Source organism: Zoogloea sp., assembly GCF_041908905.1.
Classification (GTDB): domain Bacteria; phylum Pseudomonadota; class Gammaproteobacteria; order Burkholderiales; family Rhodocyclaceae; genus Zoogloea.
Map to the genome: position 1 here is coordinate 54981 of NZ_JAYREK010000003.1, position 56668 is coordinate 111648.

Annotated in this window: 49 protein-coding genes, 1 tRNA gene and 1 riboswitch (2 of these 51 only partly in view); of the genes, 29 read left to right on the top strand and 21 right to left on the bottom strand. The window is 69.9% G+C overall.

Going from position 1 to position 56668, the window contains the following annotated elements:
- From ACE3OU_RS03495 to ACE3OU_RS03515, 5 genes are all read left to right on the top strand, one after another.
- Positions 1-1414, top strand: partial view of a GspE/PulE family protein gene (locus ACE3OU_RS03495; protein WP_374240151.1) — the 3' portion only. The gene continues 383 nt to the left of window position 1, outside the view; the window shows 1414 of its 1797 coding nt (coding positions 384-1797); the start codon falls outside the window, past its left edge; the stop codon is at positions 1412-1414.
- Between the two features lie 120 nt (positions 1415-1534).
- Positions 1535-2470 (top strand): AEC family transporter, encoded by a 936-nt coding sequence (locus tag ACE3OU_RS03500; RefSeq protein WP_374240152.1) that lies wholly within the window; start codon positions 1535-1537, stop codon positions 2468-2470.
- A 6-nt stretch (positions 2471-2476) separates the two neighbouring features.
- Positions 2477-3388 carry a DMT family transporter gene (locus ACE3OU_RS03505; RefSeq protein WP_374240153.1) on the top strand — a complete coding sequence of 304 codons (912 nt, stop codon included), beginning with the start codon at positions 2477-2479 and terminating at the stop codon, positions 3386-3388.
- Between the two features lie 84 nt (positions 3389-3472).
- On the top strand, positions 3473-3811 hold the full coding sequence (locus tag ACE3OU_RS03510) for a zinc ribbon domain-containing protein YjdM (protein WP_374240154.1): 339 nt from the start codon (positions 3473-3475) through the stop codon (positions 3809-3811).
- Between the two features lie 43 nt (positions 3812-3854).
- Positions 3855-5258, top strand: coding sequence for an NYN domain-containing protein (locus tag ACE3OU_RS03515; RefSeq protein WP_374240155.1), 1404 nt, complete (start codon positions 3855-3857; stop codon positions 5256-5258).
- Positions 5259-5271: 13 nt separating this feature from the next.
- On the opposite strand, the gene ACE3OU_RS03520 is transcribed toward ACE3OU_RS03515, so the two are convergent.
- The 9 genes from ACE3OU_RS03520 to fdnG all read right to left on the bottom strand — a co-directional run bounded on the left by ACE3OU_RS03520 (position 5272) and on the right by fdnG (position 15309).
- Entirely contained in the window at positions 5272-5673 is a 402-nt protein-coding gene (locus ACE3OU_RS03520; RefSeq protein ID WP_374240156.1) for a DsrE family protein, read from the bottom strand.
- A complete protein-coding gene (locus tag ACE3OU_RS03525) occupies positions 5663-6139 on the bottom strand; it encodes a glycine cleavage system protein H (protein WP_374240157.1) in 477 nt (158 codons plus the stop codon). Before ACE3OU_RS03525 ends, ACE3OU_RS03520 begins: the two co-directional genes overlap by 11 nt.
- 45 nt (positions 6140-6184) lie before the next feature.
- A tRNA-Sec gene (locus ACE3OU_RS03530) sits at positions 6185-6281 on the bottom strand.
- Positions 6282-6284: 3 nt separating this feature from the next.
- Positions 6285-8231, bottom strand: coding sequence for a selenocysteine-specific translation elongation factor (gene selB, locus ACE3OU_RS03535; protein WP_374240158.1), 1947 nt, complete (start codon positions 8229-8231; stop codon positions 6285-6287).
- The gene (selA, locus tag ACE3OU_RS03540) at positions 8225-9670 is read right to left on the bottom strand and encodes an L-seryl-tRNA(Sec) selenium transferase (protein ID WP_374240159.1); all 1446 of its coding nucleotides are present in this window, start codon (positions 9668-9670) and stop codon (positions 8225-8227) included. Before selA ends, selB begins: the two co-directional genes overlap by 7 nt.
- A gap of 40 nt (positions 9671-9710) precedes the next feature.
- Positions 9711-10640: a formate dehydrogenase accessory protein FdhE gene (fdhE, locus tag ACE3OU_RS03545; protein ID WP_374240160.1), complete on the bottom strand. Its 930-nt coding sequence runs from the start codon at positions 10638-10640 to the stop codon at positions 9711-9713.
- Positions 10641-10707: 67 nt separating this feature from the next.
- Positions 10708-11334: a formate dehydrogenase subunit gamma gene (locus ACE3OU_RS03550; protein WP_374240161.1), complete on the bottom strand. Its 627-nt coding sequence runs from the start codon at positions 11332-11334 to the stop codon at positions 10708-10710.
- Complete coding sequence (gene fdxH / locus ACE3OU_RS03555; RefSeq protein WP_374240162.1) at positions 11331-12227, bottom strand: formate dehydrogenase subunit beta; 897 nt, start codon at positions 12225-12227, stop codon at positions 11331-11333. Before fdxH ends, ACE3OU_RS03550 begins: the two co-directional genes overlap by 4 nt.
- A 10-nt stretch (positions 12228-12237) precedes the next feature.
- The gene (fdnG, locus tag ACE3OU_RS03560) at positions 12238-15309 is read right to left on the bottom strand and encodes a formate dehydrogenase-N subunit alpha (RefSeq protein ID WP_374240163.1); all 3072 of its coding nucleotides are present in this window, start codon (positions 15307-15309) and stop codon (positions 12238-12240) included.
- 426 nt (positions 15310-15735) lie between these two features.
- Between fdnG and ACE3OU_RS03565 the strand changes: the two genes are divergently transcribed.
- From ACE3OU_RS03565 to ACE3OU_RS03605, 9 genes are all read left to right on the top strand, one after another.
- The gene (locus ACE3OU_RS03565; RefSeq protein WP_374240164.1) at positions 15736-16629 is read left to right on the top strand and encodes a putative selenate ABC transporter substrate-binding protein; all 894 of its coding nucleotides are present in this window, start codon (positions 15736-15738) and stop codon (positions 16627-16629) included.
- 87 nt (positions 16630-16716) lie between these two features.
- On the top strand, positions 16717-17541 hold the full coding sequence (locus tag ACE3OU_RS03570) for a phosphonate ABC transporter ATP-binding protein (RefSeq protein ID WP_374240165.1): 825 nt from the start codon (positions 16717-16719) through the stop codon (positions 17539-17541).
- Positions 17538-18359 carry a PhnE/PtxC family ABC transporter permease gene (locus ACE3OU_RS03575; RefSeq protein WP_374240166.1) on the top strand — a complete coding sequence of 274 codons (822 nt, stop codon included), beginning with the start codon at positions 17538-17540 and terminating at the stop codon, positions 18357-18359. Before ACE3OU_RS03570 ends, ACE3OU_RS03575 begins: the two co-directional genes overlap by 4 nt.
- On the top strand, positions 18356-19135 hold the full coding sequence (phnE, locus tag ACE3OU_RS03580; protein WP_374240167.1) for a phosphonate ABC transporter, permease protein PhnE: 780 nt from the start codon (positions 18356-18358) through the stop codon (positions 19133-19135). The genes ACE3OU_RS03575 and phnE overlap by 4 nt, the downstream gene beginning before the upstream one ends.
- Before the next feature lie 104 nt (positions 19136-19239).
- Positions 19240-19327, top strand: a riboswitch (cyclic di-GMP riboswitch).
- Between the two features lie 130 nt (positions 19328-19457).
- On the top strand, positions 19458-19886 hold the full coding sequence (locus ACE3OU_RS03585) for a hypothetical protein (RefSeq protein WP_374240168.1): 429 nt from the start codon (positions 19458-19460) through the stop codon (positions 19884-19886).
- A 72-nt stretch (positions 19887-19958) separates the two neighbouring features.
- Positions 19959-21593: a tetratricopeptide repeat protein gene (locus ACE3OU_RS03590; protein WP_374240169.1), complete on the top strand. Its 1635-nt coding sequence runs from the start codon at positions 19959-19961 to the stop codon at positions 21591-21593.
- Positions 21590-22201, top strand: a complete 612-nt coding sequence (locus ACE3OU_RS03595) for a sensor histidine kinase (protein ID WP_374240170.1) — start codon at positions 21590-21592, stop codon at positions 22199-22201. The genes ACE3OU_RS03590 and ACE3OU_RS03595 overlap by 4 nt, the downstream gene beginning before the upstream one ends.
- A gap of 184 nt (positions 22202-22385) precedes the next feature.
- Complete coding sequence (locus ACE3OU_RS03600; protein ID WP_374240171.1) at positions 22386-24053, top strand: ABC1 kinase family protein; 1668 nt, start codon at positions 22386-22388, stop codon at positions 24051-24053.
- A gap of 68 nt (positions 24054-24121) precedes the next feature.
- Positions 24122-25378 carry a PP2C family protein-serine/threonine phosphatase gene (locus tag ACE3OU_RS03605; protein ID WP_374240172.1) on the top strand — a complete coding sequence of 419 codons (1257 nt, stop codon included), beginning with the start codon at positions 24122-24124 and terminating at the stop codon, positions 25376-25378.
- A gap of 127 nt (positions 25379-25505) precedes the next feature.
- Here the strand turns inward: ACE3OU_RS03605 and ilvA are convergent, their stop codons facing one another.
- Complete coding sequence (gene ilvA / locus ACE3OU_RS03610; protein WP_374240173.1) at positions 25506-27059, bottom strand: threonine ammonia-lyase, biosynthetic; 1554 nt, start codon at positions 27057-27059, stop codon at positions 25506-25508.
- 61 nt (positions 27060-27120) lie between these two features.
- Between ilvA and ACE3OU_RS03615 the strand changes: the two genes are divergently transcribed.
- From ACE3OU_RS03615 to ACE3OU_RS03640, 6 genes are all read left to right on the top strand, one after another.
- A complete protein-coding gene (locus tag ACE3OU_RS03615; protein WP_374240174.1) occupies positions 27121-27477 on the top strand; it encodes a RidA family protein in 357 nt (118 codons plus the stop codon).
- 289 nt (positions 27478-27766) lie between these two features.
- A complete protein-coding gene (locus ACE3OU_RS03620; protein ID WP_374240175.1) occupies positions 27767-28849 on the top strand; it encodes an SGNH/GDSL hydrolase family protein in 1083 nt (360 codons plus the stop codon).
- Positions 28850-29070: 221 nt separating this feature from the next.
- Positions 29071-32949: a DUF3683 domain-containing protein gene (locus tag ACE3OU_RS03625; protein ID WP_374240176.1), complete on the top strand. Its 3879-nt coding sequence runs from the start codon at positions 29071-29073 to the stop codon at positions 32947-32949.
- 184 nt (positions 32950-33133) lie between these two features.
- Complete coding sequence (locus ACE3OU_RS03630; protein WP_374240177.1) at positions 33134-35011, top strand: SAM-dependent methyltransferase; 1878 nt, start codon at positions 33134-33136, stop codon at positions 35009-35011.
- A gap of 19 nt (positions 35012-35030) precedes the next feature.
- Complete coding sequence (cobA, locus tag ACE3OU_RS03635; RefSeq protein ID WP_374240178.1) at positions 35031-35822, top strand: uroporphyrinogen-III C-methyltransferase; 792 nt, start codon at positions 35031-35033, stop codon at positions 35820-35822.
- Positions 35819-37114, top strand: a complete 1296-nt coding sequence (locus ACE3OU_RS03640) for a cobyrinate a,c-diamide synthase (RefSeq protein ID WP_374240179.1) — start codon at positions 35819-35821, stop codon at positions 37112-37114. The genes cobA and ACE3OU_RS03640 overlap by 4 nt, the downstream gene beginning before the upstream one ends.
- A gap of 47 nt (positions 37115-37161) precedes the next feature.
- On the opposite strand, the gene ACE3OU_RS03645 is transcribed toward ACE3OU_RS03640, so the two are convergent.
- From ACE3OU_RS03645 to ACE3OU_RS03665, 5 genes are all read right to left on the bottom strand, one after another.
- Positions 37162-37719 carry a hypoxanthine-guanine phosphoribosyltransferase gene (locus ACE3OU_RS03645; protein ID WP_374240180.1) on the bottom strand — a complete coding sequence of 186 codons (558 nt, stop codon included), beginning with the start codon at positions 37717-37719 and terminating at the stop codon, positions 37162-37164.
- Between the two features lie 26 nt (positions 37720-37745).
- Positions 37746-38030: a YqjK-like family protein gene (locus ACE3OU_RS03650; protein WP_374240181.1), complete on the bottom strand. Its 285-nt coding sequence runs from the start codon at positions 38028-38030 to the stop codon at positions 37746-37748.
- A complete protein-coding gene (locus ACE3OU_RS03655; RefSeq protein WP_374240182.1) occupies positions 38027-38410 on the bottom strand; it encodes a phage holin family protein in 384 nt (127 codons plus the stop codon). The genes ACE3OU_RS03650 and ACE3OU_RS03655 overlap by 4 nt, the downstream gene beginning before the upstream one ends.
- Positions 38411-38417: 7 nt before the next feature.
- Positions 38418-38726 carry a YqjD family protein gene (locus ACE3OU_RS03660; protein WP_374240183.1) on the bottom strand — a complete coding sequence of 103 codons (309 nt, stop codon included), beginning with the start codon at positions 38724-38726 and terminating at the stop codon, positions 38418-38420.
- A gap of 236 nt (positions 38727-38962) precedes the next feature.
- The gene (locus ACE3OU_RS03665) at positions 38963-39751 is read right to left on the bottom strand and encodes an exodeoxyribonuclease III (RefSeq protein WP_374240184.1); all 789 of its coding nucleotides are present in this window, start codon (positions 39749-39751) and stop codon (positions 38963-38965) included.
- A gap of 33 nt (positions 39752-39784) precedes the next feature.
- On the opposite strand from ACE3OU_RS03665, the gene pyrE reads away from it, so the two are divergent.
- The 4 genes from pyrE (at position 39785) to ACE3OU_RS03685 (ending at position 42946) form a co-directional block, all read left to right on the top strand.
- Positions 39785-40432 carry an orotate phosphoribosyltransferase gene (pyrE, locus tag ACE3OU_RS03670; RefSeq protein WP_374240185.1) on the top strand — a complete coding sequence of 216 codons (648 nt, stop codon included), beginning with the start codon at positions 39785-39787 and terminating at the stop codon, positions 40430-40432.
- Positions 40433-40469: 37 nt separating this feature from the next.
- Positions 40470-41069: a hypothetical protein gene (locus tag ACE3OU_RS03675; RefSeq protein WP_374240186.1), complete on the top strand. Its 600-nt coding sequence runs from the start codon at positions 40470-40472 to the stop codon at positions 41067-41069.
- A 434-nt stretch (positions 41070-41503) separates the two neighbouring features.
- Entirely contained in the window at positions 41504-42145 is a 642-nt protein-coding gene (locus tag ACE3OU_RS03680) for an MBL fold metallo-hydrolase (RefSeq protein WP_374240187.1), read from the top strand.
- 72 nt (positions 42146-42217) lie between these two features.
- The gene (locus tag ACE3OU_RS03685; protein WP_374240188.1) at positions 42218-42946 is read left to right on the top strand and encodes a response regulator transcription factor; all 729 of its coding nucleotides are present in this window, start codon (positions 42218-42220) and stop codon (positions 42944-42946) included.
- Positions 42947-42988: 42 nt separating this feature from the next.
- Here the strand turns inward: ACE3OU_RS03685 and mscL are convergent, their stop codons facing one another.
- Positions 42989-43408 carry a large conductance mechanosensitive channel protein MscL gene (gene mscL / locus ACE3OU_RS03690; RefSeq protein ID WP_374240189.1) on the bottom strand — a complete coding sequence of 140 codons (420 nt, stop codon included), beginning with the start codon at positions 43406-43408 and terminating at the stop codon, positions 42989-42991.
- Between the two features lie 234 nt (positions 43409-43642).
- Here mscL and ACE3OU_RS03695 point away from each other — a divergent pair, with 234 nt between their 5' ends.
- From ACE3OU_RS03695 to ACE3OU_RS03715, 5 genes are all read left to right on the top strand, one after another.
- Positions 43643-45199 (top strand): FecR domain-containing protein, encoded by a 1557-nt coding sequence (locus ACE3OU_RS03695; protein ID WP_374240190.1) that lies wholly within the window; start codon positions 43643-43645, stop codon positions 45197-45199.
- 5 nt (positions 45200-45204) lie between these two features.
- On the top strand, positions 45205-47514 hold the full coding sequence (locus tag ACE3OU_RS03700) for a CHASE2 domain-containing protein (RefSeq protein ID WP_374240191.1): 2310 nt from the start codon (positions 45205-45207) through the stop codon (positions 47512-47514).
- Between the two features lie 33 nt (positions 47515-47547).
- Positions 47548-49701 carry an AsmA family protein gene (locus ACE3OU_RS03705; RefSeq protein ID WP_374240192.1) on the top strand — a complete coding sequence of 718 codons (2154 nt, stop codon included), beginning with the start codon at positions 47548-47550 and terminating at the stop codon, positions 49699-49701.
- 72 nt (positions 49702-49773) lie between these two features.
- Positions 49774-50739: an NAD(P)H-dependent flavin oxidoreductase gene (locus ACE3OU_RS03710; protein WP_374240193.1), complete on the top strand. Its 966-nt coding sequence runs from the start codon at positions 49774-49776 to the stop codon at positions 50737-50739.
- Positions 50740-50830: 91 nt separating this feature from the next.
- On the top strand, positions 50831-52066 hold the full coding sequence (locus ACE3OU_RS03715) for an MFS transporter (RefSeq protein ID WP_374240194.1): 1236 nt from the start codon (positions 50831-50833) through the stop codon (positions 52064-52066).
- Positions 52067-52195: 129 nt separating this feature from the next.
- Here the strand turns inward: ACE3OU_RS03715 and ACE3OU_RS03720 are convergent, their stop codons facing one another.
- The 5 genes from ACE3OU_RS03720 to ACE3OU_RS03740 all read right to left on the bottom strand — a co-directional run.
- Complete coding sequence (locus ACE3OU_RS03720; protein ID WP_374240195.1) at positions 52196-53194, bottom strand: cytochrome-c peroxidase; 999 nt, start codon at positions 53192-53194, stop codon at positions 52196-52198.
- Between the two features lie 241 nt (positions 53195-53435).
- Complete coding sequence (locus ACE3OU_RS03725; protein WP_374240196.1) at positions 53436-53777, bottom strand: amine oxidase; 342 nt, start codon at positions 53775-53777, stop codon at positions 53436-53438.
- A 145-nt stretch (positions 53778-53922) separates the two neighbouring features.
- Positions 53923-54369 (bottom strand): bacteriohemerythrin, encoded by a 447-nt coding sequence (locus ACE3OU_RS03730; protein WP_374240197.1) that lies wholly within the window; start codon positions 54367-54369, stop codon positions 53923-53925.
- 20 nt (positions 54370-54389) lie between these two features.
- Positions 54390-56159, bottom strand: coding sequence for a putative bifunctional diguanylate cyclase/phosphodiesterase (locus ACE3OU_RS03735; RefSeq protein ID WP_374240198.1), 1770 nt, complete (start codon positions 56157-56159; stop codon positions 54390-54392).
- A gap of 97 nt (positions 56160-56256) precedes the next feature.
- Positions 56257-56668, bottom strand: the 3' portion of a protein-coding gene (locus ACE3OU_RS03740; protein ID WP_374240199.1) for a primosomal protein N'. Its footprint extends 1763 nt past the window's final position; the window shows 412 of its 2175 coding nt (coding positions 1764-2175); its start codon lies beyond the right edge, outside the window — the gene reads right to left on this strand; it ends in the stop codon at positions 56257-56259.

Genomic DNA, 56668 nt, shown 5'->3' on the forward strand with positions numbered 1-56668 from the left:
GCCTTTCCTGCGGGAGTGGGAGAAGGAGGTCGCCGGCATCCTGAAGAAGGAGATCCGCCGCGTGGTGGCGAGCCCGGCCGACGTGGCGCGCTACCTGGTCGAGTTCTACAACCTGGCCCGTTCGGTCAAGAAGGCGGCCCAGACGAGCGGCGCCCACGGCATCGGCGCGACGTCCTTCGAGCAGCTGGTGGACCTCGGCCAGGGCAATCGCCAGTTCGACGCCAACGACCGGCATATCGTCAACATCGTCGACTGGCTGTGGCAGTACGCCTTCGAGCAGCGCGCCAGCGACATCCACATCGAGCCGCGGCGCGACATGGGGCTGGTGCGTTTCCGCATCGACGGGGTGCTGCACCAGGTGTACCAGATGCCGATGAGCGTGCTCACGGCGATGACCAGCCGCATCAAGATCCTCGGCCGGATGGATGTGGTCGAGAAGCGCCGCCCCCAGGACGGCCGCATCAAGACCCGCGTGGCCAGCGGCAAGGAGGTCGAGCTGCGCCTGTCCACGCTGCCCACGGCCTTCGGCGAGAAGCTGGTGATGCGCATCTTCGACCCCGAGGTGCTGGTGCGCAACATGGCCGAGCTGGGCTTCTCGGAGCAGGACGAGGCGCGCTGGCATGCGATCGCCGGCCGGCCCAACGGCATCATCCTGGTCACCGGGCCGACCGGCTCGGGCAAGACGACCACCCTGTATTCGACCCTCAAGCAGCTCGCCACCCCCGAGGTGAACGTGTGCACCATCGAGGACCCGATCGAGATGGTCGAGCCGGCCTTCAACCAGATGCAGGTGCACCCGGCGATCGACCTGGGTTTCGCCGAGGGCGTGCGGGCGCTGATGCGGCAGGACCCGGACATCATCATGGTCGGCGAGATCCGCGACCTGCAGACCGCCGAGATGGCGATCCAGGCGGCCCTCACCGGGCACCTGGTGCTGTCCACGCTGCACACCAACGACGCCCCGGCGGCGATCACCCGGATGCTCGACCTGGGGGTGCCGGCCTACCTGCTGAATGCCACCGTCCTCGGCATCATGGCCCAGCGCCTGGTGCGCATCCTGTGCCCGCACTGCAAGGAGGCCCACCCGCCGACGCCCGAAGAGGAGGAGATCTGGGACCACCTGGTCAACCCGTGGAAGGCGCCGCGGCCCAGGGTGTTCCACCGGCCGGTGGGGTGCATCGAGTGCCGGATGACCGGCTACATGGGGCGGATCGGGTTGTACGAGATCCTGCTGATGTCGCCGGAGCTCAGAAAAACCCTGAGCGGCGGGATCGACCTGGCCCGGATCCGCGAGCAGGCGATCCGCGAGGGCATGAAGCCGCTGCGCCTGTCGGGGGCGCTGAAGGTGGCCGCCGGCATCACGACCCTGGCCGAGGTCCTGAAGGTCGCTCCGCCCGCCGAGGCGGACGACTAGCGGCGTGGCCCGCCTTCACCCCAGGCGCTCCCGGGAATGAGGGCTAATGCGGACAGCGCGCGGGCTGCGCTTCGGCTATCCTGCACGCTCCCGCCGATGGAAGGCCCCTGATTTCCTTAGATGTCCGCATTTCTCCACCAGCTTTCCCTGGCGGCGCCGCTGTTTGCGCTGGTTTTCGTCGGCTACGGGCTGATGCGTTTTTCCGGCTGGCCGGCGGCCATGTCGGACAACCTGTCGCGCTTCGTCTTCTCGGTGGCGATGCCGGCGATGCTGTTCCGCATGATGAGCGACCTGTCCCGCCTGCCGCCGGTGGACGCACGGCTGCTGATGGCCTTCTTCGGCAGCTGCCTGATCGTCTTCATCCTCGGCCGGCTGGTGGCCTGGAAGCTGTTCGGGCTGGACGGGGCGGGGCAGTCGCTGTTCGGGCTGGGCGGGGTGTTCTCCAACAACGTGCTGCTGGGCATCCCGCTCGCCAAGGTGACGCTGGGCGAGGCGGCGCTGCCGTCGGTGGCGCTGGTGCTGGTGTTCAACTCGCTCACCCTGTGGACGCTGGTTACCGTGTCGGTGGAGTGGGCGCGCCACGGCAGCTTCACCGCCCACGGCTTCGTCAAGACGGTCAAGGCGGTGCTGAAGACGCCGATCGTCGCGAGCATCCTGTCGGGCACCCTGTTCGGCCTGTCGGGCCTGCCGGTGCCGGCGCTGATCGACCAGCCGCTGGCGATGGTCGGCACCGCCGCGGCGCCGCTGGCGATGATCGTGCTCGGCATGGGCCTGGCGGAATACGGCATCCGCGAAGGCTGGCAGATCAGCACCGCGATCACCGCGGTCAAGCTGCTGGTGCAACCGCTGGTGGTGTGGCTGCTGGCCCGGCTGCTCGGCCTGCCGCCCCTCGAGACCCGGGTGGTGGTGCTGCTCGCCTCGCTGGCGGTGGGCGCCAACGTGTATCTGATGGCGCGCCAGTTCAAGGTGCTGGAGGGCCCGGTGGCGGGCAGCCTGCTCCTGTCCACGATGCTGTCGGCCCTCACCACGCCGCTGATCGTCAGCCTGATGGGCTGAGCCGGGATGCGCCACACTCTGCCTGGTCTGCAACGCTGGCTGCCCGCGCTGGCCCTTCTCGTGCTGTCGTGCACCTGGGGTTACACCTGGGTGCTGGTCAAGCAGGCGCTCGAATACGCCTCGCCCTTCTCGCTGGCGGCCCAGCGGGCGGTGGGTGGCGCGCTGGCGCTGGTGCTGGCGGTGCGCCTCACCGGTCGCTCGATGGCCCTCGTCGCGCCGGGGACGACCCTGCTGCTGGGGCTGATCCAGGTGTCCGGCTTCACCATCCTGCAGACCTCCGCGCTGGTCGAGGGCGGGCCGGGCAAGACCTCGGTGCTGATCTTCACGATGCCGATCTGGACCCTGCTGATGTCGTGGCCGCTGCTCGGCGAGCGGGTCCAGGGCCGGCAATGGCTGGCGGCGGTGAGCACCCTCGGCGGGCTGCTGCTGATCATCGAGCCGTGGAACATGCAGACCAGCCTGGCCAGCAAGCTGCTGGGCCTGTCGGCAGCCCTGTGCTGGGCGGTCGGGACCATCCTCACCAAGCGGCTGCGCCAGGCCCATCGGGTCGACCTGCTGGTGCTCACCATGTGGCAGATGATCTTCGGGGCGGTGCCGCTCCTGCTGATGATGGAGCTGGCCCCGGGCCGCCCCACCGCGTGGACGCCCCATTACCTGCTGATGCTCACCTTTTTGTCGGTCGCCAGCATCGCCCTGTGCTGGTGGCTGTGGGGCTGGATCCTCAGCCGTGTGCCGGCCTGGGAGGCCAGCCTGTCGGTGCTCGGCACGCCGGTGGTGGCGATCCTGTCGTCGCGGCTCACCCTGGGCGAGGCCTTCAAGGCCAGCGAGGTGGCCGGCATCCTGCTGATCGGCGGCGGGCTGGCGCTGTTGTCGCTGTTCGGCTGGCTGGCGAGCCGCCGCGAGACCCCCGCCAGCTGAATTTTCTGCCGGCAAAATTATGCCCCCACGCCGCTTGTGGGTTATCGTCGCGCCCGTAACCGAATCATCGTCAGAGGAATCCCCATGAGCAGCCTGCCCAAGTGTCCCCAGTGTTCGTCCGAATACACCTACGAGGACGGCGACAACTACGTCTGCCCCGAGTGCGCCCACGAGTGGCCCAAGGTGGCGGTGGCCGCGGCCGAGGAGGTCAAGGTGATCCGCGACGCGGTGGGCAACGTGCTGCAGGATGGCGACACCGTCACCGTGGTCAAGGACCTCAAGGTGAAGGGCTCGTCGTCGGTGGTGAAGGTCGGCACCAAGGTCAAGAACATCCGCCTCGTCGACGGCGACCACGACATCGACTGCAAGATCGATGGTTTCGGCCAGATGGGCCTTAAGTCCGAATTCGTCAAGAAGGTCTGATCGGGCGTAAGCTCGACATCCCGACCCGTCACCGGAGAAGCCCGTGCCCTCTAGTCCCGACAGCATCAGCATGGCCCTGTTCTGCGACTTCGAGAACGTCGCCCTCGGCGTGCGCGACGCGAAGTACGAAAAGTTCGACATCAAGCTGGTGCTCGAGCGCCTGCTGCTGAAGGGCAGCATCGTGGTCAAGAAGGCCTATTGCGACTGGGATCGCTACAAGGGCTTCAAGGCGGCGATGCACGAGGCCAACTTCGAGCTGATCGAGATCCCCCACGTGCGCCAGTCCGGCAAGAACTCCGCCGACATCCGGCTGGTGGTCGATGCGCTCGACCTTTGCTACACCAAGAGCCACGTGGATACCTTCGTGATCATCAGCGGCGACTCCGATTTTTCGCCGTTGGTCTCCAAGCTGCGCGAGAACGCCAAGCAGGTGATCGGCGTGGGGGTGAAGCAATCCACCTCCGACCTGCTCATCGCCAACTGCGACGAGTTCATCTTCTATGACGACCTGGTGCGCGAGACCCGCCAGTCGGCCGCCCGCCCCGGCCCGCGCGAGGCCCAGGCGCCGGCACCCCGCCGCAACGCCGAAGAAGAAAAACGCCGCCGCGAGGAGCTCGACAGCCGCCGCACCAGGGCCATCACGATGGCCGTCGAGACCTGCGACGCGCTGCTCGCCGAGCGGGGTGACACCGGCAAGATCTGGGCCTCGATGCTGAAGGACGCCATCAAACGCCGCCAGCCCGGCTTCAACGAGTCGTACTACGGCTTCAAGGCCTTCGGCAACCTGCTCGACGAGGCCCAGGCCCGCGGGCTGCTGGAGGTGGGGCGCGACGAAAAATCCGGCACCTTCGTGAGCCGCGTCGGCGGCCCGGCGAAGGCCGAGCCGGCGAGCGTCGAAGCCGTCGCTGCGCTCTCCGCCGAAGAAGCCGCCGCCGAGGCGCCGGCGGAAACCCGCCGCCCGTCGCGGCGCAACGGGCGCGGTGGGCGCAAGGCGCAGCAGCCGGAAGCCGTGGTCGAAGCCCCGGCCGAGACGCCGGCCGGCACGCTGCCCGAGATGGCCGTCGAACCCCCGGCCGAGCCGGCCGCCGAGTTGGCCATCGAAGCCGCGCCGGCCGAAGCCGCCGCAGCGCCGGCATCCGAGGCCGAAGCGCCGCGCCAGGACAAGCGCCGCAAGGGGCGTCGCGCCGCCAGAGCCGAGGAGGCGCCGCAGCCCGAGGCCGCTCCGGCCGCCGTCGAGCCCGCCCCCGCACCGGTCGAGGCGGCTCCCGCCGACGAAACCCCTGCGCCCAAGAAGGCCCGCGGCAGCCGCAAGAAGGCCGACAGCAAGAAAGCCGACAAAAAGCCCGAGCCGGCCGAGCCCGCGGCGAGCGAAGCACCTGCCGAGGCCGCGCCCCGCAAGACGCGTAGCCGTCGCACCAAGAAAACCGAGGACGGCGGCGAGGCCTGAGAAGGCGCCGGCCTCAGAAGCTCAGGCTGCGCCAGGCGGGGTCGAGGGTTCGCCCGATGAAGGCCGCCGCGCCCGCCTGGCCGGCGAGGCCGGAGATCAGCTCGGCCGCATCGACGCCGTGGCTCGCCAGGGCGGTCGGGCAGGCGAACATCTTGGCGCCGAAGGCGAGGGCCTCGCGGCGGAAGTCGGCTACCGATTTGCCGCTGCCCGCGGCCGCCAGCAGGGCTTCGGCAACGCCCCGGCGCAGCAATTCCACCGAGCGGGCGGTGAAGTACATCTCCACCTCCACGTCCATCGCCGCCGCCGCCGCGGCGAAGTAGAAGGGCGTCGCGCAGAGTTCCGGCCGGCCCGGATCGGCCGCCCACACCAGGATCGCCAGTTTGTCGGCGGGGCGGGCGGGCGCCTCAGAAATCACGGTTGTCCTCGTGGAACAGTGGCGCCGAGAAGTCGGCCAGGTCGCGGAAGGCGTAGCGCTCCATGAGCTGCTCGATCTCCGGCCGGGCCTCGGGCCACGGCCGCAGCAGGCCCGGGGGGATCGCGCCGGTCGGCTCCAGCGCCACCAGCCAGTTGGCAAAGGGGGCGCGGTTCATCGCGCGGGCCGAGGGGTCGAGGGCCGGGTTGGCCTCCGCCAGCCGCGCCGCGAAGGGGGTCTTGACCGGAAACACCGTCTTGCCGGCCTCCAGCAGGCCGAAGCTGCGGCCCGCCTCGCAGCGGGCGCCCACCGGCTTGGGCGTGAACAGCAGGATCTCCCCCGACAGCGCGATGCCGAACCGGGTCACCCCGACCCGGTAAATGCCGTCGCCCGCGGGGGCGAACCACAGGTGGCTGTCCGGGTGGTACAGCAGGGTGTCGGGAAATTCGCAGCCGCGCAGCAGGGCCATCGTGGAGTCGCCGGAGTGTAGGGGCCGGGTCGGTGCCGGAAAGCGTGGCGGAAGAGAATGGGAGTCGAACCCACCAGGGACCGCTTGACGGCCCCTCCTGGTTTTGAAGACCAGTCGCCCCACCGGGGGACGCATCCCTTCCTCGTCAATTTACCGCCAGATCGCCGCGGATACGGTGCTGTTCGTCGTGGCCGCGGCCGACCTTGCGAGTGTAGCCGACCCGGTCGAAGTATTCGAGGATCTGGATCGCCCGTTTGCGGCCGAGGCCGCAGCGGTCGCGGAAGGCGGCGGCGCGGATGCAGCCGTCGGCAGCCATCAGCTCGGCGGCGATCGCGCCCAGCTGGCGCACCGCGGCGGGGGCGTAGAACAGGTCGCGCACCACCTGGCAGGCTTCGCCGCAGGCGGCCAGGCGCTTGAGCAGCTCGCGGGTGGCGGTTTCGGGCTCGCCGAGGCGCTGCGCGATGTCGCGCACCCAGGGCGGGTCGAAGGGCGTGTCGAGCAGCCAGGGTAGCAGGGTGTCGGCGCGGCGGCGGTCGTGGGGGTCGAGCTCGAGGCGGTGGCCGGGCAGGTGCCAGGCGCTGCCGCGGCGGGCCACGCGGCCCTCGGCCAGCCAGTGTTCCAGCCACTCGGCGAAGGCCGGCGCCGGCAGCAGCGGGGCGATCATGCGGCGCAGGCGGTCGCGTTCGAGGCCGAGTTCGAGGCCGAGTTCGTCCGGGTGCTCGGTGTGGTGCCGGGCGAGGCGCTCTTCGACGCGGTGGCCGAGGGCGTCGAGGGCGGCGCTGCCGATCAGCCAGCCGGCCTTGTCGTTGAAACGGGCCGCAGCCTCGGGCAGCAGCGCGCGGAGGGCGTCGGGGCGGCGGTTTTCGGCGGCGGCGAGCTGTTGCAGGTCGAGGCCGAGGGGCGAGCGGGCGAGCAGGGCCTGCAGGCGTTCCGCCGGGTCGGCCATGGCCTGGGCGGCGAGCAGGGCGAGGCGGTCCGGGTGGCGGCGTTGCCGCGCCGGGCCGAAGGGGTCGAGGATGCGCCCGCCGCCGAGGGTGTTGCGGCCATGGGCGTCGCGCAGCACGACGAGGTCGCCGCGGCAGGCGTGCAGCGGCGCGTCGGCGACGAGCTGGGCGAGGCAGTGGCCGCCGGGGGCGAGGCCGGTTTTTTCGAGGGTGGCGTCGAGCAGCGCGACGCGGCCGCCGAGCTGGCGGGTGCCGTGGTGGAGCTGCACGACGGCACCGTGGGCGAGGGCGCGCGGGGCGTCGGCGGCGAGGGTGAGGGTGACGTCGAGGCGCTGGGCGGGCAGCGGCGCGGTCTGTCCGGTGAGCCAGTCACCGCGGCGGATCTCGTCCACCGCCAGCCCGGCGAGGTTGAGGGCGCAGCGCTGGCCGGCCTGGCCGTGGCTGGCGCCGCGGTTCTGCACGTGCAGGCTGCGCACCCGGGCGGTGGGGCCGTGGGGGGCGAGCCGGACGAGGTCGCCCACCGCCACCCGCCCCGCATGGACGGTGCCGGTGACGATGGTGCCGGCGCCGGCCAGGGTGAATACCCGGTCGATGGCGAGGCGGAAGTCGCCCTCGGCGGCGCGGGCCGGCAGCGCGCGGGCGGTGGCGACGAGGTGGGCGCGCAGGGCGGCTATGCCCGCGCCGGTGATCGCCGAGACCGCAAACACCGGCGCCCCGGCGAGACTGCCGCCGGCCAGCAGGGCGTCGATCTGCCCGCTCACCTCGGCGATGCGCCCGGGGCTGGCGCGGTCGGCCTTGGTGAGGGCGACGGCGCCACGGCGGATGCCGAGCAGCTGGAGGATCTGCAGGTGTTCGCGGGTCTGCGGCATCGGGCCGTCGTCGGCGGCGACGATGAGCAGCGCGAAGTCGATGCCGCTCGCGCCGGCGAGCATGGTGGGGACGAATTTCTCGTGGCCGGGCACGTCCACGAAGCCGATCACCTGGGCCGGTGCGCCGTCGCCAGCGGCTACCGGCAGGTAGGCGTAGCCGAGCTCGATGGTGATGCCGCGGCGTTTTTCTTCGGGCAGGCGGTCGGTGTCGGTGCCGGTGAGGGCGCGCACCAGGGTGGTCTTGCCGTGGTCGATGTGGCCGGCGGTGCCGATCAGCATGGGGAGCTCATCCGGGCGAATTGGTCGAGGAAGCGCGCCTCGTCGGCGGGGGCGAGGCAGCGCAGGTCGAGGTGCAGGGCCTTGTCGGCGATGCGGCCGATGACCGGCACCGGCAGGCCGCGCAGGGCGGTTTCGAGCTTGCCGAGCACGCCGCCGCTGCGGCCGACCGGGCGGAACACCAGCCCGGCGGAGGGCAGCCGGTCGACGGGCAGGCTGCCGGAGCCGATCTGGGACAGCAGCGGTTCCACCGTCACCGTGAGGGGCCAGCCGGCGAGGGCTGCGGCGACGGCGGGGCGCAGGCGCTCGGCCTGGGTGAGCATGGCGTCGCGGGGGCGGGTGAGGAGCCGAAGGGCGGCGAGGCGCTCGGGCAGGCGGTCGGGGTCGCGGTAGAGGCGCAGCACGGCCTCGAGGGCGGCGAGGGTGATCTTGCCGACCCGCAGCGCGCGCTTGAGGGGGTTCTTCTTGAGCCGCGTGACGAGGTCGCGGCGGCCGACCAGGATGCCGGCCTGGGGCCCGCCGAGCAGCTTGTCGCCGGAGAAGCTGACCAGGTCGGCGCCGGCGGCGATGGCTTCGGCCGGCGTGGGTTCGTGGGGCAGGCCCCAGCGGGCGAGGTCGGTGAGGGTGCCGCTGCCCAGGTCTTCGACGAAGGGCAGGCCGTGGGCGTGGGCGATGCGGGCCAGCTCGGCCCGTGCGACGCTGGCGGTGAAGCCTTCGATGGCGTAGTTGCTGGCGTGCACCTTCATCAGCAGCGCGGTGCGGGGGCCGATGGCGGTTTCGAAATCGCGGGCGTGGCTGCGGTTGGTGCACCCCACCTCGACGAGCCGGGCGCCGGCGCGCTGCATGATGTCGGGCACCCGGAAGGCGCCGCCGATCTCGACCAGCTCGCCGCGGGAGACGATGACCTCCTTGCGCTGGGCGAGGGTGTTGAGGAGCAAAAAGACCGCCGCGGCGTTGTTGTTGACCACCGTGGCGGCCTCGGCGCCGGTGAGCTCCTGGAGGAGTTCATCCACCACGTCGTCCCGGTCGCCGCGGCCGCCGGTTTCGATGTCGTATTCGAGGGCACAGGGGGCGCGGGCGGCCTCGACCATCGCGGCGATGGCTTCTTCGGGCAGGGTGGCGCGGCCGAGGTTGGTGTGCAGCACGGTGCCGCTGAGGTTGAAGACGGGCTTGAGCCTTGGCGCGGCGCGGGCGGCGAGGCGGGCCGTGGCGTCGGTGAGGAGGACCGCGGAATCGGGCGCCGGCTGGCCGCTGGCGATTGCCTGGCGGGCGGCGGCGAGGGTGTCGCGCAGCACGCGGGTGGTTTCGGTGCGCCCGTACTGCTCGAGCAGCGCCGGGGCGGCGCCGAGCAGCCGGTCGAGGCCGGGCAGGGCGCGGTAGGCGGTGTTGTCGGGTGCCGGCGAGCTGCTGTCGGACGTGGTGCCATGGACCATGGACGCCATCGTGGGGGGATCTCCTGGTGGTGTGGGGGCTGTGGCCCGGCTAGGGGGTGAACAGGAAGAGGTTGCGGCCGGCGCGGTGGAAGCCGGCTTCGTCGACGAGCATGTCGAGGGCGAGGGTGGCGAGGTCGTCGGCGAAGGCGTCGACGGCCGGGTCGGTCTCCATCGAGACGATCTTGAGGCTGGCGTGGCAGTCGGGGCAGGTTTCGGCCTTGACGGCGGGGTGGGCCGGGCCGCTGGCGCCTGCGAGGGCCTGGTAGGCGAGGCCGCGGGTGTTCTGGCAGGGCACGCACTTGATGCGGGTGACGTGCCATTCGCAGGCGCACAGGCTGCAGGCGGCGTAGCGCACGCCGTGGCCGGCGTCGCCGATGCGCACGATGCTGGCCACCGGCGGCGCGCCGCAGGCCGGGCACTGGCCGCCTTCGAAGCCGGCCGGGATGTCGCCGGCGGCGAGGCCGAGGGCGCGGGCGGCCCACAACACCTGCAGGCTGGCGCCGATCAGCGGGGCGAGGGCCAGCTCGACGGCGTTGGTGAGGTTCTCATCGCCGCGCAGGATCTCGCGGGCGAGGCTGGCGAGGCGTTCCTCCGGGAAATCGGGGAGGGCCGCGATGGCGTTCTGGAGGCCGGCGGGGGCGTGGGGCACGACGGCGGCGGCGAGGTCGTGGAGCACCGTCAGCCAGCCGGCGGGCAGTTCGGCGCCGTGGGCGTCCAGGGGCGGCATGCCGTGCTGGCGACAGCGGCGGAGGTGGGCGTCGTCCGGTCGGGGGGCTGGGCCGCGCTGGTCGAGCAGGCTCTGCTGGGCGTCGGCGAGGCGGGCTGCGAAGGCGAGGAAGTCGGCCATCGCGTGGCCTTGGGCGAGCTGGCGCAGGCGCGCGGCGCGGTCGGCGAAGACGCGGGGCGAGGGCAGGCGGTTGGGCGTGGCGTCGCCGCCGGCCTGGGTGGCGATTTCTTCGGGGCTGAGGAGTTTCGACATGCGGCGGCTTTCGGTGGGGACGAGGTGTGGCGGGGGGCGGACCAGCCCGCCCCCCGGACCGTGCGGCTTACTTGCCGGTCATCTGCTTGTACCAGGCCCGGTGGTGCTGCCGGGCCCAGGCACGGGTGACGGTGCCGTAGAGCATCGCCCGGATGGTGCCGCGCACCCAGATGGCGGCGTACACATGCACGATGATCGCGGCGATCATCAGCGCGGCGAAGGCCGCGTGCACCAGGGCGCCCAGGCGCACGACGCCGATCGGGAAGCTGGCGGAAAAATACGCCCGCCAGATCACGATGCCCGACACGAACAGCGCGAGCATGGCGACGCCGAGGAACCAGAACAGCAGCTTCTGCCCCCCGTTGTACTTGCCCATGATCGGCATGTTGTGGTCGTCGCCGTTGACCATCTCCTTCGCCCGCTTCACCCACTCCCAGTCGGTCTGGGTCATGTGGTTGAGGCCCTGGAAGCGGAAGAACATGATCACGAAGAACAGCATCATCACGACCCCGATGAAGGGGTGCAGGATGCGCGTCCAGGTGCCGCCGCCGAAGAGCATCGTGAGCGGGAACAGCGCCGGGTGGAACAGGGACAGCCCCGACAGCGCGAGCAGGATGAAGCAGATGCCCGTGATCCAGTGGTTGGCCCGCTCGGAGGCGGTGTAGCGTTGCAGATCATGCGGATCGCGGATCATTTTTCGCCCTCCAGTTCACGTTCGACTTCGGCTTCGACCTCCTTCGACACCTCGTTGGGGCCCTTCATCACGTAGTGGAACAGCCCGCCCAGCGCCGCGGCGGCCATGCCGGCCATCGCGAGGGGCTTGGCGATGCCCTTCCACAGCCCGACGGTCGGCGAGATCGCCGGGTCGGCCGGCAGGCCGCTGTACAGCGTCGGCTGGTCGGCGTGGTTGAGCACGTACATGACATGGGTGCCGCCCACGCCAGCCGGGTCGTAGAGGCCGGCGTTCCTGAAGCCGCGCTCCTTGAGCTCGGTGACGCGCTCCTCGGCCAGCGCCTGCATGTCGACCTTGGAGCCGAAGCTGATGCTGCCGGTCGGGCAGACCTTGACGCACGCCGGCTCGAGCCCGACCGCGACGCGATCGGAGCACAGCGTGCATTTGTAGGCCTTGCTGTCCTGCTTGGAGATGCGCGGGACGTTGAAGGGACAGCCGCTCACGCAGTAGCCGCAGCCGATGCAGTTTTCCTGGTGGAAATCCACGATCCCGTTGGCGTACTTGATGATCGCCCCCGGCGAGGGGCAGGCCTTGAGGCAGCCCGGGTCCTCGCAGTGCATGCAGCCGTCCTTGCGGATCAGCCACTCCAGGCCGCGCTCCTCGCTCTCGACCTCCGCGTAGCGCATCACCGTCCAGCTCTGCTCGGTGAGGTCGCGCGGGTTGTCGTAGGTGCCGGCACAGGTGCCGACCTCGTCGCGCAGGTCGTTCCACTGCATGCACGCCACCTGGCAGGCCTTGCAGCCGATGCACTTGGAGACGTCGATGAGCTTGGCGACCTCGAGGGTCTTGCGCGCCTGGGGCGGTTCGGTGGTGGTGGCCGAGCGCTTGGCGATGTCCAGTGATTGCAGTGCCATGGCGGTCTCCTCAGGCTTTCTCGACGTTGACGAGGAAGGACTTGAACTCCGGCGTCTGGGTGTTCGCGTCACCGACGAAGGGCGTCAGGGTGTTGGTGATGAAGCCGTTCTTGGCCACCCCCTTGAAGCCCCAGTGGAGCGGAATGCCCACGTGATGCACCGTTTTCCCGTCCACCTGCAGCGGCTTGATGCGCTTAGTGACCACCGCCACCGCCTTGATGTAGCCGCGGTTGGAGCTCACCTTGACCTTGTCGCCGGCCTTGATGCCCTTCTCGGCGGCCAGCGCCTCGCCGATCTCGACGAACTGCTCCGGCTGGATGATGGCGCTCGACTCGACGTGCTTGGTCCAGTAGTGGAAGTGCTCGGTGAGCCGGTAGGTGGTGGCCGCGTAGGGGAAGTCCCTGGCGGTGCCGAAGGCTTCCATGTCGCCCTTGAAGACCCGCGCGGCCGGGTTGGAGACGGCCTTGGGGTTGTTGGGGTGCATGGGGTTGGTGCCGATCGGCGTCTCGAAGGGCTCGTAGTGCTCGGGGAAGGGGCCTTCGTTCATCATGCCGCGGGCGAAGAAGCGCGCCACGCCCTCGGGGTTCATGATGAAGGGGCCCATGCCGTCGTCGGGGGCGGAGTCCGCCTTGAAGTCGGGCACGTCGGAGCCGGCCCACTTGCCGGCGGCGGCGTCCCACCATACCTGCTTGCGCTTGGCGTCCCAGGGCTTGCCGGCGGGGTCGGCCGAGGCGCGGTTGTAGAGGATGCGCCGGTTGGCCGGCCAGGCGAAGGCCCAGCCCAGGGTCTGGCCGTTGTGCCAGGGGTCGCTGGTGTCGCGGCGGGCCATCATGTTGCCCTTCTCGGTCCACGCCCCCGAGAAGATCCAGCAGCCGCAGGCGGTGCTGCCGTCGTCCTTGAGCTGGGCGAAGCCGTCGAGCAGCTCGCCAGCCTTCTTGACGACCCTGGTCGGATCCTTCGGGTCGAACTGGTCGGCCAGGGCCTTGCCGTTGTATTCCTTGGCGAGTTCCTCGGGCGACGGTTCGTCGGGAATCTTGTAGCCCCAGGTGAGGTTGAGGATGGGGTCGGGGAAGGCGCCGCCGTCCTTCTTGTACATCTCGCGCAGGCGCAGGAACAGGCCGGCCATGATCTCCGGGTCGGTCTTGGCCTCGCCCGGCGGCTCGGCGCCCTTCCAGTGCCACTGCAGCCAGCGGCCGGAGTTGACGATGGCGCCGTCCTCCTCGGCGAAGCAGGTGGTCGGCAGGCGGAACACCGTGGTCTGGATCTTGGCCGGGTCCACGTCGTTGAACTCGCCGTGGTTCTGCCAGAACTCGGAGGTCTCGGTGGCCAGCGGGTCCATGATGACGAGGAACTTCAGCTTGGCCAGCGCCGCGCTCACCTTGGCCTTGTTGGGGAAGGAGTTGAGCGGGTTGAAGCCCTGGGCGAAGTAGCCGTTCATCTTGCCCTGGTGCATCAGCTCGAAGACCTGCAGCACGTCGTAGGTCTTGTCCAGCTTGGGCAGCCAGTCGAAGGCCCAGTTGTTGTCGCGGGTGGCGGCGTTGCCGAACCACGCCTTCATCAGGCTGACGTGGAACTTGCCGTAGTTCTGCCAGTACGACAGCTGCCCCGGCCGCATGGGCTTGGGCGCGCGCCTGGCGATGTAGGCGTCGTAGTCGGTCTCCTTGTCGCCGGGCAGGGTCATGTAGCCGGGCAGCAGGTTGGACAGCAGCCCGAGGTCGGTGAGGCCCTGGATGTTGGAGTGGCCGCGCAGGGCATTCACGCCGCCGCCGGCCCGCCCGATGTTGCCGAGCAGCAGCTGCACCATCGCCGCGGTGCGGATGATCTGCGAGCCGGTGCTGTGCTGGGTCCAGCCGAGGGCGTAGAGGATGGTCATCACCCGGTCGGGGGTGTGCGTCGAGGCGAGGAGTTCGGCCACCTGCAGGAACTTGTCCTTCGGCGTGCCGCAGATCTTCTCGACCATCTCGGGCGTGTAGCGGGCGTAATGGGCCTTCAGCAGGTTCCAGACGCAGCGCGGGTTCTCGAGGGTCGGGTCGGTCTTGACGTAGCCGTCCTCACCCGTCTGGTAGTCCCAGCCGGCCTTGTCGTAGCGGCGCTTGTCGGCGTCGTAGCCCGAGAAGAAGCCGTCGGCGAAGGCGAACTCGTCCTTCACCAGGAAGCTCATGTCGGTGTACGACCTGATGTACTCCAGGTGCACCTTGTTGCCGGCGATCAGGTAGTTGATCACCCCGCCCAGGAAGGCGATGTCGGTGCCGGTGCGGATGGGCGCGTACAGGTCGGCCAGCGCGGCCGAGCGCGTGAAGCGCGGGTCCACGACGACCAGCCGGGCCTTGTTCCTGGCCTTGGCCTCGGTCACCCATTTGAAGCCGCAGGGATGGGCTTCGGCAGCGTTGCCGCCCATGATCAGGATCACGTCCGCATTCTTGATGTCGGACCAGTGGTTGGTCATGGCGCCACGGCCATACGTCGGGGCAAGACTTGCCACCGTCGGGCCGTGTCAGACACGCGCTTGGTTGTCGAAGGCGAGCATTCCCAGGCTGCGTACCACCTTGTGGGTGATGTAGCCGGCTTCGTTGCTGGAGGCGGAGGCGGCGAGGAAGCCGGTGGTGAGCCAGCGGTTCACCGTCACGCCGTCGGCGTTCTGGGCGATGAAGTTGGCGTCGCGGTCTTCCTTGACCAGCCTGGCGATGCGGGTGAAGGCCTCGTCCCAGCTGATGCGCTTCCATTCCTTGCTGCCGGGTTCGCGCACTTCCGGGTACTTGAGCCGGTTCTTGCTGTGCACGAAGTCGAGCAGGCCGGCGCCCTTCGGGCACAGGCTGCCGCGGTTCACCGGGTGGTCCGGGTCGCCCTCGATGTGGAAGATCTCGGCGTGGGCGTTTTTGGAATTGTCGCCCAGGCTGTACATGATGATGCCGCACCCGACCGAACAGTACGGGCAGGTGTTGCGCGTTTCGGTGCTGCGGGCGAGCTTGAAAGTGCGGACCTCGGCCAGCGCGGCGGTGGGCGAGAAGCCCATCGCGACGAGACTCGATCCGGTCAAGCCCCCGGCGGCCACCTTGAAAAACTGGCGCCGTGAGAGTTGCATGTTTCCTATTCCTCCACTGTGTGTGACGAGAGAACGGGCGGATGAACCTGCAGGCCGCTCGGCCAGCCTGGTGGGGTCTGCCGTGGGCAGCGCACCGAAGGCGTTTCGATTGTGCGCACACCGGGCGGCGAATGTCCATTTGCACTGCAACGTAAGCCTGGCGCGGTTTTCGGCGGGGGTGACGGCCCGCGAGCGCCCTTCATGCCGGCCGGCAATGCCGTGGGGATGCCAGGCCCTGCCGCGCCGTCGGCAGGCCCTGGCGGCGCGGGTGTACAGCGGCTTTCCCTCTCGTTATAGTCCGCCCCGCGGTCTGCGTACCGCCTTGATTTTGTTGGGGCCTCCGGCTGGCGGCCCTGTTCAAGCCGGGGCCGTTCTCCCCCGTCCCGGCGGCTGGTGCCTTGCAAGGCGCCGTTTGAGGAGTGAGTCATGACTTCCGTGCCCGTTTCACGGCGTGCGCTGCTGCGCGCCTGTGCCCGCCTTTCCGCCGTTTCCGCCTTCGCCGCCCTTGCCGGCCTGCCCCTCGCCGCCCAGGCCGAGGAGGTGCTGCGGGTGTCGGCGATCCCCGACGAAGCACCCACCGAGCTGCAGCGCAAGTTCGCCCCGCTGGGCGCCTATCTCGAGCACGAAACCGGGATGAAGGTGAGCTTCGTGCCGGTCACCGACTACGCGGCGGTGGTCGAGGCGCTGGCGACCCGCAAGATCGACATGGCCTGGCTGGGCGGCTTCACCTTCGTGCAGGCCAGCCTCCGCACCAAGGGCACCGCGGTGCCGCTGGTGCAGCGGGCCGAGGACGCCAGGTTCACCTCGAAGTTCATCACCGCCAGCGAGGGCATCAAGGGCTTCGCCGACCTGAAGGGCAAGACCTTCGCCTTCGGCGCGCCGTCGTCCACCTCGGGCCACCTGATGCCGCGCTACTTCCTCGGCCAGGAGGGCATCAACCCCGACCGGGATTTCAAGAACACCGCCTTCTCCGGCGCCCACGACGCCACCGTGGCCTTCGTGCAGGCCGGCAAGGTGGACGCCGGCGTGCTCAACGCCTCGGTGTGGGACAAGCTGGTCGAGCAGAAGAAGGTGGACACCACCAAGGTGCGCGTCTTCGCCACCACCCCGCCGTACTTCGACTACAACTGGACGGTGCGCGGCGACCTCGATCCGAAGCTCCAGGCCAGGCTGCGCGATGCCTTCCTGAAGCTCGACGCGGCCAACCCGGCCCACAAGGAGATCATGGCCCTGCAGCGTGCCAGCAAGTTCATCCCGACTAAGGCCGAGAACTACAAGGGCATCGAGTCGGCGGCCCAGGCGGCCGGCCTGCTGAAGTAACCCGACGACATCCCCCCATCGTCGGGTTGTGCCCTGGGGGCCAACCCGACCTACGGCTTCTGTTTTCCTGAGTTTGCGGTACACAAAATGAGCTTCACGCTCGAAGGCGTCGGTTTCACCCACGCCAACGGCCACCGGGCGCTGGCCGGCGTCGACCTGCGGGTCGCGCCGGGCGAGCGCGTCGCCCTGATCGGCGCCTCGGGGGCCGGCAAGACCACCCTGCTGCGGGTGCTGGCGGCCAGCCTGCGGCCCGGCAGCGGGCGGGTCGAGCTGCTCGGCAGCACGCCCTGGGCCGCCTCGCCGGCGGGCTTGCGGCGGCTGCGGGCGCGCATCGGCGTGGTCCATCAGGCGCCGCCGATCCCGCCGCGCCAGCGGGTCGTCACCGCGGTGCTGGCCGGACGGCTCGGCCAGTGGCCGCTGTGGAAATCCCTCGCCTCGCTGGTGCTGCCGGCCGACCCGGACGGCGCCCGCCGCGAGCTGGCCCGGCTCGACCTGGCCGACCGCCTCTACGACCGCTGCGACCAGCTCTCCGGCGGCCAGCTGCAGCGGGTCGCGCTGGCCCGGGTGCTCTACCAGCAGCCCGAGCTGCTGCTCGCCGACGAACCCGTCTCGGCGATGGACCCGGCCCTCTCCGAGCTCACCGTGGCGCTGCTCAACGACGAGGCCCGCCGCCGCGGCGTGACCCTGGTGGCGAGCCTGCATGCGGTGGATCTGGCGCTGCGCCACTTTCCGCGGGTGGTGGGCGTCAAGGACGGCGCCATCCTCTTCGACCTGCCGGCGGGGGAGGTGAGCGAGGCGCTGCTGCGCGAGCTGTACGCCGCCGAGGGCGGGCTGCCGCTGGCCGGCGCACCGTCGTCCGAGGCGGGCGTGATCCCGGCCTCCGGCACCCTGCCGCCGCTGCGCTGCGCATGACCGCCGCCCCCCGCGACCCTGCCGCGCTGCCGCGCCTGGGCTGGACGCTGGCGGCCCTGGTGCTGCTGTGGCCGCTGCTGCGGCTGGCCGATTTCCGCCCGGCGGCGCTGTTCGAGCCGGGCAACCTGGCGGCGATGGGCCACTTCCTGGCCGGCTTCCTGCCCCTCGAGACCTCGCCGGATTTCCTCGCGTTGCTGGGCCGTGCCACCGTCGACACCCTGGCGATGGCCACCGCCGGCATCGCCCTGGCGGTGCTGCTGGCGGTGTCGCTGGGCGTCGTGCTCGCCCGCAGCCTGTCGGTGGCGGCCCTCGGGCCGGGGCGCCGCGGCTGGGTCGGCCAGATCCTGCGCGGTGCAGCGCGCCTGCTGCTGGCGGTGCTGCGCGGCGTGCCGGAGCTGGTGTGGGCGCTGCTCTTCGTGCGGGTCTTCGGCCTCGGCCCGGCGGCCGGCGTGCTGGCGCTGGGGATCACCTACGGCGGCATGCTCGGCAAGGTGTATGGGGAGATCCTCGAATCCACCGACGCGCGGCCTGCCCGCTGCCTGCTCGAGGCCGGCAGCGGGCGGCTGGCGGCGCTGGCCTACGGGCTGCTGCCCAACGCAGCCCGGGAGCTGCTGTCCTACACCGTGTACCGCTGGGAGTGCGCGGTGCGGGCCTCGGTGGTGATGGGCTTCGTCGGCGCCGGCGGCCTCGGGCAGCTGATGGACCAGTCGATGAAGATGCTCAACGGCGGCGAGGCGGCGAGCATCCTGGCGACCTTCCTGGTGCTGGTGCTGGCCGCCGACGGTGCGAGCGAAGCCCTGCGGCGGAGGATGGCATGAGCCGCCGGGCCGGGGTGTCGGGCGGCGGGCTGCTCGTCGTGGGCCTGCTGCTGGCGGCGGTGGTCGGCAGCTTCCGCTGGCTGGAGATGCCCTTCGCGGCTCTGTTCACGGCCACCGCGGTGGAGGAGGCGGGCGGCTTCGTGGCGCGCTTCTTCCCGCCGGACCTGAGCGCGGGCTTTCTCGCCAAGGTCGGCTGGGCGGCGCTGGAGACGCTGGCGATCTCCCTCGTCAGCACGCTGCTGGCGGCGGTCGGCGGGGCTGTGCTGGCGCTGCCGGCGGCGGGGCGCCACGGCGTGCTGGCGCGCCAGGGGGCACGCTTCGTCCTCAACCTGCTGCGCTCGGTGCCCGAGCTGGTGTGGGCGACCCTGATGGTGCTGGCCGCCGGCCTGGGCCCCTTCGCCGGCACGCTGGCGCTGGCGCTGCACACCACCGGGGTGCTCGGCCGGCTGTTCGCCGAGGCGCTGGAGAACAGCTCGCCGGCCCCGGCGGACGCGCTGGCCGGTGCCGGTGCGCCGGCCCTGGCCACCTTCTGCTACGGCACCCTGCCGCTGGTGGCGCCCCAGTGGCTGGCCTACGCCCTGTACCGCTGGGAGATGAACATCCGGATGGCGGCCATCCTCGGCTTCGTCGGCGCCGGTGGGCTGGGGGCGCAGCTGTACTTCAGCCTGTCGCTGTTCCAGGAGGCCCAGGCGAGCACCGTGATCATCGCGATGCTGGCAATGGCCGTCGTGGTGGATGGGGCCAGCGCCTGGCTGCGGCGGCGGGCCGGGGCCTGAGCGGGCCCGGCCGGCGCGGGTCGGCCGTGACGTAGTTCCTCAAGCGCCCCCCGGGCGGCCTACAGTTGGCCGGCGGGGGGTCGTAAATCCCGGTGTTACTGTTCAGTGTCAAAGGGCAAACCGCTCGGAAACGGCGGGACGCAAAGCCATCGGACCTCACTCCCGCCAGGGAAAGGTGGCCGGGTTGCAGCTTGGGGCGCTTCATCCCCTGTCTTCTCCCCCGCCCGGTCGTCGCGTTCCCCTTTCAGATGCCACGCCGCCGGCCCGCCGGGCACGGCGCGGCACGGGTTTGCCCGCCGAGAGTTCGAGAAGGAGCAACACCATGTCCAACCGTTTCGCCACGCACGCCGCCCTCCTCGCCGCGCTGTGGGGGGGCGCCCCGCTGGCCCAGGCCGACTGCCACGTGCCGGAGCATGTCTCGCCCGACATCCGCAATGTCGTCGCCCAGCATGGCGGTTACGAGATCTCCGAGGAGAAATGCGATCTGCTCAACCGCCAGAACCTGCGCCTGGCGGTGACCGGCGAGGCGGCGGTGCTGGCCGACGTGTCGATCGGCTGGGCGACGGTCCGCCTGATCAGCCGCAACAACGTGGTGTCGTCCCAGGTCCAGACCTCGACCTACGTGAACCGCTTCGCCGCCAGCAACGCGGTGGCCGGCGAGCTGCTGGTGCGGGCGATCAACGATGCCGTGGCCGGGCTGGATTTCGAGCTGGCGGCCCGCGAGGTCAAGAGCAGGATGGTGCTCCGATAGCCGGCAGGGCATCGCCCGGTGCCGGAATGTGTTTGAATTCCGGCTTGACTGATTCGCTTCGCCGTACCCGCCATGGCCAGTCTCACCCCCTTCAGCAAGAAGAAGATCCTGATCCTCGACGATCTGCCGGAGGTGCGTGGCGCCCTGCGCACCCAGATGACGGCGCTGGGCTGCCCCAACGTGGCGATGGCCGGCACGGTGCGGGCGGCGGTCGAGCAGCTCGAACAGGGCAGCTTCGACGTGATCCTGTGCGACTACTACCTGGGCGGCGGCACCGACGGCCAGCAGTTCCTCGAGTACGGGCGCAACCGCCGGCTGATCAGCCGCGGCACCCTGTTCGTGATGATCACCGCCGAGAAGAGCTACGTCAGTGTGGTGACCGCGGCCGAGTGCCTGCCCGACGACTACCTGCTCAAGCCCTTCACCACCGACCTGCTGCAGCAGCGCCTCGAGCGCCTGCTCGACAAGAAGGCCCGGCTGGCCCGCGTCGATGCGATGCAGGACAAGGAGAACTGGCCCGAAGTGGTGGCTGCCTGTGACGAGATCATCGCCAGCGGCGACCGTTACCAGGCCGACGCGCTGCGCATCCGCGGCAACGCGCTGATCGCCTGCGGTCGCCTCGACGAGGCGGCGGCCTTCTACAACCAGGTGCTGACGGCCCGGGAGATGCCCTGGGCCCGCTTCGGGCTGGCCCGCACCCAGTACGCCCAGGGCGAGCTGGGGGCCTGCAAGCTGACCCTCGACCGGCTGATCCACGAAGCCCCGCAGCTGCTGTCTGCCTACGACCTGCTGGGCCGCGCCCACCTGGACAGCGGCCGTGCCGACGAGGCGCTGAAGGTGCTCGACCGGGCCTGCGCGATCGCGCCGGATTCCCTCACCCGCCACCGGGCGATCGCCCTGGTGGCCGAGCGGCAGGGCGACTTCACGCGGGTCGAGGGGGCGCTGTCGCGGGTGGTCAAGAAAACCCGCAACTCGCCGCTGCGCGAAACCGCCGACATCGCCCGCCTCGGCAGCGCCTATGCCGAGCTCGGCGAGCCCGCCAAGGCCATCGAGCTGATCGACGAGGCGCGCAAGAACTTCCGCGGCGATGCCAACGACCCCCACCTCGCGGCGGTCGAGGCGCTGGCCCAGCACAAGGCCGGCCGGCCCGAGCTGGCGGCGGCGGCCCTGACGCGGGCCCTCGCCGCCGATTCGAGCGACCTGTCCCAGGACGTCGCCGTCGGCATCGCGCGGGCCTGCCTCGCCACCGGGCGCACCGCGGAGGGCGAGGAGATCCTCAAGCGGGTGGTGCAGAACAACCCCGATTCGGTGGCTGTGCACCAGCAGGTGGCCGGCGTGCTCGACGCCCACGGTGCGGCGGACCGCGCCGACGCCCTGATCCAGTCGGGCAAGCAGGAGATCGTGGAGCTCAACAACGAGGCGGTGCGCCGCGGCCGCGCCGGCCAGCTGGGCGAGGCCGCGAAGATGCTTACCGAGGCCGCCAACCGCCTGCCGGGCAACGTGCAGATCGTCGCCAACGCCGCCTTCGCGCTGCTGCTGGATGTCTTCAACAACGGGCTCGATGCCGGCAAGCTGCGCGAGGCGCTGCGCTTCCAGAAGAGCGTGATGCGGCTGGACGCGCGCCATCCCAAGCTGGCGGACATCACCGAGCTGCAGCGGCGCATCCAGACCCGCTATGGCCAGCCCTCCACCGGGGCGAAGGGATGAGCTTCGCCGACCTCGCCGTTCTGGCGATCCACGACGTCAAGAACCGCCTGGCCGCGATGGCGGCCCGGGCCGAGGCGCGGGGTGACCGCGACACCCTGCGCGATGCGCTGGAGGCGGCCGGCGAGCTGAGCCGCCTGCTCGTCTGCTACAAGTTCGACGCCGGCCTGCTGCGGCCGGACATCGACGCCCACTGCCCGGCCGAACTGGTGGACGACGTGCTGGCCGAAGTCCGCTCCCTGAGCGGGCTCGAGCTCGTGGCCGACAGCAGCCTCGCCCCCCAGAGCTGGTACTACGATGAATCCCTGGTCCGCATGGTGCTGGCCAATGCCGTCGACAACGCGCTGCGCTTCGCCCGCCGCCGCATCGTGGTGAGCGCCTGGCAGGACGGCGACTGGCTGGCATTCCAGGTTTCCGACGACGGCCCGGGCTATCCTCCCGAAATGCTCGCCGATCCGGCCCCGAGCGCGCCGCTGAGCGCGGAGGGCGTGGGGCTCGGCCTGCATCTGGCCCGCTCGGTGGTGAGGCTCCACGAGAACCACGGCCTCACCGGCAGCCTCAGCCTGGCGAACGGGCCGGGCGCGGTGTTGGTGCTGCGGCTGCCGCGCTGAGGCCGCCGTGAGCGCGGCCTCCGCCGCATTGTCTCCCCTCCCCAACTGGCGCATCATGGACCGCGGGAGCGCCGGCCAGGTTCGGGCCGGCGCGAAGCAGCGGCAGATCGGCGACGGCGCGTCGCCGGCTCCGCGTGAAGCCTTGATCGTTGGCGCCGGCGGTTCCGGCGCGGGAAGCCTTTGAATGCTGTGGGAAGCCCTCGGCGCCGCCCGTGACCTTGGGCGCGTGCATCAGATCGCCGCGGTGCTGGTGCGCTACGGTTTCGGCGGCCTGGTCCAGCGGGTCGGGATGGCGGGCGCGCTGGAGCGGGCCGGCAAGGCCCTGCACTGGCGCGAGCCCGAAGACCTGGCCCGCCTGGAGCCGCCCGCCCGGGTGCGCCGGGCCCTCGAGGAGCTGGGGCCGACCTTCGTCAAGCTGGGGCAGATCCTGGCGACCCGCGGCGACCTCTTCCCGCCCGAATGGATCGCCGAGTTCGGCAAGCTGCAGGACGCCGCGCCGGCGCTGCCCTTTGCCGAGCTGCGGGCGCAGCTGGTCGAGGACCTGGGCGAGGCGCCCGAGGCGGTGTTCGCCGAGCTCGACCCGGAGCCGCTGGCGGCGGCCTCGCTGGCCCAGGTGCACCGGGCGCGGCTGGCCGACGGCACGGCGGTGGTGCTCAAGGTGCGCCGGCCGGGCATCCGCCCGGTGATCGAGGCCGACTTGCGTCTCCTCGACCGGCTCGCCGAGATCATCGAAAAAGAAGCCCCCGAGCTGGCCCGCTACCGGCCGCGCGAGGTGATCCGCCAGTTTGCCCATTCCCTCCGCCGCGAGCTGGATTTCTCGGCCGAGGGGCGCAACGCCGAGCGCATCGCCCGGCTGTTCGCCGACACCCCGGCGATCGTCGTGCCGCGCATCCACTGGCAATGGACCGGCGAGCGGCTCAACGTACAGGACTTCATCGACGGCATCCCCGGCCGCCAGGCCGCGGCGCTGCCCGACGGCTTCGACCGCCGCCTGCTGGCCCGCCAGGGCGCCGACGCGGTGCTGCGGATGATCCTCGAGGCGGGCTTCTTCCACGCCGACCCGCACCAGGGCAACGTGTTCTACCTGCCCGGCAACCGCATCGCCTTCATCGACTTCGGGATGGTCGGCCGGCTTTCGGAGGCGCGCCGCTTCGAGGTGGCGACGCTGATGCACGGCCTGGTGGGGCGCGACGCCCGCAAGGTGGCCGACGTGCTGCTCGACTGGAGCGCCGATTCGAGCGGCGACGCCGAGGCCCTGCGCAGCGAGATCGAGGCCTTCGTGGACGAGTACCACGGGGTGGCCCTCAAGCAGCTCGACCTGGGTGCGCTGCTGGCCGACGTGGTGGCGATCCTCCGCGAGCACGGCCTGGCCCTGCCGCCCGACCTGGCGATGATGATCAAGGCCTTCATCACCCTCGAGGGCATGGGCCGCCAGCTCGACCCGGACTTCGACATCGCCGGCGAGGCGGCGCCCTTCCTGCGGGAGGTGTTGCTGGCCCACCTGGCGCCGCGGGCGATCGCCCGGCGCGGCTGGGCGGCCCTGGCGGGCGGCGTGCAGATGCTCGCCGGCCTGCCCCAGGACATCGGCCGCCTGCTCCGCGCGGCGCGCCGCGGCAAGGTGCAGCTCGAGGTGGACGTGCCGGCCCTCAAGGCCTTCGGCGATCAGCTCGACCGGGCGGCGAGCCGGCTGACGATGGCCATCGTCACCGCGGCGCTGATCGTCGGCTCGTCGATCGTGATGACCGTCGACCGCGGCGGCGTCGTCGCCACCCTGGGCCTGCTCGGCTTCGTCGGGGCGGTGGTGTGCGGGCTGTGGGTGCTGGTGTCGGTGTGGCGGGGCGGGCGGCGTTAGGTCAAGTGCGCGCCTCCGCTGCCGTAAATCAAGGCGCTCCAGACCCGTAACTCACCGAATACCCCCAGATGCTAGCAGCCCCCATTCCTGCAAACGAAGCGGAGCGCCTTGCCGCGCTGCACTCCCTGCGCATCCTCGATACGTCCCGGGAAGAGGCCTACGACCGCCTGATCGCCTACGCGGCCCGGACCTGCGAGGTGCCGATCGCGCTGGTCAGCCTGGTGGACGCCAACCGCCAGTGGTTCAAGAGCCGGATCGGCATCGACGCCTGCGAGACCGCCCGCGACATCTCGTTCTGCGGGCACACGATCCTGCAGTCCGACGTGTTCATCATCGAGGACGCCAGCCGGGACGAGCGCTTCTTCGACAACCCCCTGGTGACGGGCGCGCCCCATATCCGCTTCTACGCGGGGGCGCCGATCGTCAACGAGGATGGCCTGGCGCTCGGCACGGTGTGCATCATCGATTCGCAGCCGCGCAGCCTGACGCCACTGCAGATCGATGCCCTGCGCCACGTCGCGGATCACGTGGGCCTGCTGATGGAGATGCACCGGGCCAGGCAGCACATCGCCGACTATCACGCGGCCCTCGAGGCGTATCGGGAGAAGGCCGAGGAGGAGCGGCAGCTGGTCGGCTACCTGATGACCCGCATGATGTCGCCGCAGCAACTGGACGCCTCGGCGATCGACTACTGGATGCGCCCTACCGAATCCCTGGGCGGCGACCTGATCGCGGCCAGCCGCTCGCCCCACGGCAAGTATTACGTGCTGGTGGCGGACTCCACCGGCCACGGCCTCCCGGCGGCGGTGAACCTGCTGCCGATCAGCCGGATCTTCTACCACATGGTCGAGAAGAACCTGCCGCTGAGCCTGATCGTCGAGGAGATGAACCGGAGCATCCGCGAGCAGTCGCCGGTCGGGCGCTTCGTGGCGGCGCTGCTGCTGTGCTTCGACGCCTTCAACCGCAGCGTGGAGGTCTGGAATGGGGCGATCCCCGTCGCCGTTTACCTCGACCTCGACGGCCGCCCGCTCCGGCGTTTTCCGCCGGCCAATCTGCCCCTGGGGCTCGATGACGGGGAGCAGCCGCCCCGGACGGAGCTGTTCCAGTGGCAGCAGGAGGGGCAGTTCTTCGCCTGCACCGACGGGCTGCTGGAGGCGCCCTTCGACGGCCACGTGACGGGCGAGGAGGCCCTGGACGCCTTGCTGGCGAGCGTCCCGCCAGCCGGCCGCCTGCAGGGCGTGCGGGGCCGGATGGAGGCGGTCTTCCTGGAAACCCCTCCCCACGACGACGTCAGCGCCATGCTGGTGGATGTGCGGAAGCTCTGAGAGCCCCCAGGGCCGGGCTCGGCCCAGGCCGTCCCCGTGGGAGGCAAGCAAACCCGGGCGGCGCTGGGTTTCCTTGCGAGAGGGATGCCCGGAACCCGGGTGTGACCGGGCGCCGGGCCGGTGACGCTCAGCCGAGGAACATCCTGTAGGCCGGGTTGCCGGTTTCCTCGACGTATGCGTAGCCCAGCCGGGCCAGGAAGCCCTGGAAGGCCTCGCGGTCGGCCGGCGGGACCTGCATGCCCACCAGCACGCGGCCGAAGTCGGCGCCGTGGTTGCGGTAGTGGAACAGGCTGATGTTCCAGTCGGAACGCAGGGTTTCCAGGAAGTTGAGCAGGGCGCCCGGGCGCTCCGGGAACTCGAAGCGGTAGAGCACCTCGTTTTCGGCCTGGGGGGCGTGGCCGCCGACCATGTAGCGGATGTGGCTCTTGGCCATCTCGTCGTCGGTGAGGTCGAGGCAGGGCAGCTCGTGGCGTTGCAGCATCTCGGCCAGGCGGATGCCCTCGTCGCGGTTGTGCACGCCCACGCCGGCAAAGATGTGGGCCTGGTTCGCGTCGGCGTAGCGGTAGTTGAACTCGGTGATGTTGCGGCTGCCGAGCAGCTTGCAGAATTTCTTGAAGGAGCCGGGTTTCTCGGGGATGGTCACGGCCAGCACGGCCTCGCGCTTCTCGCCCACCTCGGCCCGCTCGGCGACGAAGCGCAGGCGGTCGAAGTTCATGTTGGCACCGGAGGCGATGGCGACGAGGGTCTTGTCGCGCAGGTGGTGGCGCTTGGCGTATTCCTTGGCGCCGGCCAGGGACAGCGCGCCGGCGGGCTCGAGGATCGAGCGGGTGTCCTCGAAGACGTCCTTGATGGCGGCGCAGATGGCGTCGTTGTCCACCACGATCATCTCGTCCACGTATTCCTGGCACAGGCGGAAGGTTTCGGCGCCGACCAGCTTGACGGCCGCGCCGTCGGCGAAGAGGCCGACGGTGTCGAGCTCGATGCGCTTGCCGGCGGCCAGCGACTGGGTCATGGCGTTGGCGTCGGCGGTCTCGACGCCGATCACCTTGATGTCGGGGCGCACGCGCTTCACGTAGGCGGCGATGCCGGCCAGCAGGCCGCCGCCGCCGACGCAGCAGAAGATGGCGTGGATGGGCTTGGGATGCTGGCGCAGGATCTCCATCGCGATGGTGCCCTGGCCGGCGATCACGTCGGGGTCGTCGTAGGGGTGGACGAAGGTGAGCTTCTCGGTCTTTTCGAGCTCCTTGGCGTGACCGTAGGCGTCGGAATAGCTCTCGCCGGCCAGCACCACTTCGCCGCCGTGGCGCTTGACCGCGTCGATCTTGATGGCCGGGGTGGTGGTCGGCATCACGATCACGGCGCGGGCGCCGAGGCGCTTGGCCGACAGGGCGACGCCCTGGGCGTGGTTGCCGGCGGAGGCGCAGATCACGCCGCGCTTGAGCGCCGCCGGGCCGAGGTGGGCCATCTTGTTGTAGGCCCCGCGCAGCTTGAAGCTGAACACCGCTTGCATGTCCTCGCGCTTGAGGAAGATCGGGTTGTGGATGCGCGCCGACAGGTTGGGGGCGGGGTCGAGGGGGGTCTCGATCGCCACGTCGTACACCTGGGCGGTGAGGATCTTCTGCAGGTAGTCGGGGTGCTGCGCGCTCATGGCTTGACCTGTGTGTCGGCTGGGGAAGCACATGAGGGTAGCAGCCGGAGCGGCCGCACTGCAACATAGGGGTTTTTGATCCGGGGAGGCTTCCATGAGCGACATCCAGCGGGCCGGCACCACGCCGCGCTACTCCGATTTCACCGTTCACCAGGGCGTCGTGTACTGCGTCGAGGTGCCCCCCGACGAGAGCGCCGACATCGCGACCCAGACCGCGCAGATGCTGGAGAGCCTCGAGGTGTTGCTCGCACGCGCCGGCAGCGGAAAGGGGCGCCTGCTGCTGGCCACCCTGTATCTGGTGGATATGGCCGACTATGACGCAGTCAATGCGGTGTGGGACGCCTGGGTGCCCGCCGGGACGGCACCGGCGCGGGCCTGCGTGCAGGTGGGCCGCCTGGCCAGCCCGGGCTGGAAGGTGGAGATCGCGGTGCAGGCCGCGGTGGGAGGCTGAACGCGCCGGGCGCAAGGAAATTCTCTGCGTCGATGTCGAAAATTTTTACAAATTATCTTTCTGTGTGATTTTTTCGATGCGTAACTGGTTGATGTGACGAGCTAAGTCAAATTGGGCATTTATTTTGCTATCGGGCTCCGGAGCGTTTCCGGAGAATAAAAATGCGTTCAGCAAGGCGTTCCCGGGCCGCGTGTCATTTGCTTGGAATGCGATCGGAGGCTCACCGTCTTGGCGGGCTTGCGGTGCTCGCTTCCGCCACACCCCATCGATATGCCCTGAGGAGATCCCGATGTCCTGGACCACCCGTTTGAGCCGTGGCGCCGCCGCCCTGGCCTTGAGTTTCACCGCCCTTGCCGCCCAGGCGGGCCCGTATTCGAACATGTACGTGTTCGGCGACAGTCTTTCTGATTCGGGCAACGACCTGAAAATCGTCGGCGATGTACCCGCGCCTGACTACTACACGGATGGCCCCAACAGGGGCCGTTTCACCAACGGCCTCAATTATGCCGACCGCCTCGCTGCGAACTTCGGGCTGACGCTGACGCCGTCGGAGCTGGGCGGCAACAACTACGCCTACGGCGGTGCCCGCAGCGAATACGTCCGGGACGATCTGCTCCCCTTTGGGGGGCTCAGCTTCAACGAGCAGATCGACGCCTATTTGAGCAAGTCCGGCCATGCGGCGGACCCCAATGCGCTGTACGTGCTGTGGATCGGCGCCAACGACATGTCCGATGCGGCCGTGACCTCGTTGATGATGGGGGGCAATCTGGCGCCGATCGGTGGGCAAATCGTCCAGACGATTGGCGATCCCACGAAAATTGGTGACCCGACGGCTCCTGGTGACATCCTCTCGGCCCTCCTGACGCTCCAGACCCTCGGAGCCAGGAACTTCCTGATCGGCAATTCGCCCGATCTCAGTCTGACGCCGGCCGCACGGGGACTGGCTGCCTACTTCGGCTCGGGCGTCTCGGACCTTTTCCAGGGGGCCAGCGTCGGCTTCAACCAGACCCTGGCCGCGATGCTGCCTTTCTACACGCTGCCCACCTCCAGCGTGACGCTCTTCGACGCCTTCGCGCTGCAGACGGCGATGACCGATAACCCGGCGGCCTATGGCCTGACCAACGTCACGGGGGCCTGCTACGACGGCCAGATCGACGGCTCGCCGGCTCCCGGTAGCGCCACGGCGAACGAGTGCCCCAACGAGGGCGAATACCTCTATTACGACACGGAGCACCCCTCGGCCGTGCTGCATGAGTGGGCGGCCCGCACCATCTACGCCCAGCTGGTGGTGCCGGAGCCGGGCGAGCTGGCCCTGAGCCTCACCGCCCTCGGCCTGATGGGCTTAGCCGGCCGCCGCAGCCGCCGCGGCTGAGTCGTCCCGCAGCCCTGCACAACCCGCCCCTGCCGGCGGGTTTTTCATTTTTGGGCGGGTCGGGCGACGGGGCACAACTTTCCCGCCTCCGCCTTGTCTGACCGGGGGTCCGACGCCCATTCGTCAAGCCCGCGTCGCAAGTAAGGACTTGAATTTCTGGACAGCTTGACACCCTTGGCTAAAATGGCAGGTTCTTCGCCGCTAAAGACACACGTACCGCAATGACTCAACGCCTGCGCGAAATCCCGTACAACTACACCTCGTTCTCCGACCGGGAGATCGTCATCCGCCTGCTCGGTACCGAAGCCTGGCAAACCCTCGACGCCCTGCGCAGCGAGCGCGTGACCGGCCGATCCGCGCGGATGCTCTACGAGGTGCTGGGGGATGTATGGGTCGTCCAGCGCAACCCCTACCTGCAGGACGACCTGCTCGCCAACCGCGACCGCCGCGGCGCGCTGATCGAGGCCCTCCGCCACCGCCTCGACGAGGTCGAGAAGCGCCGCCTCGAGGCGAGCGCCGAAGACCCGGAGCGCAGCGCCAAGGTGGCCAGCCTGGTGACGGCGGCCCAGGCTGCGGTGGATCGTTTCAAGGCTTTCTTCGAAGACACTTACGATTTGCGCAAGCGCGTCCAGCATGAGCTGGTGCGCCACACCCGCAAGGACAACATCTGCTTCGACGGCCATGCCCGGGTCTCCCACGTCACCGATGCCACCGACTGGCGCGTCGAGTACCCCTTCGTGGTGCTCTACCCGGACACCGAGGAGGAGATGGCGCCGCTGGTGAAGAGCTGCATCGAGCTCGGCCTGACCATCATCCCGCGCGGGGGCGGCACCGGCTACACCGGCGGCGCCGTGCCGCTGGACGCCCGCTCGGTGGTCATCAACACCGAGAAGCTGATCACCATCGGCCCGGTCGAGGAGGTCGTGCTGCCCGGCCACGATAAACCCTACGCCACCATCCGCACCGGCGCCGGCGTCGTCACCGACCGCGTCTCCGAGGCCGCCTCGGCCGCCGGCCGGGTGTTCGCGGTCGATCCGACCTCGGCCAGCGCCTCGTGCATCGGCGGCAACATCGCGATGAACGCCGGCGGCAAGAAGGCCGTGCTGTGGGGCACCGCCCTCGACAACCTGGCCTGGTGGAAGATGGTCACGCCGGACGGCAACTGGCTGGAGGTCGAGCGCCTCGACCACAACTTCGGCAAGATCCATGAGCAGGAAACCGTGCGTTTCCGCCTCAAGCGCTTCGACGCCAGGGGCTACAAGCCGCTCGGCGAGGAGATCCTCAGCATGCCGGGTGCGGCCTGCCGCAAGGACGGCCTGGGCAAGGACGTCACCGACAAGTTCCTCGGCGGCGTGCCGGGCGTGCAGAAGGAAGGCACCGACGGCCTCATCGTGGCCGCCCGCTGGGTGCTCCACAAGATGCCGCCGGTCACCCGCACGGTGTGCCTCGAATTTTTCGGCCAGGTCCGCGAGGCGGTGCCGGCGATCGTCGAGATCACCGACTACTTCAAGCCGGGCGGCGCCGGGCATGCCGCCGGCGTGCTGCTGGCCGGCCTCGAGCACCTCGACGAGCGCTACGTGAAGGCGGTGGGCTACACCACCAAGGCCAAGCGCCACGGCCGGCCCAAGATGGTGCTGATCGGTGACGTGGTCGGCCACGACGAGACCGCCGTGATGGGCGCCGTCTCCGACGTGGTGCGCATGACCAACACCCGCGGCGCCGAGGGCTTCATCGCCGTCAGCCCCGAGCAGCGCAAGAAGTTCTGGCTCGACCGCTCGCGCACCGCCGCCATCTCGCGCCACACCAACGCCTTCAAGGTGAACGAGGACGTGGTGATCCCGCTGCCGCGGATGGGCGACTACTGCGACGGCATCGAGCGCATCAACATCGAGCTGTCCACCCGGAACAAGCTGGCCTTGTGCGACGCCCTCGGCGAGTTCCTGCAGGGCGAGCTGCCGCTGGATACCGGTGACGCCACCATCTCCCGCGACGAGTTCATCGGCGAGAAGCGCAAGGACGCCCTCGAACTCGTGGCCTCGGTGCGCCGCCGCTGGCAGTGGCTGCTCGACAACCTCGACCTGCCGCTGGCCGAGGCCGAGCCGCAGTTTGCCGACTACGGCGTGCAGGCCGGCGAGCTCTCGAACCGCGCGGCCAACCCGCGGCTGTTCCACCGCCTGCAGGACTACTCTGTCCGCACCTCCTGGAAGACCGAGCTCAAGGTCCGCCTCGACAAGATCTTCGACGGCCAGCTGTTCGGCCCGGTGCGCGACGAGCTTAAAAAGCTGCACAAGCAGGTGCTGCGCGGCCGCGTCTTCGTGGCCCTGCACATGCACGCCGGCGATGGCAACGTGCACACCAACATCCCGGTCAACTCCGACAACTACGAGATGCTGCAGACCGCCAACCAGGCGGTGGACCGCATCATGGCGCTGGCGCGCTCCCTCGACGGGGTGATCTCCGGCGAGCACGGCATCGGCATCACCAAGCTCGACTATCTCACCGACGCCGAGATGGCCAACTACTGGGCCTACAAACAGAAGGTGGACCCGGAAGGCCGCTTCAACCGCGGCAAGCTGATGAAGGGCGGCAACCTCGACAACGCCTACACCCCCAGCTTCAACCTGATGGGCCACGAGTCGCTGATCATGGAGCAGACCGCCATCGGCGAGATCTCCCACGACATCAAGGACTGCCTGCGCTGCGGCAAGTGCAAGCCGGTGTGCTCGACCCACGTGCCCCGCGCCAACCTGCTCTACAGCCCGCGCAACAAGATCCTCAGCACCTCGCTCCTGATCGAGGCGTTCCTGTATGAGGAGCAGACCCGCCGCGGCATCTCGCTGGCCCACTGGGCCGAGTTCGAGGACGTGGCCGACCACTGCACCGTCTGCCACAAGTGCGAGAAGCCCTGCCCGGTGGACATCGACTTCGGCGACGTGTCGATCAAGATGCGCAACCTGCTGCGCGAGCAGGGCAAGAAGTCGTTCAACCCCGGCAAGGCCGCGGCGATGGCCTTCCTGACCGCCAAGGACCCGGCCACCATCAAGCTGATCCGCGGCGGCATGATCGGCCTCGGCTACAAGGCGCAGCGCCTCGGCCACCGCATCGGCCGCAGCCTCGGCCTGATCCAGGACCAGGTCCAGCACCCGCCGGCAACCCTCGGCAAGGCGCCGATCAAGGCCCAGGTGATCCACTTCATCAACAAGCCGATGCCGGCCGGGCTGCCGGCGCGCACCTCCCGCGCGCTGCTCGACATCGAGGACGACACCATCGTCCCGGTGATCCGCAACCCGCAGGTCAAGCGCGACGAATCCGAGGCGGTGTTCTACTTCCCGGGCTGCGGCTCCGAGCGCCTGTTCAGCCAGGTCGGCCTGGCCACCCAGGCCATGCTCTATCAGGTGGGCGCCACCACCGTGCTGCCGCCGGGCTACCTGTGCTGCGGTTACCCGCAGACCGCCGCGGGCGAAGAAGACGCCGGCCAGAAGATCACCACCGACAACCGGGTGCTCTTCCATCGGGTCGCCAACACCCTCAACTACCTCGACATCAAGACGGTGATCGTCTCCTGCGGCACCTGCATGGACCAGCTGCAGAAGTACCAGTTCGAGAAGATCTTCCCCGGCTGCCGGCTCCTCGACATCCACGAATACCTGATGGAGAAGGGCCTCAAGCTGGAGGGCATCACCGGCACCCGTTACATGTACCACGAGCCCTGCCATACCCCGATGAAGGTTCATTCGGGCATCAAGGTGGCCAACGAGCTGATGGGCACGCGGGTCGATCTCTCCGACCGCTGCTGCGGCGAGTCGGGCACCCTGGCGGTGTCGCGCCCCGACATCTCGACCCAGGTGCGCTTCCGCAAGCAGGAGGAGATCGAGAAGGGCGCCGAAAAGCTGCGTGGCGCCGACGCGGCCACCCCGGTCAAGATCCTCACCTCCTGCCCGAGCTGCCTGCAGGGCCTGTCCCGCTACAGCGGCGACGCCGGCGGCGTCGATGCCGACTACATCGTCGTCGAGATGGCCAAGCACATCCTCGGCGAGAACTGGATGGTCGACTACGTGGCCAAGGCCAACAACGGCGGCATCGAGCGCGTGCTGCTGTAAGCCGCCTGCCGTTCGCCACAGATCGGGGCCCGCGCAAGCGGGCCTCGTCGCATGGGGCGCCGGAAGGGCCGATTCCTCGTCAAACTGCCCATCCTGGCCATGCGTGCCGCCGCGGCTCGAAAAGGCTTCGTGCTATCCTGCTTCCCCCGTTTTTCCGCGCGTGGGTGGCCACGGGCGTCCGAAGATGAGTGAAGACCAGAACACCGCCCTGCTGCAGGAAACCCCGGTGGAAGCTCCCAAGCCGGCGCGTCGCCGCGCACCCCGCAAGAAGGCCGAGCCCGCGCCGGCGCCCGAGCTGATGCCGGCCGCCGAAGCGGCCGCACCCGCCGCCACCGAGGCGCCGCCGAAGCCCGCCAAGCCCAAGCGCGCGCCGCGCAAGCCGAAGGCCAAGGCGGTCGATGTGGCGCCGGAGCCCGCCGCAGCCGAGATCCCGGTGACGGCCGATCTGTTCGCCGCGCCGCCCGTTGCCGTGGCCGAGCTGGCGCCCGTCGCCGCCATCGAGCCGGAGCCGGCGTCGCCCGTACCCGACGTCTCCGTGCCGCCGGTTGCCGAGGCCGTGGTCGAGCCCGCTGTCGCGGCGGCCGACGAGGCCCCTCCGGCCGGCGCCCCCGAGGCGGAGGTCAAGGCCGAGGCCACCCGGCGCAAGCGCCGCCGTCGCCGCGGCCGCACCGAGCGCCCCGCCAGCGGCGAGACCGCCAGGGGAGACGACCCCGCCGCCGACACCCCCGTCACGCCGCCATCCGCCGAACCCGAGCCGGCGGAGGCCGTCGCCGGGCTGCCGGTGGTCGAGCCCGTGGCTGAGCCGCTTGCACTGGCGGAGGCCGCTGAAACGGCCGAAGCCCCCGTCGAGCCGGCTCCGCTGTCGCCCCTCACGGTGGTCAGCCTCGGCCTCGACACGCCTCCGGCGCTCTCCGCCGAGGCCTTGGCCGCGCTGAAGGGCGCGCAGCGGGTGCTCGGCAGCGCCGACGCCCTCGACCGCCTCGCCGCTTTCGGGCTGGAGGTGCCCCAGACCCTGTGCGCGCCCGAGTCCGTCCACCTCGACCTGCGCCGCGTCGGCCATGCCGGCAGCGTGCTGGCGGTGGTCGGCGACGCGGTCGGCGACGGTCCGGCCGCCGAGCTGCTGGCCGAGCTGGGGCCCGGCGAGGTGCGGGTGCTGCCCGGCGTCGGCCGCGTCCAGGCGGCCTGCGCGGCGCTGGGGCTGTCGCCCGACATCGTCTCGGTGGTGGATCTGCGCCGTGCACCGCTGGCGGCCCTGCGGGGCCAGCTGCGGGCCCATCGCCTGTTCGCGGTGCCGCTGGCCGATGCCGCCGCTCCGGTGGCGGTGGCGCGGCTGCTGGTGGAGTCCGGTTTTTCCGCCGCCCGCGTGTGGGTCTGCGAGTTTGCCGGCGGGCAGGTGCAGGCCCGCGCCTGGCTGGCCACCGAACTCGCCGAGCTGCGCGAGAGCTTCGAGCCGCGGGCGGTGTTGATCCTTGCCACTGGCCCGTCGGCGGGCCTGTTTGCCGAACTGCCGGGCATCTCCGCGGACACCCTGGGTGATGCGGCCCACGCCGCGCTGCCGCTGGCGGCGCGCCTGCTGGCGCTGGCCTGGCTGCAGCCCGCGGCCTGGGAAACCGGCTGGGCGATCTCCGACGGCGAGGCCAGCCTGGCGCTCGAATGGGCGCGGGCGGTGCCGACGGCGCGGTTGCGCGCGGTGGGCGTCGACCCCAGCTTGCTGGGGGTTGCGATGGCGCGCGCCGGCGTCGGCGAGAACCTGGCGGCGATCCCCGCCGCCTCGCCGCTGCGCTGCCGCGAGTGGCCGGCGCCCGAGGCCGTCTTCGTGCGCGGCGGAGTGGGCCTGTCCGACTGGCTGGCGGCGGCCTGGGCGCGGCTGGCACCGGGCGGCCGCCTGGTGGCCACGGCCGAGGACGACCATGCCCGGGCCGAGCTCCTGGCCTTCTCGGCGGAGGTGCCGGCGGAGGCCTGGCAGGAGCTGTCCCTGTCCACCGGCGAGACGGTGGCGGGGCGCCTGCGTTTCGCACCGGCCGCGCCGGTGCGTCTCGCCCTGTGGCGCAAGCCGCGCTGAATTCCTGGAGAGTGTCGACGTGCTTGATTCGAACTGCCCCCCCGAACGTGCTCCGGCACGGCCGGGATGGGTCTATCTGGTGGGTGCCGGCCCGGGCGATGCCGAGCTGCTGACCGTGCGGGCCCTGCGCCTGCTCGGTGCGGCCGACGTGCTGGTGTATGACAATCTGGTCAGCCAGAGCGTCCTCGCGTGTGTGCCCGACGGTGTGGAGCGCATCTACGTGGGCAAGAAGGCGTCCCAGCACGCCCTGCCCCAGGGCCAGATCAACCAGCTGCTGGTCGACCTGGCCCGCCAGGGCCGCAAGGTGGTGCGCCTGAAGGGCGGCGATCCGTACATCTTCGGGCGTGGCGGCGAAGAGGTCGAAGAACTGGTGAATGCCGGAGTGCCCTTCGAGGTGGTCCCGGGCATCACCGCAGCGTCGGGCATCAGCGCCTACGCGGGGATTCCGCTGACCCACCGGGATTTCGCCCAGGCCTGCGTCTTCGTCACCGGCCACCTGCAGGACGGCAGCGTGGGCCTCGACTGGGACATGCTCGCCCGCCCGCGCCAGACCCTTGTTTTCTACATGGGCATCACCCAGTTGCCGGCGATCTGCGACCAGCTGGTCGCCCACGGCCTGCCGGCCAGCACGCCGGCCGCGGTGGTGCGGCGGGGCACCCAGAGCGCGCAGAAGGTGGTCACCTCCGACCTCGGCCACCTCGCCGAGGCGGTCAAGGCGGCGGGCATCGTGCCGCCGGCGCTGACCATCGTCGGCGATGTGGTCGGCCTGCAGGCGCGCCTCGCCTGGTTCCAGCCGGAGGAGGCGTCATGAGCGCGCCGATGTGTCCGGCGCTGTTCGTCGCGGCGCCGGCCTCGGGTCAGGGCAAGACGACGGTCACCGCGGCGCTGGCCCGGCTGCACCGGCGCCAGGGGCGGCAGGTGCGGGTGTTCAAGTGCGGGCCGGACTTTCTCGATCCGCAGATCCACGCGGTGGCCAGCGGCGCGCCCGTTTACAACCTCGACCTGGGCATGTGCGGCGAGGCCGATGCCGCCTGGCGCCTCCACGAGGCGGCCGGCGAGGCCGACCTGATCCTCGTCGAGGGGGTGATGGGGCTGTTCGACGGCCAGCCTTCGGGCGCCGACATCGCCCGCCGCTTCGGCATCCCGGTGATGGCGGTGATCGATGCCAAGGCCATGGCCCAGACCTTCGGCGCCATCGTGCATGGCCTCGCCACCTGGCAGCCGGATTTGCCGTTCTCGGGGGTGCTCGCCAACCACGTGGGCAGCGAGGGCCACGCCCGGCTGCTGCAGGACAGCCTGGGGCCGGGCATCGTCTGGTACGGGGCGCTGCCGCGGGACGAGGGGGCTGCCTTGCCGGAGCGCCATCTGGGCATCCTGCAGGCGGCCGAGATCGCCGACCTCGACGCGCGTCTCGACCTGCTCGCTGACCACCTCGCCCGCACCGGCGCCGCCGATCTGCCGCCGCCGGTGGCGTTCCCGGCCGCGCCGCTGCCGCCGATCGAGCCGCGGCTGGCCGGGCGGCGGGTGGCCATCGCCCGCGACGCCGCCTTCGGCTTCATCTACCCGGCCAATCTGGATGTGCTGGAGGCGCTGGGGGCCGAGCTGGCGTTCTTCTCGCCGCTGGCCGACGAGGCGCCGCCGGATTGCGACGCCCTGTGGCTGCCGGGGGGCTATCCGGAGCTGCACGCGGCCCGGCTGGCGTCAAACCCGCACTGGCTGGCCGGCCTGCGCGCCCACGCGGCGGCGGGCAAACCGCTGCTCGCCGAATGCGGTGGCATGATGAGCCTCTTCGAGACGCTCACCGACAAGGAAGGGGTCTGCCACCCGGGCGCCGCCCTGCTGCCGGGCCATACCCACATGCAGGCTCGTCTGGCGGCGCTGGGCACCCAGGTGGTCGAGCTGCCGGAAGGCCGGTTCGCCGGGCATACCTTCCATTACTCTAAGAGCGAGACGCCCCTGCAGCCCCTGGTCCGCGCCACGTCGCTCAGCGGGCGGGCGGGCGAGGCGGTGTATCGGCACGGCGGGACGACCGCCTCCTACGTGCATTTCTATTTTCCGTCGAACCCGGCGGCGACGGCGGTGCTGTTCGGCGCCGTGGCCTGAGCCTGGAGCGGGGCGCTGGCGGGCCGCGGGGCCCTGCCGGCCCGCCGTCAGTGCCCCTTCAGCGCGTAGATGCCCGGCGCGTTGCGCCAGTAGCCCTTGTAGTCCATGCCGCCGCCGAACAGGAAGCGGTCGGCCACGTCGAGCCCGGTGAAGTCGGCGCGCATGCCGGGGTAGGCCTTGCGCTCGTGCACCTTGTGCACCAGCACCGCCGAGACGACCTCCCGGGCGCCTTCGCCCTTCAGGTAGTCGATGATCGCGGCGAGGGTGTGGCCTTCGTCGAGGATGTCGTCGAGCACCAGCACGGTGCGCCCGCGCAGGTCTTGCGTGGGGCGCACGCGCCAGTCGAGGAGGGTGCCCTCCAGGGCGTGGCCGTAGCGCGTGGCGTGGAGATAGGCCAGCTCGAGGGGGAAGGGCAGGCGCGGCAGCAGCCGTCCGGCCAGCACCAGGCCGCCGTTCATGACCGCGTAGATCAGCGGGTTCCGGTCGTGCAGCCGCGCGGTGATGTCGGAGGCGAGGCGGTCGAGGGCCTGATCGACGGCTTCGGCGCTGCACAGGCAGTCGGCCTCGTCGCGGACCCGGCGGATTTCGTCGAGATCGACGGTCATGGGCATCGGCTTGGGATTCGGGAGGTTCAGGAAACCAGTTTCTGGACGCGCCGGAACATCTGCCAGCCCAGCCAGCCGCGGCGGGCCCAGCGCAGGGCCGCCCGCGGGCGCACCACCAGCATGAAGACGGCGACGCCGGACAGGATCGGGGCGTTGTTCCGCGCCCAGCGCACGCCGTCGGCGAGGCGGTCGATGCCCTGGAACACCGGCGAGAGGCCCCGTGCGTGATGGACGATGGCCTCCCGCTGTTCGGCGCTGCGGCGTTGCAGGCTCTGCTTGCGCAGGGCGAGCTGGACGAGTTCGGGGCTCATTCCTTGGGACGCAGGGTTTCGCGGTCCTGGGCGATCTCGGCCAGGCTGGCGGCGAACAGCCGCGACCCGGCGCGCAGGCGGGTCGCCGCGCGGGTACCGGCCCAGATGCCGGCGGCCAGCAACACGGTGGTGGCCAGGCCCAGGGCGAGCAGCCGGTGGCTGTCCCAGAACAGCACGGTGAGGAAGACCAGCAGGAACACCATGCCGAAGCCGATGAAGAGCGCGGCCAGGACGGTGTCGAAGAGGAAGCCGCCGGCGCGCAGCTTTTCCTCCTTGAGCTCCACGGCAAACAGCTCGAGCCGCGTCTGGAGCGTGGCGAGGCCGGAATCGGCGAGCCCCCGCAGGGACTCGCCGAGGCGCGTGGGCGCGGGATCGCTCATGCGGCGTTCAGCGGCGGTTGACCAGCAGGCCCAGCAGGAAGCCGACGCCGGCGGCGATGCCGACGGACTTCCAGGGGTTGTCGTGGACGTAGTCGTCGGTGGCGCGGGCGGCGGCCTTGGTCTTCTCGACGACGGCGGCTTCGAGGTCCTGCAGCTTGTACTTGGCGGCGGTGAGCTTGTCGTTCAGGCGCACGCGCACGTCGGCCACCTTGTCGCCGGCCTGCCCGGCGGTGAGCTTCAGGAGCTCCTCGGTGTCGGCAACGACGGCCTTGAAGTCGGAAACGAGCTTGTCCTTCGTAACTTGGGTGTCGTTCATGGTTTTCTCCAGGGTGATGACCAGGTAATGGGGATGCGGATGCCGGGCGGGACGCGACGAGTCGCCACGTGTTCTGATGCCAAGGCTAATCCCAATCGTTTCCGAAGGCAATTCATGCCGGATGACGCGGGGCGCGGACCCGGCTGCCGGGCGGGCAGGGGACACCGGCGTGGTGCTTTCAAATCCGCGCCTGCCCGACTATCATGGGAACCCAATATGGGTTTTCGAGTGTGTTGTCAGGGCTGCCAGGGATGATCGTAATCCACCGTGAGGGGCGCATGGTCGCTGAAGCGCTGGTCTTTGTAGACCGCGCTGCGCGTGGCGCGGGTGCCCAGTTCGGGGGTGGCGATCTGGTAGTCGAGGCGCCAGCCGACGTTCTTGGCCCAGGCCTGGCCGCGGTTCGACCACCAAGTGTAGCAGGCGTCGGTGGCATCGGGATGGAGCCGGCGGTAGGTGTCGATCCAGCCTTGTTCGTCGAAGAGGCGGGACATCCACTGGCGCTCTTCCGGAAGGAAGCCGGAGTTCTTCTGGTTGGATTTCCAGTTCTTGAGGTCGAGTTCCCGGTGGGCGATGTTCCAGTCGCCGCACACGATCACGTGGCGGCCGCTGGCGCGAAGTGCGGCCATGCGGGGCAGGAAGAGGTCCATGAAGCGGAACTTGGCGGCCTGGCGTTCCTCTGAGCTGGAGCCGGAAGGGAGGTACAGGGAGACGACGGAGAGGTCGCCGAAGTCGGCCTGCAGGTAGCGGCCTTCGGCATCGAATTCCGCATTTCCGATACCTTCGACGATGGCGTCAGGCGTGTTTCGGGTATAAATTCCGACCCCGCTGTAGCCTTTTTTCTCGGCGCAATGAAAGTATCCATTGAACTCACCTGGCCTCAGCATCTCTGACGTAAGGTCCGGAAGCTGGGCCTTGAGTTCCTGAACGCAGACCACATCGGCATCCTGATTGTTGAGCCAGGACAGGAAGCCTTTCACGCTCGCGGAGCGGATTCCGTTGAGGTTGGCAGTAACGACGCGTAACATTTTGTTTAACCTGGTCCGGATTTTGGAATTAACGTGAATTTTAGCCGTGATTTTATCGAGCTCGCCTGCGACAAGGGCGTGCTCCGGTTCGGGGAGTTCGTCACCAAGGCTGGGCGACTGTCTCCTTATTTCTTCAATGCGGGCCTGTTCAACGACGGCGCGTCCTTCGGCCGCCTGTGCGATTTTTACGCGCGCACCCTGCTCGCCGCCGACCTGCCCTGCGACATGCTGTTCGGGCCGGCCTACAAGGGCATCCCGCTGGTCGCCGGCACGGCGATGCGGCTGGCCGAGCACGGCCACAACCTGCCGTTCTGCTTCAATCGCAAGGAAGCCAAGGATCACGGCGAGGGCGGCACCCTGGTGGGCGCGCCGCTGGCTGGCCGGGTGGCGATCCTCGACGACGTGATCTCCGCCGGCACCTCCGTGCGTGAATCCGTCGAGATCATCCGCGCCCATGGCGCCACGCCGTCGGCGGTGGTGATCGCCCTCGATCGCATGGAGCGCGGCACGGGCAGCCTGTCGGCGGTCCAGGAGGTCGGGCAGACCTACGGCATTCCGGTGCTCGCGGTGGCCACGCTCAAGGATCTCATCGCTTATCTCCACGACAGTCCGGCCCTCGCGGCCAACCTGGACGCCGTCCAGCGTTACCGCGAAACCTACGGCGTGTCCGCGGACGCCTGATCCGATGCGGCGAGGTGTCCTGCTCTGCGCGCTCTGGATGGTTCTCCCGGCGGGCGCCCAGACGCCCCCCAAGGGTACCGTCTTCTGCTGCACCGACAACGGCCACCAGGTCTGCGGCGACGTGCTGCCGCTCCAGTGCTACGGCAAGGGCTACCGTGAGGTCAGTCCGCAGGGCACGGTGCGGCGTCTCGTCGAGGCGCCGCTGACGCCCGAACAGCTGGCCCGCCGCGAGGCCGAGGAGCGCGCGCGCCGGGCCGAGATCGCCAGCCGGCGCGCCGAGCTGCGCCGCAACCAGTCCCTGCTCGAGACCTACTCCAGCGTCGCCGACATCGAGACCCGGCGCGACCGGGCGATCGAGGCGGTGGCGACCGAGCTCAAGCAGGCGGAGGCCCGCCGCGCGCTGATGCTCAAGAAGCGCGAAGGCCTCAACCGCGAGGCGGAGTTCTACCAGAAGCGCCAGATGCCCCCGGCGCTGGCGGCCGCCCTGCGCGAATCCGACAGCGAGCTCAACGCCCAGGGCCTGCTGGTCGAAGCCAAGCGCCGCGACATCGAGGCGATCCGCAGCCGCTACGAGCAGGATCGCACCCGCTACATCATGCTCACCGACCCGCGTCCGGCGGCCGGGGCGCCCCACTGAGCGCCGCTGCGGCCTCTTCCTCCGCTGGCTCCATCGCGTCTTTCCGTTCCCTGCGTTGCCTTTTCCGGCTCTCGTCCAGGGGGGCGCCGACCCCGCTTTCACAATTGCTCAAATTAAAAAAGGTGACGTTAGTATTTTAGGCGGGGGATTCCTATTACCCTTATGGCTTCGGGCTTTCAGGCGACAACGCCGCATATTCCAGGCCGGCTCGTGCAGCAATTTCTGACATCTGCATCGATGCCAATCGATCTGGAATGAAAACATGAGTGTCGTTTGACCCGCATGGAAGGCCACGGAGCGATAGGTTTAATGGGCGCCGATTTGGTGCGTGCTAAACTTCAGGTTGCGTACTCACACCAGTGCCCGGCATCGGGATTGACGCATCCGGCCGTGATCGCGATTCACCTGCGGCCCGGGCACACTTTGAATAAATCATGCTTCGATACAAGATCATTCCTGTTACTCCCTTCGAACAGAACTGTTCGGTGCTGTGGTGCGACGCGACGCGCAAGGCCGCGGTCGTGGACCCGGGCGGGGATGTGGACCGGATTCTCGAGGGTGTCGCGCAGCTGGGCGTCAGCGTCGAGAAGATCCTGCTGACCCACGGGCATATCGATCACGCAGGTGGCACCGCGGCGCTGGCGCGCCAGCTGTCGGTGCCGATCGAAGGCCCGGAGCGGGAAGACAGCTTCTGGATCGAGGCCTTGCCGCAGCAGAGCAAGATGTTCGGTTTTCCGCAGTTGGAGGCCTTCACGCCCGACCGCTGGCTGGTCGATGGCGACGTGGTCGACATCGGGCAGGAGAAGCTGGATGTCCTGCATTGTCCGGGGCATACGCCCGGGCATGTGGTGTTTTTCAGTGCCGCCGCGCGCCTGGCGGTGGTAGGGGACGTGCTTTTTGCCGGTTCGATTGGCCGTACCGATTTCCCGCGTGGCAATCATGCCATGCTCGTGAATTCTATTCGTCATAAGCTCTGGCCGCTGGGGAAGGATGTTGCCTTCATTCCCGGCCATGGACCGATGTCGGATTTCGGTGAGGAACGTGAAAGCAATCCCTACGTGGGGGACTTCGCATGACGGGCGGGAAATCCGCACTCATCGATGTCGTGAATTGGCGAGCTTAATTTCTTGAAAAAAAGGTAGGTCAGCGTGCGATTCGCTATTCTCGAAGACGATCCGGCCCAGATGGAAGTATTGACAGGCTGGCTGAGGGAAGCCGGACACGACGTGCACGGTTTCGGGCTGGCTCGCGAACTCATGCGGGTGGCGAGCCGTGAAAGCTTCGATCTGTTTCTGGTGGATTGGGTCCTGCCGGATCTGACCGGTGAACAGGTGCTGCGCTGGCTGCGGGTGGAACGCGGCAACGACACCCCGGCGATCTTCATCACCTCGCGGGATGCGGAGGAGGATATCGCCAACGCCTTCAGCGCCGGTGCCGACGATTATCTGGTCAAGCCGCCGCGCCGCATCGAACTGCTGTCGCGCATCGAGGCCGTGATGCGCCGCTCGCAACCGCGCAATGCCAACCAGACCCTGGTGGTGGCGCCCTATCATTTCGACCTGGCCCGCAAGGTGCTGACCGTCGACGGCTCGGTCGTCGAGATGACCGACAAGGAGTTCGAGCTGGCGGCCTTCCTGTTCCGCAACCTGGGCCGGCTGTTGTCCCGCGGCCACCTGCTGGAAGCCGTGTGGGGGCGCAACCCCGACCTCGCCACTCGGACGGTCGACACCCACATCAGCCGTGTCCGCAGCAAGCTCAACCTGCGTCCGGAAAACGGTTTCCGGCTGACCCCGACTTACAATTTCGGCTATCGGCTCGAAAGAATAGATCCGACCGAGGCGACGACCCTCGGCGCCGAGGTGGTTTCACAGGGTTGAGTCATCGAGGGGCCCGTTTCATGAGGCCCCTCCAATTGCGCCTTATTTTTTCAGGGCGTCGCGGATTTCCCGCAGCAGCTTGATGTCTTCCGGATCGACCGGGGCTGCAGGTTCCGGTGCCGGCTCGTTGCGCTTCAGCTTGTTCATTGCCTTGATGGCCACGAAGATGGCCATCGCGACGATCAGGAAATCGATGATCGAATTGATGAACACGCCATATTTGAACAGCGGCGCGCCGGCCTTTTCGGCGGCTTCCATCGTCTCGAAGGTCTTGTCGCCGAGGTTGATGTAGAGGTGCTTGAAATCCACCCCGCCGAGCAGCTTGCCGAGGACCGGCATCAGCATGTCCTTGACCAGGGAGTCGACGATTTTCTGGAATGCGCCGCCGATGATGACGCCGACCGCCAGGTCGACGACATTGCCTTTCATGGCGAATTCCTTGAATTCCTGGATGAAGCTCATGGATGACTCCTTTTCAAAAGTGAGGGAAAAGCTTGAGGGGCGCGCCGGGCGGAAGCCCGACGACCGTGTCGACCATGATAAGGGGCGCATTACGGGAGCAAGCGGCGTATTTAGCATGGGCATCCCGTCTTATGGACGAATTTGCTAAGTTTTGCACCTTGCCCCGTCTCCCAATCTAATATAGTTGGCCGAATCAGACCAAAGGTAATGTCCGTGGCCCGTCCTTTTTCTTGCATGCTGAGCGGCCTTGTCGTGCTGACGGCGGCCACCGGCGCTGGTGCCGCTGATGTCGATCTCATTTATTCGACCCGCGCCGGCGACACCCTGATCGGGCTGGAGAAGCGTTTTCTGGCCCCCCCTTTCGGCTGGCAGGGCCTGCAGTCCCATAACCGCATTCCGAATCCTGCGCACCTGCAGGTCGGGTCCCAATTGCGCATTCCCGAAGGCTGGTTGCGTGTCGAGCGGCGCAGCGCCCGCGTGCTGGCCGTGCAGGGTGACGCCACCTCTGGCGGGCGGCCGCTCGCCGTCGGCGAGACCCTGGAGGGGGGCGCCGAGCTGCGTACCGGCGAGGGGGCGTTCGTCACCCTGCTGATGCCGGACGAGTCGCGCCTGACCCTGCAGCCGGGCAGCGTGGTGCGCCTGGACAAGGTGCAGGGGTTCCGCGGCTTCGACGGCCAGGACACCCGCGTCTATCTCGAGCGGGGCCGCGTCGAGACGAGCGTGATGGCCCAGCGCGGCCCGGCCGCGCGTTACCAGATCCGCACGCCGACGGCGGTGGTGGGGGTGCGTGGCACCGCCTTCCGGGTCGGCTCGGATCTGGCCGCCGGGAGTGCCCAGACCGAGGTGACCGGCGGCGAGGTGCGCATGAGCGCCAGCGGCGCGGGGCCGGCAACGGCACTGCCGGCCGGTTTCGGGGTGGTCGCGAAGGCCGGTGCGCCCTTGCCGCCGCTGCGCCCGCTGCTGCGGGCACCGGCGCTCGGCGGGGTGCCGGCGGTGCTGGAGCGGGTCGCGCTGCAGTTTGCGTTTGCCCCGGTCGATGGGGCCGTGCGCTACCGGGCCCAGGTGGCCCGCGATGAGGCGTTCAATGACGTGGTGATGGACGGCCTGTTCGAGGCATCGCCGGCGCGCTTCGCCGGGCTGCCCGACGGTGATTACTGGCTGCGGGTGCGCGCCATCGACGAGGCCGGCCTGGAAGGTTACGACGTGGCCCGCCCCTTTGCGCTGCGGGCCCGGCCGGTGCCGCCGCAACCCGATGTTCCCGCTGCCGCGACCCTGAGCTGGCAGCCGGTGCCGGAGGCCGCCGGCTACCGCGTGCAGGTGAGCCGCGACGCGGCCTTCAAGGATCTGCTCATCGAACGGGACAGCCCGGCGACGTCCGTCGATACGGGCCTGCCGCCGGGGGCGTATTTCTGGCGCGTCGCCAGCCTGCGCGGCAACGGCCAGCCGGGTCCGTGGGGTGACGCCCGGGCCGTCGCCGTGCGGCGGGTGCCGGGGCCGGTGGCGCTGGAGGTCTACAACAGCCGCCTGCGCTTCGCCTGGCCCGCCGAGCCGGGAGGCCGCATCTACGAGTTCCAGCTGGCCCGCGACCCGGCCTTCGGCGAGCTGCTGGTCGACCAGCGAATCGGCGAGCCGGCGGTGACGGTTCCCGCGCTGCCGGGTGGTTCCTACGCGTTGCGGGTGCGTGCCGTCGATGCGGACGGTACGGTCAGCCCGTGGTCCGCCGTACAGACGCTGTCCAGCCATCTCGTGCTGCCCTGGCGCCTGTCGGCGCCGCCCAAGCCGGGTCAGTGAGATCCGTGACCCATCTCCTGCGTCGTCCTACCTTCGAGTGGTTCGCGGTCACCGCGATGTGCGTGGTGATCGTGCTGCTGGCCGCGCTGGAAGGCTGGCTGTGGCGCATCGACCAGAGCATCTACGACAGCAGCCTGTCGGCCTTCATGCGGCCGCCGAGCAGCGACGTGGTGATCATCGCCATCGACGATGCGAGCCTGGCCAGCCTGGGCCGCTGGCCGTGGTCGCGGCGGGTCCATGCGGCGCTCGTCGACCGGGCCCGGGAGGCCGGCGCGCGGGCGATGATGATGGATCTGATCCTCGATACCCCCAGCCGTGACGATCCCGACGCCGACCGCCTGCTGGCCGACGCGATGCGCCGCTACGGGCAGGTCGTGCTGCCGGTGGTCCAGGCCTCCACCGGCGCGGTCCTTACCGGCGAGACGCGGCCGCTGCCGATCTTCGCCGAGGCTGCGGCCGCCATCGGCCATGGTCAGGTGGAGTTCGACCCCGACGGAGTGGCGCGCAGCGTCTATCTGTGGGAAGGCTTCGGCGCGGCGCGGCATCCGCAGCTGGCCCTCGCGCTGCTGAAGCGGGTGGACCCCCGCCATCCGCTGGCCCAGGGGCCGGCGCCGCTGAACGCGCAGCCCGATCACGGCCAGTGGATGCGCACCCACTGGCGGCGCATCCCGTTTTCTGGGGCGCCGGGCTCCTATCGGCATTTCTCCTATCGGGCCGTGCTCGAAGGCGAGGTGCCCGCCGACGAACTGCGCGGGAAGATCCTCGTCGTCGGCGTCACCGCCGCCGGGCTGGCCGAGTCCGTGCTGACCCCCACCTCGGGCCTGTCGCGCCCGATGGCTGGTGTCGAGGTGCAGGCCAACATCTTCGACGCGCTGCGCCGCAACGCCATGGTCGAGATGCTCCCGCCGTGGGTCTCCGCCGCGCTGGCCGTGGCGATGGTGCTGACACTGATGCTGATCCTGCTGTATGCGGACGCACGCACCGGCTTCGTCGCGCCCTTTGCCCTCGGGGCGCTGGCGATCGCGCTGTCGGGCGCCATGCTCCACCTCGGCGGCTGGTGGTTCGGGCCGGCCCCGGCGGTGCTCGGCTGCATGCTGGCCTACCCCCTGTGGAGCTGGCGCCGCCTCGAGTTCGCCCAGCGCTACCTGGATGCCGAGCTGATCGCCCTCGAACGGGAGGGCACCCCGCTGGGCGGTTCGCCGGGGGAGCACGAGCAGGCGGTGGTCGACGGCCTCGAGCAGCGCATCCGCATCGTCCGGCGGGCGGCCCAGCACCAGCGGGACGTGCGCCGCTTCATTGCGGGCACCCTCGAGCACCTGCCCATCGGCGTGGTCGTGATCGACCAGGCCAACCGGGTGATCCTCCACAACGAGCGCGCCCGCCAGCTGCTCCATGCCTTCCGCAGCGATGCCCTGCTGGCGGCGCTCCACGCGCTGCCGTGGCCGGCCTATGTGCCGATGCGCGACGGGTTGCCCGATCTCGGCGGCTCGGCGGGTTCGCGCCAGTTCGAGCTGTCGCCCAACAAGAACCGCCATCTGCTGGTGTCGGTGTCCGAGCTGGTCGGGGATGCCACGGCCCGCTCCGGCCGGGTGATCGGGCTGGCCGACGTGACGGTGATGCACGAGGCCCAGCGCAGCCGCGAGGACACCATGCACTTCCTGTCCCACGACCTGCGGGCGCCGCTGGCCTCCATCCTGACCCTCATCGACGGCTACAAGGGCTCGCCGGAGGGGCAGGTCGAGCAGATCCCGCGGATAGCCCGCTACGCCCGCTCGGCCCTCGATCTGGCCGATGGCCTGTTCCGCCTGGTGCGGGCCGAGGGTTCCGACCCGAAGGACTTCGTCGAGCTGGACCTGGCCGGTCTCGTCGATTCGGCGGCCGACGAGGTGTGGCCCCAGGCCCAGGCCCGCGGCATCCGCATTCAGGTGGACACCCGCGCCGCGGAGCAGGAAGAGGCCATCGTGCGGGGCGACTTCTCGCTGCTGCGCCGCGCGGTGATCAACCTGCTGACCAACGCCATCAAGTACGGCGCCGCCGACAGCCAGGTGTTCCTGAGCCTGTCGGCGGAGGGGCCGGACTGGGTGATCCGGGTGCGCGACCAGGGCGCCGGCATCCCGCCCGAGTCCCTGTCGCGGCTGTTCCGGCGCTTCTCGCGCATCGTCGACGAGGGGCGCGACCAGCCCAGCGGCGTCGGCCTCGGCCTGCTCATCGTCAAGACCGTGGCCGAGCGCCACGGTGGCACGGTCGAGGTGGACAGCCGCCCCGGGGAAGGGTGCACCTTCGCGCTGCGCCTGCCCCTGCGCGCCCTGGGGTAAGATCGCGACCGTCGAGTCGTGGCAATCCCGGACATGCATTTCAAGCATCTGAGATATCTGGCATTTGTTCTCGGTGGCCTGTGCACGGCGGCCGCCACCGGGGCATTGTTTTTGTATGCGAGCTTCGACGGTGCCCGCCTGGCGGCGGAGCTGAGTCAATTCACCAGGCAGCGCTACCAGCGCAGTCTGCGCTTCGAGGGGCCGCTCGAACTCTCCATGTTTCCCCGGCTGGTCCTGAAGGTGCCCCGGGGCAGCCTGTCGGGGCGCGCCGGCGAAGGAGACTTTCTGGCCTTCGAGAAGGCGACCCTCGGGGTGCGCCTGATGCCGCTGCTGGCCCGCCAGGTGGTGATCGAGCGGGTCGAGGTGGATGGCCTGCGCGTGGCGCTGCAGCGCGACCGCAGCGGCCGCCTGAATGCCGCCGATCTGCTGGCGCCGGCTGCCGAGGGCGCCGCACCGCTGGAGTTCGCCGCGGCGAGCCTGGCGGTCCGCAACGGCGCGTTGACCTGGAACGACCAGGCCAGCGGCCGCGCCCTGGCGCTCACCGAGCTCGATCTCGCCAGCGGCCGCCTCGCCGCCCGGGCCGAAGGCCACCTCGAGCTGAGCGGGCGGCTGACCCAGGCGAGCCCGGTGACGGACGTCCGCCTCAGCGCCGAATCCTCCTATCGCCTCGACCCCGACGCCCGCCCGGCGCAGCTCGACGCATTGCGGGCCGGGCTCCACGGCCAGCTGGCGGGCCAGCCCGACGTGGAGCTGGCGCTCAGCGTGCCGCGCCTGAAGCTGGCGCTGGAAGGCGCCAGCGCCGAATCCGTCGAGGCGGTGTTCAAGCAGGCCGGTCAGCAGCTCCGCGCCCGCCTCGGCAGCGTCGCCGCCCATGACGGCGAGTGGACTGCCGAGCGCCTGGGCACCGAGCTCGACTGGAAGACCCCCGCGGGGCGTCTCACCGGTACCCTGGTGGGCCGGGCCGGCTGGCACGAAGACGGCCGGACGCTCGAATTCACCGGCCAGGGCGACGAGCTGACCCTCACGCCGGAGGCTGGCAACGCCATCCGCAAGATCGCCCTGCGCACCGACGGCCGCCTCGATTTCACGCGGGGCAACGGGGCGGGCCAGCTCGAGCTCAAGCATGAGCTGGCTCATCTGGAGGGCCGCTGGAGCCTGCCGCGCCTGGCCCCGCTGGCGATCGGCCTCGATGCGGACGTCGACGCTTTCGATCTCGATCGCCAGCTGGCGGTCCGCAAGCCCGCCAAGCCCCGCAAGGGCGAGCCGGCCGACGATGCCGGGCTGCCGGTGGACCTGTCGGGGCTCCGCGGCCTCGACCTCGACGCCGAGATCCGCTTCGGCAGCCTCCGGGCCGGCGGGCTGAAGCTCGAGAAGCTGCGCCTGCCCGTGGCGGTGCACGACGGGCGTCTGGTGTCCACCGCCCACACCGCAACGCTATATGGCGGCGCCTTCGAGGGCAGCCTGAGCCTTGCCGCCGACGGCAACCGGATCGCCTGGCGGGCTTACCTGCAGGGCGCCGACGCGGCGGCCCTGGGGCGGGATCTGGCCGGCCAGGCGCCCTTTGCCGGCACCACCAACATCTTCGTCGACGTGACCACGGCCGGGGCCACCCGCGGCGAGCTGCGCAGCGGGCTGGCCGGGCTGGCGCGGGTGCGCCTGAAGGGCGGCACGCTGTACGGCTTCGACATGCTGGCCGCCCTCCGGGAGTGGCGTCCGGCGATCCAGGCCCGCCAGACGGCCACCCGCCGCCCCGGCGAGGGCGAGACGAGCGCCCTCGGTGAGCTGACCGCCGGCTTTGCGATCGACCGCGGCGTGGGCCGCAGCGTCGACCTGCAGGCCCAGGGCGGCCCCTTTGCGATCAGCGGCGGCGGCAGTGTCGACCTGGCCGCCCGGAAGATCGACCTGCTCACCCGGGTGAGCCTGGTGGCGCCGCCGGCTGGCCCGGAGGGGGCCGCGCTGGCCGCGCTGCGCGGCGTCGCGCTGCCGGTGCGGGTGCAAGGCCCCTTCGGACAGGCCGGGTGGAGCCTTGAGCCGGGGGCCCAGCCGGCCGCTGCGCCGGCCCGCCCGACCGTGACGGCGCCGGCCCGCCCGGTGGCCAGGCCGGCGCCGAAGCCCGCGCCAACCCCGCCGCCCAAGCCGGCTCCGGCTGCCCGGCCGGCCGCGCCCGCCGCCGAAGGCGGAGAATAGGGCGAGCGGCGCCTGTCCTCGCTGGCATGGTAGATTGCCGCAGCAGCGATACCGACAAATCCAGGAGACAGCATGACCCTTGCCAGCGCTTTCCGGGGCACCCTGAGGGTGCCCGCCATCGCCGCGCCGATGTTCCTCGTGTCCGGCCCGGCCCTCGTCACGGCAACCTGCCAGGCCGGCGTGGCAGGCACCTTCCCGGCCCTCAACGCCCGCACGCCCGAGGAGCTCGACGCCTGGCTCGGCGAGATCGACGGCGCGCTGGCCGCGGCCCGTGCCGCCGACCCGACGGCGCGGGTGGCGCCCTACGGCGTCAATCTGATCCTCCACCCCACCAACCCGCGCGTGGTGCCGGATCTCGAGGTGGTCTGCCGGCATCGGGTGCCCTTCGTGATCACCAGCCTGGGCCGTCCGGGGGAGGTCGTCGAGGCGGTGCATGCCTATGGGGGGCTGGTGTTTGCCGACGTGGTGCACGCCCACCACGCCCGCAAGGCGATCGCCGCCGGGGTGGACGGCATCATCGCCGTGGCCGGCGGTGCGGGCGGCCATGCCGGCACCCAGAGCGCCTTCAGCCTGGTGCGCGAGATCCGCGAGTTCTGGGACGGCATGCTGGTGCTCGGCGGCGCGATCTCGGACGGCTACGCGGTGCGGGCGGCCGAGGTGCTGGGGGCCGACCTGGCCTACATGGGCACCCGCTTCATCGCCACCCGCGAATCCATCGCCCAGGACGCCTACAAGCAGATGCTGGTGGACGCGGCGGCGTCGGACATCGTTTACACCGACGCGGTGTCGGGCACCAACGCCAACTTCCTGTGGCCCAGCCTCCAGAAGGCGGGTTACCGTCGCGAGGAGCTGGTGCAGGGCGTCGGCAAGGGCAAGCTCAAGCCGCTGACCGACGAGGCGAAGGCCTGGCGCGACATGTGGAGCTCCGGCCACGGGGTGGCGACCATCCACGATGTGCCCTCGGCCCGCGAGCTGTGCGACCGGCTGGCCGCCGAATACCGGGCCGCCTGCGCGCTGCCCCCCAGCCCGGCGGTCTGATCCGGGCATCGAGCCCGAGGGTTGACGCGGAAGGACGCGGCGGGGGCGGGCCGTTACACTGTGGTTCTGCCTGAACCGCCTCAGACCACCCATGAGCCCGTCCTCCGCGCCTTCGTCCGCCTTCCTCGCCGGCCGCATCTTCCTGCCCTTCGCGCTGGGCTATTACCTGTCTTACCTGCTGCGCACCGTCAATGCGGTGATCTCGCCCGATCTCACCGGCGAACTGGGCTTGAGCGCCGCCGACCTCGGGCTGCTCACCAGCACGTATTTCTTCGCCTTCGGGCTGGCCCAGATTCCGGTGGGGATCGCCCTCGACCGCTTCGGCCCGCGGCGGGTCGAGGCGGGCCTGCTGCTGATCACGGGGCTCGGGGCGGTGCTCTTCGCCACCGGCGATGGCCTGCCGACCCTGGCCAGCGGCCGGGGCCTGATCGGGCTCGGGGTGTCGGCCTGCCTGATGGGCGGGCTGAAGGGCTTCACCCTGTGGTTTCCGCGGGAGAAGCTGGCCTCGATGACCGGCTACATCATGTCCTTCGGGGCCCTCGGGGCGGTGACCGCGTCGGCGCCGCTGGAGGCGATGCTGCCCTTCATCGGCTGGCGCGGGGCCTTCTGGGCGGTGGCGGCGCTGAGTGCCGGCAGCGCCGCGCTTATCTTCTTCTCGATGCCCGACAAGGATGGCGGCCATGGGGGCGAGACCCTGCAGGAAGCCCTGCGCGGCGTCCGGGAAGTGCTGACGGCGCGGGAGTTCTGGGGCTTTTCGGGGCAGTCGGCGTTCTTCACCGGCGGTTTCATGGCCCTGCAGGGCCTGTGGGCGGTGCCGTGGCTGATGGAGGTCAATGGCTACAGCCGCGCGCTGGCGGCGGATCATCTGTTCTGGCTCAACATCGGCATGCTGGCGGGCCAGTTGTCCATCGGGGCCTGGGCGATGCCGCTGGCCCGCCGTGGTTTCACGCCGCTGCACATGATGCAGGTGGGGCTCTTCGTGAGCATGGGTGTGCTCGGCCTGATCGTTGCGGAGGTCGGCCCGACGCTGGTGCTGTGGTGCGTGCTCGGCTGCGTGTCGGCGACCGGGGCGCAGATGTACGGGGTGGTGGCCGGCCTGTTTCCGTTGAAGCTGTCGGGCCGGGTCACGACCTGCATCAACCTGATGGCCTTCGTGGGGGCCTTTGCGGTGCAGTGGGGCCTGGGCGGGCTGCTCGACGCGCTGCGGGCGGGCGGGATGGACGGGGCGCAGTCGCTGCGCGTGGCGTTCGTGATCCTGCTGGCGGCCCAGGTGGCGAGCTTCGTGCCGCTGGCGCGGGCGGGCCGCTACCAGCCCCGGCAGTCCTGACGGCTCGCGCTGCGGAAGGCGGGGTCGGGCGACGGACTGCGGCCGGAAAGACCGGGCAGGAAGAACAAAAGGCGGCTCGAGGCCGCCTTCTGCTTTGTGCTCCCGCCGCCGGGCGGGTGGTGCTGCCGCTTACTCGAAGGGCTTCGGCTGCGGGGTGGTGCTGGACGACGGCGGCAGGGTGGGCAGCTTGAAGCTGGGCTGCTTGCCGGTCAGGGTCTTCAGGAAGGCCACGATGCTGGCGTTTTCGTCGGCGGTGAACTTCTTGCCGAGCTGCAGACGGCCCATGGTGTCGACGGCCTGTTCGAGGGTGGCAGCTTCGCCGTCGTGGAAGTACGGATAGGTGAGCTCGACGTTGCGCAGGGTCGGCACCTTGAAGTTGAAGCGGTCGGCGTCCTTGCCGGTGACCGCGGAGCGGCCTTCGGCGGGGCTGGTGGCCTTGTACGGCTCGACCAGGCCCATCTTCTGGAAGGAGTTGCCGCCGACGGCCGGGCCGTTGTGGCAGGCCACGCAGCCGCTGTTCTTGAACAGCGCGTAGCCGGCGAGTTCCTTGTCGTTGAGGGCCTTCTTGTCGCCCTTCAGCCACTTGTCGAAGCGGGAGTCGGGGGTGACGAGGGTTTCCTCGAAGGCGGCGATGGCGGTGGTGACGCGGTCGATGCTGACGCCGTCGCTGCCGAAGGCGCCCTTGAACTCGGCGACGTACTGGGGAATGGACTTCAGCACGTCGACGGCGAGGTCGTGGGTGAAGGCCATCTCACCCGGGTTGGCGATCGGGCCGCCGGCCTGCTCTTTGAGGTCCTTGGCGCGGCCGTCCCAGAACTGGGCGAGGGAGAAGCGCGAGTTGAGCACCGTCGGGGAGTTGATGGGGCCCTTCTGCCAGTTGTGGCCGATGGAGGTCTTGAGGTTGTCGGTGCCGCCCATCGACAGGTTATGGCAGGAGTTGCAGGAAATGGCGCCCGACTTGGAGAGGCGCGGATCGAAGTAGAGCTTCTGGCCCAGTTCGACCAGCTTGGGGTTCTTGACCACGGCGGGCTGGATCGGGCTGATGGGCTCGTCGGCGTGTTTCGCGGCCCAGGCGCCCAGGCTGCCGGCGAGGGCGGTGATGGCAAGGGCAAGGTGGGAGATCTTCATCGCGGTACGTCCTCCTGATGACGGCAAGTCAATTGCAAATCAATGACATATCTAAATGGTCTGGCTGAGCTCATTTTAAATATGCATACATTAAACATACATTAATTGATATGAATTTTGACTTATGTCATGGAATGTGTCCGGGACTGCTGATGGGGCCGCGCGGGCGGGCGTGAACGGCCAGCGGGGCGTGCCCCGGTGTTCCGGAACACGCCCCGCTGGCGAGGGGTGACTGGGCGGCTTACTTGGCGGCTTCGGCGGGCTTGGCTTCGGCCGGCTTCACCTCGGCGGCCTTCTTGGCCTTCTTGACCTTGGCGGCGGCCTTTTTCGGGTGCTTGGCGGGCTCTGCCTTGACGGCTTCGGCGGGCTTGGCGGCATCCGCCGGTTTGGCGGCTTCGACCGCCTTGGCCGGTTCGGCGGCCTTTACGGCGTCGGCCTTCACCGCCTCGACCTTCTTTTCGACCGCGGCGTTCGCGGCGGCGGCAACGGCCGGCTTGACGGCCGGCGCGGCGGCGGGAGCCTGGGCAAAGGAGGCGGACGCGAAACCGGCGGCGATGGTGAGGGCGATGATCTTGTTCAGCATGTGCATTCTCCTTGAGAGGGCGGGGGGTGTTGATTTCGGGTGGCGTGATTGCCGGCCCTTGCATCGAACAACGCGCCCCCTCGGCGCCAGGTTGGCAGCGGAGATGTAAGCCTATGTTGGTTTGTAACCGGGCCCGCCGTCGCGGTCAGGGGTGTGGCGGGGTGCCTTCGCGCCGGGCCAGGATGAAGGCGGCGAGGCGCTTGTCGGTGAGCATGATGTGGTCCAGCAGCCAGCTGTTCAGAAAACCCAGCAGCGGGTCGGGCGGGGGCAGGATGCCGGCCTTGAGGTCGTCGCGCACGGCCATCACCCGCTGGGTGAAGCTCCGGTGCTGGGTCTGGTGGCGTTGGGCGTCGGACGCATTGGCGTGCTCGTACCCGCAGGCCTGCATCAGCGCCTCTTCGGTGTCGAAGTGGTAGAGGGCGTAGCTGAGGAGCTGCTGGGTGATGGCCTCGTAGTCGTCGAGGCCGGCTCCCTTGCCGAGTTTCTCGCCGGCTTCGTTGAGGGTGTGGACCAGGATCTTGTGCTGCTCGTCGATCTCCGGCACCCCGGTGGCGAGGCTGTCGTCCCAGACGAGGCGGGCGGGCGTGGGCATGGTGGTGGGCTCCGCTGCGGTCAGTGGTGCGTGGCGGCACGGGCGGCGGTCCAGCCCGGGTCGGGTCGGAAGCCTGCGAGCCAGGGGCCGAGGTGTTCCGCCGGGAGCGGTCGGGAGATGCCGTAGCCCTGCATCACATGGCAACCGAGCCCGAGCAGGGCGCGCACGTGGGCGAGGTTCTCGACGCCTTCGGCGACCACGTCCCGGTGGAAGGCGCCGGCCAGCCCGACGACGCCCTGGACGATCGCCAGGTCGCCCGGGTCGTCGAGCATGTCGCGCACGAAGGTCTGGTCGATCTTGAGCACGTCGGCGCGGAGGTGTTTCAGGTGGGCCAGGGAGGAATAGCCGGTGCCGAAGTCGTCGAGGGCGAAACGTACGCCGCGGCCCTGGAAGTCGGCGATCAGCTGGCCGACGGCGGCGACGTCCTCGAGGGCGGCGGTCTCGAGGATCTCGATCTCGAGGCGCCCGGGGTCGGCCTCGGCGTGCTCGGCCAGGATCGCGTCGAACTGGTCGGCGAAGCGTCCCCGCAGCAGTTGCCGGGCGGCGATATTGACGCTGATGCTGAGGTCGTGGCCGGCCGCCCGCAGCCGGGTCTGCTCGCGCAGCGCCTCGGCGATCACCCAGTTGCCGATGCTGACGATGACGTCCTCGTGCTCGATCAGCGGCAGGAACTCGCCGGGCATGCGCAGCCCGAGCACCGGGTGCTGCCAGCGCAGGAGCGCCTCGAGGCCGATCACGCGGCCCTGCCGGCAGTCCACCTTGGGCTGGTAGTGGAGGGTGAACTGGCCGTGCGCGAGGGCGTCCTCGATCTTGCGGATGAGGCCGAAGTTGGCGCGGGCGCGGGATTCCTGGGTCGGGTCGAAGAGGCTGAAACGGTTCTTGCCGGCCAGCTTGGCGGTGTACATCGCGTGGTCGGCGTGGCGCAGCAGTTGATCCGGGTCGACCGCGTCGATGGGGAAGACGGTGGCGCCGATGCTGGCGGTGACGCGCACCTCGCGGTCGGCGATCGGGTAGGGGATCGCCAGGGCGTCGAGGATGCGCTTGAGCACGGATTCGCACTCGCCGGGGGCGTTCAGGTCGCCGAGCAGCAGGGCGAACTCGTCACCGCCGATGCGCGCGGCGGTGTCTTCGGTGCGCAGGGTGTCCTTGAGGCGCCGGGCGACCTTGCGCAGCAGCAGGTCGCCGGCCGGGTGGCCGAGTTCGTCGTTGACCGCCTTGAAGCCGTCCAGGTCGAGGAGGCACACGGCCAGCCGTTCGCCGTGGCGGCGGGCGTGGGCCACGGCACGTTCGATGCGGTCGGAGAAGAGCGCCCGGTTGGGGAGGTCGGTGAGCGGGTCGAAATGGGCCTGCTGCTTGAGCCGGAGTTCCTGCTCGACCAGCGCGGTGACGTCCACCGAGACGCTCACCACGCCGTCGGGGCCGCCGTCGGCCATGGGCAGCCGGTGGGCGGCGAGGCGCAGCCAGCTCGGCTGGCCGTCGTGGCGGGTGACCCGCAGCAGCAGGGGCGTGGCGATGGCGGCGCCGCGCAGGACGTCGGCAACCGGAAAATCGTCGATGGAGCAGGGCGCGCCGGATTCGGTGCGGCAGTCGCGGGCCAGCGCGGTCCAGTGGCGGCCCGGCGCGAGCACTTCGGCGGTGGGAAACTGGCTGCGGCTGGCCGGATTGGCATAGACCAGGCAGCCGGCGTCGTCCCACAGCTGAATGCCTTCCTGCAGGGTCACCAGGATGGAGATGGCCCGCCGGCAGATCGGCACCGGGTCGGGCGGGACGGGGGTTGGGGAGGTGGCCACTGTGTCGCGCTCCTTGCCGTGGTGGATTCCAGCGGTCGTTCAGGGTGGTCGTGACATTTTTAACGGTTCCCCCCGGAAAGACTGAAGGGCCGGCGCGTCAGACTTCGGCCGGATCCACGTCCAGGTGCCAGCGCAGCGCCCGCGGTGGCTTGAGGGCCCACAGCCGTTCGCTCCAGGCGCTCAGGAAGCCCTGCAGGGCCGGCCGGGCAGGGGCCTCGACCAGCAGCTGGGCGCGCTCGCGGCGGGCCAGCCGGACCATGCGCATCGGGACCGGGTCGAAGACCATCACCCCGAAGGCCTGGGCATGGGGCAGGGCCTCGGCGCGGGCCGCCTTGAGCCAGTCGAGGGCGGTGCCCACCTCGTCGGCGGTGGCGCACAGCAGGGCGTTGGCCGCGAAGGGCGGAAAGTGGGCCTGTTTGCGCTCCTCGAGCTGCAGCGCGGCGTAGCGCTGGAAGTCGTGGCGGGCCAGGCACTGGTAGATGGGGTGGTCCGGGTACTGGGTCTGGACC

Bases quoted from the DNA above. Each gene is read 5' to 3' on its own strand.
- ACE3OU_RS03500 (WP_374240152.1), top strand. From the start codon at position 1,535: ATGTCCGCATTTCTCCACCAGCTTTCCCTGGCGGCGCCGCTGTTTGCG.
- ACE3OU_RS03505 (WP_374240153.1), top strand. From the start codon at position 2,477: ATGCGCCACACTCTGCCTGGTCTGCAACGCTGGCTGCCCGCGCTGGCC.
- ACE3OU_RS03510 (WP_374240154.1), top strand. From the start codon at position 3,473: ATGAGCAGCCTGCCCAAGTGTCCCCAGTGTTCGTCCGAATACACCTAC.
- ACE3OU_RS03525 (WP_374240157.1), bottom strand. From the start codon at position 6,139: ATGGCCCTGCTGCGCGGCTGCGAATTTCCCGACACCCTGCTGTACCAC.
- selB (WP_374240158.1), bottom strand. From the start codon at position 8,231: ATGCTGATCGGCACCGCCGGCCACATCGACCACGGCAAGACCACCCTG.
- selA (WP_374240159.1), bottom strand. From the start codon at position 9,670: ATGGCGTCCATGGTCCATGGCACCACGTCCGACAGCAGCTCGCCGGCA.
- fdhE (WP_374240160.1), bottom strand. From the start codon at position 10,640: ATGTCGAAACTCCTCAGCCCCGAAGAAATCGCCACCCAGGCCGGCGGC.
- ACE3OU_RS03550 (WP_374240161.1), bottom strand. From the start codon at position 11,334: ATGATCCGCGATCCGCATGATCTGCAACGCTACACCGCCTCCGAGCGG.
- fdxH (WP_374240162.1), bottom strand. From the start codon at position 12,227: ATGGCACTGCAATCACTGGACATCGCCAAGCGCTCGGCCACCACCACC.
- ACE3OU_RS03565 (WP_374240164.1), top strand. From the start codon at position 15,736: ATGACTTCCGTGCCCGTTTCACGGCGTGCGCTGCTGCGCGCCTGTGCC.
- ACE3OU_RS03570 (WP_374240165.1), top strand. From the start codon at position 16,717: ATGAGCTTCACGCTCGAAGGCGTCGGTTTCACCCACGCCAACGGCCAC.
- ACE3OU_RS03575 (WP_374240166.1), top strand. From the start codon at position 17,538: ATGACCGCCGCCCCCCGCGACCCTGCCGCGCTGCCGCGCCTGGGCTGG.
- phnE (WP_374240167.1), top strand. From the start codon at position 18,356: ATGAGCCGCCGGGCCGGGGTGTCGGGCGGCGGGCTGCTCGTCGTGGGC.
- ACE3OU_RS03585 (WP_374240168.1), top strand. From the start codon at position 19,458: ATGTCCAACCGTTTCGCCACGCACGCCGCCCTCCTCGCCGCGCTGTGG.
- ACE3OU_RS03590 (WP_374240169.1), top strand. From the start codon at position 19,959: ATGGCCAGTCTCACCCCCTTCAGCAAGAAGAAGATCCTGATCCTCGAC.
- ACE3OU_RS03595 (WP_374240170.1), top strand. From the start codon at position 21,590: ATGAGCTTCGCCGACCTCGCCGTTCTGGCGATCCACGACGTCAAGAAC.
- ACE3OU_RS03600 (WP_374240171.1), top strand. From the start codon at position 22,386: ATGCTGTGGGAAGCCCTCGGCGCCGCCCGTGACCTTGGGCGCGTGCAT.
- ACE3OU_RS03605 (WP_374240172.1), top strand. From the start codon at position 24,122: ATGCTAGCAGCCCCCATTCCTGCAAACGAAGCGGAGCGCCTTGCCGCG.
- ilvA (WP_374240173.1), bottom strand. From the start codon at position 27,059: ATGTGCTTCCCCAGCCGACACACAGGTCAAGCCATGAGCGCGCAGCAC.
- ACE3OU_RS03615 (WP_374240174.1), top strand. From the start codon at position 27,121: ATGAGCGACATCCAGCGGGCCGGCACCACGCCGCGCTACTCCGATTTC.
- ACE3OU_RS03620 (WP_374240175.1), top strand. From the start codon at position 27,767: ATGTCCTGGACCACCCGTTTGAGCCGTGGCGCCGCCGCCCTGGCCTTG.
- ACE3OU_RS03625 (WP_374240176.1), top strand. From the start codon at position 29,071: ATGACTCAACGCCTGCGCGAAATCCCGTACAACTACACCTCGTTCTCC.
- ACE3OU_RS03630 (WP_374240177.1), top strand. From the start codon at position 33,134: ATGAGTGAAGACCAGAACACCGCCCTGCTGCAGGAAACCCCGGTGGAA.
- ACE3OU_RS03640 (WP_374240179.1), top strand. From the start codon at position 35,819: ATGAGCGCGCCGATGTGTCCGGCGCTGTTCGTCGCGGCGCCGGCCTCG.
- ACE3OU_RS03645 (WP_374240180.1), bottom strand. From the start codon at position 37,719: ATGACCGTCGATCTCGACGAAATCCGCCGGGTCCGCGACGAGGCCGAC.
- ACE3OU_RS03650 (WP_374240181.1), bottom strand. From the start codon at position 38,030: ATGAGCCCCGAACTCGTCCAGCTCGCCCTGCGCAAGCAGAGCCTGCAA.
- ACE3OU_RS03655 (WP_374240182.1), bottom strand. From the start codon at position 38,410: ATGAGCGATCCCGCGCCCACGCGCCTCGGCGAGTCCCTGCGGGGGCTC.
- ACE3OU_RS03660 (WP_374240183.1), bottom strand. From the start codon at position 38,726: ATGAACGACACCCAAGTTACGAAGGACAAGCTCGTTTCCGACTTCAAG.
- ACE3OU_RS03665 (WP_374240184.1), bottom strand. From the start codon at position 39,751: ATGTTACGCGTCGTTACTGCCAACCTCAACGGAATCCGCTCCGCGAGC.
- ACE3OU_RS03675 (WP_374240186.1), top strand. From the start codon at position 40,470: ATGGTTCTCCCGGCGGGCGCCCAGACGCCCCCCAAGGGTACCGTCTTC.
- ACE3OU_RS03680 (WP_374240187.1), top strand. From the start codon at position 41,504: ATGCTTCGATACAAGATCATTCCTGTTACTCCCTTCGAACAGAACTGT.
- mscL (WP_374240189.1), bottom strand. From the start codon at position 43,408: ATGAGCTTCATCCAGGAATTCAAGGAATTCGCCATGAAAGGCAATGTC.
- ACE3OU_RS03695 (WP_374240190.1), top strand. From the start codon at position 43,643: ATGCTGAGCGGCCTTGTCGTGCTGACGGCGGCCACCGGCGCTGGTGCC.
- ACE3OU_RS03705 (WP_374240192.1), top strand. From the start codon at position 47,548: ATGCATTTCAAGCATCTGAGATATCTGGCATTTGTTCTCGGTGGCCTG.
- ACE3OU_RS03710 (WP_374240193.1), top strand. From the start codon at position 49,774: ATGACCCTTGCCAGCGCTTTCCGGGGCACCCTGAGGGTGCCCGCCATC.
- ACE3OU_RS03715 (WP_374240194.1), top strand. From the start codon at position 50,831: ATGAGCCCGTCCTCCGCGCCTTCGTCCGCCTTCCTCGCCGGCCGCATC.
- ACE3OU_RS03720 (WP_374240195.1), bottom strand. From the start codon at position 53,194: ATGAAGATCTCCCACCTTGCCCTTGCCATCACCGCCCTCGCCGGCAGC.
- ACE3OU_RS03725 (WP_374240196.1), bottom strand. From the start codon at position 53,777: ATGCTGAACAAGATCATCGCCCTCACCATCGCCGCCGGTTTCGCGTCC.
- ACE3OU_RS03730 (WP_374240197.1), bottom strand. From the start codon at position 54,369: ATGCCCACGCCCGCCCGCCTCGTCTGGGACGACAGCCTCGCCACCGGG.